The sequence below is a fragment of the [Clostridium] clostridioforme AGR2157 genome, from assembly GCF_000424325.1.
Lineage (GTDB): Bacteria > Bacillota > Clostridia > Lachnospirales > Lachnospiraceae > Enterocloster > Enterocloster clostridioformis_A.
In genome coordinates this window covers 1-42,928 of record NZ_AUJR01000045.1, presented here as the reverse complement: position 1 = coordinate 42,928, position 42,928 = coordinate 1, and the positions used below count along the sequence as shown (strand labels likewise).

General features: G+C 46.2%; 50 protein-coding genes, 5 pseudogenes and 2 riboswitches. Of the genes and pseudogenes, 45 read left to right on the top strand and 10 right to left on the bottom strand.

What is annotated here, in order from left to right:
* The 27 genes from G614_RS31770 to G614_RS0117915 form a co-directional block, all read left to right on the top strand.
* A partial coding sequence (locus G614_RS31770; protein ID WP_027643069.1) for a hypothetical protein occupies nt 1-420 on the top strand: 420 nt, incomplete at its 5' end.
* A complete protein-coding gene (locus G614_RS0118045; protein ID WP_002594602.1) occupies nt 420-929 on the top strand; it encodes a structural cement protein Gp24 in 510 nt (169 codons plus the stop codon). The genes G614_RS31770 and G614_RS0118045, both read left to right, overlap by 1 nt.
* A gap of 14 nt (nt 930-943) precedes the next feature.
* The gene (locus G614_RS0118040; protein ID WP_027643068.1) at nt 944-1,987 is read left to right on the top strand and encodes a DUF2184 domain-containing protein; all 1,044 of its coding nucleotides are present in this window, start codon (nt 944-946) and stop codon (nt 1,985-1,987) included.
* A 14-nt stretch (nt 1,988-2,001) separates the two neighbouring features.
* Entirely contained in the window at nt 2,002-2,292 is a 291-nt protein-coding gene (locus G614_RS0118035) for a hypothetical protein (protein ID WP_027643067.1), read from the top strand.
* A gap of 12 nt (nt 2,293-2,304) precedes the next feature.
* On the top strand, nt 2,305-2,799 hold the full coding sequence (locus G614_RS0118030) for a DUF4054 domain-containing protein (protein ID WP_027643066.1): 495 nt from the start codon (nt 2,305-2,307) through the stop codon (nt 2,797-2,799).
* On the top strand, nt 2,789-3,190 hold the full coding sequence (locus G614_RS0118025; protein ID WP_027643065.1) for a hypothetical protein: 402 nt from the start codon (nt 2,789-2,791) through the stop codon (nt 3,188-3,190). Before G614_RS0118030 ends, G614_RS0118025 begins: the two co-directional genes overlap by 11 nt.
* A 4-nt stretch (nt 3,191-3,194) precedes the next feature.
* Nucleotides 3,195-3,695, top strand: coding sequence for an HK97 gp10 family phage protein (locus tag G614_RS0118020; RefSeq protein ID WP_027643064.1), 501 nt, complete (start codon nt 3,195-3,197; stop codon nt 3,693-3,695).
* Nucleotides 3,692-4,141, top strand: a complete 450-nt coding sequence (locus G614_RS0118015; RefSeq protein ID WP_027643063.1) for a phage tail terminator family protein — start codon at nt 3,692-3,694, stop codon at nt 4,139-4,141. Before G614_RS0118020 ends, G614_RS0118015 begins: the two co-directional genes overlap by 4 nt.
* Nucleotides 4,125-4,328, top strand: a complete 204-nt coding sequence (locus G614_RS0118010; protein ID WP_027643062.1) for a hypothetical protein — start codon at nt 4,125-4,127, stop codon at nt 4,326-4,328. Before G614_RS0118015 ends, G614_RS0118010 begins: the two co-directional genes overlap by 17 nt.
* 2 nt (nt 4,329-4,330) lie before the next feature.
* A complete protein-coding gene (locus G614_RS0118005) occupies nt 4,331-5,689 on the top strand; it encodes a phage tail sheath family protein (RefSeq protein WP_027643061.1) in 1,359 nt (452 codons plus the stop codon).
* 11 nt (nt 5,690-5,700) lie between these two features.
* Complete coding sequence (locus G614_RS0118000; RefSeq protein WP_002594593.1) at nt 5,701-6,168, top strand: phage tail tube protein; 468 nt, start codon at nt 5,701-5,703, stop codon at nt 6,166-6,168.
* Nucleotides 6,169-6,172: 4 nt separating this feature from the next.
* Nucleotides 6,173-6,598, top strand: a complete 426-nt coding sequence (locus G614_RS0117995; RefSeq protein ID WP_027643060.1) for a phage tail assembly chaperone — start codon at nt 6,173-6,175, stop codon at nt 6,596-6,598.
* 151 nt (nt 6,599-6,749) lie between these two features.
* Complete coding sequence (locus G614_RS0117985; RefSeq protein WP_027643059.1) at nt 6,750-8,849, top strand: tape measure protein; 2,100 nt, start codon at nt 6,750-6,752, stop codon at nt 8,847-8,849.
* A gap of 17 nt (nt 8,850-8,866) precedes the next feature.
* Nucleotides 8,867-9,577, top strand: a complete 711-nt coding sequence (locus G614_RS29365; protein ID WP_049948081.1) for a hypothetical protein — start codon at nt 8,867-8,869, stop codon at nt 9,575-9,577.
* 4 nt (nt 9,578-9,581) lie between these two features.
* Complete coding sequence (locus G614_RS27970) at nt 9,582-10,598, top strand: XkdQ/YqbQ family protein (protein WP_155245074.1); 1,017 nt, start codon at nt 9,582-9,584, stop codon at nt 10,596-10,598.
* Nucleotides 10,591-10,896 (top strand): DUF2577 family protein, encoded by a 306-nt coding sequence (locus G614_RS0117970; protein ID WP_027643058.1) that lies wholly within the window; start codon nt 10,591-10,593, stop codon nt 10,894-10,896. Before G614_RS27970 ends, G614_RS0117970 begins: the two co-directional genes overlap by 8 nt.
* Nucleotides 10,897-10,907: 11 nt before the next feature.
* Complete coding sequence (locus G614_RS0117965; protein WP_002594587.1) at nt 10,908-11,309, top strand: DUF2634 domain-containing protein; 402 nt, start codon at nt 10,908-10,910, stop codon at nt 11,307-11,309.
* A complete protein-coding gene (locus tag G614_RS0117960; RefSeq protein ID WP_027643057.1) occupies nt 11,306-12,355 on the top strand; it encodes a baseplate J/gp47 family protein in 1,050 nt (349 codons plus the stop codon). Before G614_RS0117965 ends, G614_RS0117960 begins: the two co-directional genes overlap by 4 nt.
* Nucleotides 12,355-15,684 carry a hypothetical protein gene (locus tag G614_RS30280; protein ID WP_080664547.1) on the top strand — a complete coding sequence of 1,110 codons (3,330 nt, stop codon included), beginning with the start codon at nt 12,355-12,357 and terminating at the stop codon, nt 15,682-15,684. Before G614_RS0117960 ends, G614_RS30280 begins: the two co-directional genes overlap by 1 nt.
* Before the next feature lie 3 nt (nt 15,685-15,687).
* On the top strand, nt 15,688-16,302 hold the full coding sequence (locus G614_RS0117950) for a YmfQ family protein (RefSeq protein WP_027643056.1): 615 nt from the start codon (nt 15,688-15,690) through the stop codon (nt 16,300-16,302).
* Between the two features lie 3 nt (nt 16,303-16,305).
* Nucleotides 16,306-17,025 (top strand): hypothetical protein, encoded by a 720-nt coding sequence (locus G614_RS32935; RefSeq protein ID WP_080664546.1) that lies wholly within the window; start codon nt 16,306-16,308, stop codon nt 17,023-17,025.
* A gap of 85 nt (nt 17,026-17,110) precedes the next feature.
* On the top strand, nt 17,111-18,193 hold the full coding sequence (locus G614_RS0117940) for an acyltransferase family protein (protein WP_027643055.1): 1,083 nt from the start codon (nt 17,111-17,113) through the stop codon (nt 18,191-18,193).
* Between the two features lie 70 nt (nt 18,194-18,263).
* Nucleotides 18,264-19,004, top strand: a complete 741-nt coding sequence (locus G614_RS0117935; protein WP_027643054.1) for a hypothetical protein — start codon at nt 18,264-18,266, stop codon at nt 19,002-19,004.
* On the top strand, nt 18,982-19,404 hold the full coding sequence (locus G614_RS0117930; RefSeq protein ID WP_027643053.1) for a putative ABC transporter permease: 423 nt from the start codon (nt 18,982-18,984) through the stop codon (nt 19,402-19,404). The genes G614_RS0117935 and G614_RS0117930 overlap by 23 nt, the downstream gene beginning before the upstream one ends.
* Before the next feature lie 13 nt (nt 19,405-19,417).
* On the top strand, nt 19,418-19,915 hold the full coding sequence (locus G614_RS0117925) for a phage holin family protein (protein ID WP_007037967.1): 498 nt from the start codon (nt 19,418-19,420) through the stop codon (nt 19,913-19,915).
* An 84-nt stretch (nt 19,916-19,999) separates the two neighbouring features.
* The gene (locus G614_RS0117920; RefSeq protein WP_027643052.1) at nt 20,000-20,203 is read left to right on the top strand and encodes a hypothetical protein; all 204 of its coding nucleotides are present in this window, start codon (nt 20,000-20,002) and stop codon (nt 20,201-20,203) included.
* An 84-nt stretch (nt 20,204-20,287) separates the two neighbouring features.
* Complete coding sequence (locus G614_RS0117915) at nt 20,288-21,061, top strand: hypothetical protein (RefSeq protein WP_027643051.1); 774 nt, start codon at nt 20,288-20,290, stop codon at nt 21,059-21,061.
* Between the two features lie 48 nt (nt 21,062-21,109).
* Here the strand turns inward: G614_RS0117915 and G614_RS0117910 are convergent, their stop codons facing one another.
* Together G614_RS0117910 and G614_RS0117905 are read right to left on the bottom strand one after the other, a co-directional pair.
* Nucleotides 21,110-21,451 carry a hypothetical protein gene (locus tag G614_RS0117910; RefSeq protein ID WP_027643050.1) on the bottom strand — a complete coding sequence of 114 codons (342 nt, stop codon included), beginning with the start codon at nt 21,449-21,451 and terminating at the stop codon, nt 21,110-21,112.
* Nucleotides 21,438-21,899, bottom strand: coding sequence for a Panacea domain-containing protein (locus tag G614_RS0117905; RefSeq protein ID WP_027643049.1), 462 nt, complete (start codon nt 21,897-21,899; stop codon nt 21,438-21,440). Before G614_RS0117905 ends, G614_RS0117910 begins: the two co-directional genes overlap by 14 nt.
* 460 nt (nt 21,900-22,359) lie before the next feature.
* Between G614_RS0117905 and G614_RS27955 the strand changes: the two are divergent.
* From G614_RS27955 to G614_RS27950, 3 genes and pseudogenes are all read left to right on the top strand, one after another.
* Nucleotides 22,360-22,554, top strand: a pseudogene (locus G614_RS27955) (hypothetical protein); the annotation flags it as partial.
* 2 nt (nt 22,555-22,556) lie between these two features.
* A pseudogene (locus G614_RS30270) lies at nt 22,557-22,658 on the top strand (TnpV protein); the annotation flags it as partial.
* 10 nt (nt 22,659-22,668) lie between these two features.
* Nucleotides 22,669-22,905 carry a hypothetical protein gene (locus G614_RS27950; protein ID WP_044918157.1) on the top strand — a complete coding sequence of 79 codons (237 nt, stop codon included), beginning with the start codon at nt 22,669-22,671 and terminating at the stop codon, nt 22,903-22,905.
* On the opposite strand, the gene G614_RS0117885 is transcribed toward G614_RS27950, so the two are convergent.
* A complete protein-coding gene (locus tag G614_RS0117885; protein WP_027643048.1) occupies nt 22,880-23,923 on the bottom strand; it encodes a hypothetical protein in 1,044 nt (347 codons plus the stop codon). The genes G614_RS27950 and G614_RS0117885 overlap by 26 nt on opposite strands.
* Nucleotides 23,924-24,287: 364 nt before the next feature.
* On the opposite strand from G614_RS0117885, the pseudogene G614_RS34565 reads away from it, so the two are divergent.
* The 5 genes and pseudogenes from G614_RS34565 (at nt 24,288) to G614_RS0117855 (ending at nt 28,892) form a co-directional block, all read left to right on the top strand.
* A pseudogene (locus G614_RS34565) lies at nt 24,288-24,511 on the top strand (helix-turn-helix domain-containing protein).
* A 211-nt stretch (nt 24,512-24,722) separates the two neighbouring features.
* Nucleotides 24,723-25,607: pseudogene (locus tag G614_RS27940) on the top strand (VapE domain-containing protein); the annotation flags it as partial.
* 282 nt (nt 25,608-25,889) lie between these two features.
* Nucleotides 25,890-26,066, top strand: a complete 177-nt coding sequence (locus G614_RS32000) for a hypothetical protein (protein ID WP_166430222.1) — start codon at nt 25,890-25,892, stop codon at nt 26,064-26,066.
* A 92-nt stretch (nt 26,067-26,158) separates the two neighbouring features.
* The gene (locus tag G614_RS0117860; RefSeq protein ID WP_027643046.1) at nt 26,159-27,163 is read left to right on the top strand and encodes a virulence RhuM family protein; all 1,005 of its coding nucleotides are present in this window, start codon (nt 26,159-26,161) and stop codon (nt 27,161-27,163) included.
* Between the two features lie 37 nt (nt 27,164-27,200).
* Nucleotides 27,201-28,892, top strand: coding sequence for a recombinase family protein (locus tag G614_RS0117855; RefSeq protein ID WP_027643045.1), 1,692 nt, complete (start codon nt 27,201-27,203; stop codon nt 28,890-28,892).
* 188 nt (nt 28,893-29,080) lie between these two features.
* Here the strand turns inward: G614_RS0117855 and G614_RS27935 are convergent, their stop codons facing one another.
* Both G614_RS27935 and G614_RS34560 read right to left on the bottom strand, forming a co-directional pair.
* Nucleotides 29,081-29,569: a PBECR4 domain-containing protein gene (locus G614_RS27935; RefSeq protein WP_162142772.1), complete on the bottom strand. Its 489-nt coding sequence runs from the start codon at nt 29,567-29,569 to the stop codon at nt 29,081-29,083.
* 164 nt (nt 29,570-29,733) lie between these two features.
* Nucleotides 29,734-30,463 (bottom strand): annotated as a pseudogene (locus G614_RS34560) (transposase); the annotation flags it as partial.
* A 496-nt stretch (nt 30,464-30,959) separates the two neighbouring features.
* Here G614_RS34560 and G614_RS0117835 point away from each other — a divergent pair.
* From G614_RS0117835 to G614_RS27915, 6 genes are all read left to right on the top strand, one after another.
* Nucleotides 30,960-32,003, top strand: coding sequence for a substrate-binding domain-containing protein (locus tag G614_RS0117835; protein WP_027643043.1), 1,044 nt, complete (start codon nt 30,960-30,962; stop codon nt 32,001-32,003).
* A gap of 59 nt (nt 32,004-32,062) precedes the next feature.
* Nucleotides 32,063-33,103, top strand: a complete 1,041-nt coding sequence (locus G614_RS0117830) for a TRAP transporter substrate-binding protein (RefSeq protein WP_027643042.1) — start codon at nt 32,063-32,065, stop codon at nt 33,101-33,103.
* Between the two features lie 12 nt (nt 33,104-33,115).
* On the top strand, nt 33,116-33,583 hold the full coding sequence (locus tag G614_RS0117825; RefSeq protein WP_027643041.1) for a TRAP transporter small permease: 468 nt from the start codon (nt 33,116-33,118) through the stop codon (nt 33,581-33,583).
* On the top strand, nt 33,568-34,860 hold the full coding sequence (locus G614_RS0117820) for a TRAP transporter large permease (protein WP_027643040.1): 1,293 nt from the start codon (nt 33,568-33,570) through the stop codon (nt 34,858-34,860). Before G614_RS0117825 ends, G614_RS0117820 begins: the two co-directional genes overlap by 16 nt.
* 16 nt (nt 34,861-34,876) lie before the next feature.
* The gene (locus G614_RS27920; protein ID WP_044918154.1) at nt 34,877-35,656 is read left to right on the top strand and encodes an alpha/beta hydrolase; all 780 of its coding nucleotides are present in this window, start codon (nt 34,877-34,879) and stop codon (nt 35,654-35,656) included.
* 69 nt (nt 35,657-35,725) lie between these two features.
* Nucleotides 35,726-36,496, top strand: a complete 771-nt coding sequence (locus G614_RS27915) for a sialate O-acetylesterase (RefSeq protein ID WP_049948080.1) — start codon at nt 35,726-35,728, stop codon at nt 36,494-36,496.
* A gap of 216 nt (nt 36,497-36,712) precedes the next feature.
* On the opposite strand, the gene thiE is transcribed toward G614_RS27915, so the two are convergent.
* Genes thiE through thiS form a run of 5 tightly spaced genes read right to left on the bottom strand, consistent with a single transcriptional unit; the run spans nt 36,713 to nt 40,229 of the window.
* Nucleotides 36,713-37,348, bottom strand: coding sequence for a thiamine phosphate synthase (gene thiE, locus G614_RS0117805; RefSeq protein WP_027643038.1), 636 nt, complete (start codon nt 37,346-37,348; stop codon nt 36,713-36,715).
* 10 nt (nt 37,349-37,358) lie between these two features.
* Nucleotides 37,359-38,612 carry a 2-iminoacetate synthase ThiH gene (thiH, locus tag G614_RS0117800; protein WP_027643037.1) on the bottom strand — a complete coding sequence of 418 codons (1,254 nt, stop codon included), beginning with the start codon at nt 38,610-38,612 and terminating at the stop codon, nt 37,359-37,361.
* Nucleotides 38,613-38,624: 12 nt separating this feature from the next.
* Nucleotides 38,625-39,395, bottom strand: coding sequence for a thiazole synthase (locus G614_RS0117795; protein ID WP_027643036.1), 771 nt, complete (start codon nt 39,393-39,395; stop codon nt 38,625-38,627).
* Complete coding sequence (gene thiF, locus G614_RS0117790; protein ID WP_328285413.1) at nt 39,392-40,042, bottom strand: thiamine biosynthesis protein ThiF; 651 nt, start codon at nt 40,040-40,042, stop codon at nt 39,392-39,394. The genes G614_RS0117795 and thiF overlap by 4 nt, the downstream gene beginning before the upstream one ends.
* Nucleotides 40,035-40,229, bottom strand: coding sequence for a sulfur carrier protein ThiS (gene thiS / locus G614_RS0117785; RefSeq protein WP_027643034.1), 195 nt, complete (start codon nt 40,227-40,229; stop codon nt 40,035-40,037). The genes thiF and thiS overlap by 8 nt, the downstream gene beginning before the upstream one ends.
* A 52-nt stretch (nt 40,230-40,281) precedes the next feature.
* Nucleotides 40,282-40,385, bottom strand: a riboswitch (TPP riboswitch).
* A 48-nt stretch (nt 40,386-40,433) separates the two neighbouring features.
* Nucleotides 40,434-40,541, bottom strand: a riboswitch (TPP riboswitch).
* A gap of 360 nt (nt 40,542-40,901) precedes the next feature.
* Between thiS and G614_RS0117775 the strand changes: the two genes are divergently transcribed.
* The 4 genes from G614_RS0117775 to tnpA all read left to right on the top strand — a co-directional run.
* Nucleotides 40,902-41,810, top strand: a complete 909-nt coding sequence (locus G614_RS0117775; protein ID WP_027643032.1) for a helix-turn-helix transcriptional regulator — start codon at nt 40,902-40,904, stop codon at nt 41,808-41,810.
* A gap of 5 nt (nt 41,811-41,815) precedes the next feature.
* Nucleotides 41,816-42,136: a ClbS/DfsB family four-helix bundle protein gene (locus G614_RS0117770; protein WP_027643031.1), complete on the top strand. Its 321-nt coding sequence runs from the start codon at nt 41,816-41,818 to the stop codon at nt 42,134-42,136.
* 12 nt (nt 42,137-42,148) lie between these two features.
* Nucleotides 42,149-42,502: a TIGR04076 family protein gene (locus G614_RS0117765; protein ID WP_027643030.1), complete on the top strand. Its 354-nt coding sequence runs from the start codon at nt 42,149-42,151 to the stop codon at nt 42,500-42,502.
* Nucleotides 42,503-42,691: 189 nt separating this feature from the next.
* The coding region (tnpA, locus tag G614_RS0117755) for an IS200/IS605 family transposase (protein WP_027643029.1) at nt 42,692-42,928 on the top strand (237 nt) is incomplete at its 3' end.

Sequence of the window (42,928 nt, the reverse complement as noted above, 5' to 3'; positions counted from 1 at the left end):
GAAAAACCTGGAGTGCCTATTGAGAAGCCGGCCGAAGACCCACTGGACAGCCTGGTAAAGGAACTGACGGGGGAAGGCGGGGAGCCATCGGCTCCAACAACTGAGGCGAAAGTGGTTCCGGCAGAAGAACTGGATAAATCAGCATGTGCAGCAGATAAGGCAGTCATGGCAGCTGTCGTAAAGCAGCTCAGGCCGGTTATTGCAGGGATTAAGGATGAAGATACAAGGAAGGCCGTTACCGATTCCCTGGTATCCTGTCTGACCGATAAGGATGCGGTAAGCGATATTACGAAGATTGCCCAGGCGGCCCAAAAGAATGCGGCAAAGATGGCTGACCAGAAGCCACAGATGGATTTAGATGCGTATCAGGCTGCCTATGATGCCATGAATCCACACAAAAAGAATGGAGGTATGAAGTAATGAAAGGACAGGTTATCGGAAAGAACATGACACATGGATATGCAGGTGATTATGCCAGACAGCCAGATATGATAGTGGATACCCATCCACTGGGAGGGAGTGAAGCGGTAGTGTTTGGCACTCCTCTTGTTTATGACAGTAATGAAAAGGTAGTGGCCTTCGGGGCTTCTGGAACGGCTGCTGATTTTGTGGGAATTGCTTCCCGCGAGTTTAAGAGCGCTACATCCTATCTTTCACAGTCCGCTGGAGAGTATAGGCCGGATGAAGCGGTGAGTGTGTTCAAGCGCGGATGTATCAACGTGTTGTGTAACGTAGGAACACCAAAATTAGGCGGAAAGGTATATATTCGCACTGTTGCCAATGAGTCAATCCCTACAGGCGTTATAGGAGGTTTTGAAGCGTCTGAGGATTCTGGTAAGACCGTAGAACTTACGAACTGTGAGTGGCATGGTGGTAAGGATGCCAATAATGTAGCAGAAATCAGGATTATGTCCTGCAACAGAGCATAAGGAGGAAAAACACAATGAGCAAATTTCAGAGCATGGGGACCTTTGACGGTGGCGTGATATCATCCTCACCAACTGGTGCGGCCGCTCCACAGCGGTTCCAGACAATGGATTCGGCGGCAATTGCCAATGGAGGTGCGCTCCTGCAGTCCGAACTTGAAAAGAAGGATAACGTCATAAGGCAGCCCCTTACCAGTTTCACGTACAGCCGTGATATTCCAATGAGAGTGGGCGGCGGCTGGGCCGAGTTTGTAAGCGCCATGAATGTGGGGTATGGAGTGACCGGAGGAAGCGAGGATGGCCTGGTACATGCAGGCGGGGCCAACGGTATCCCGATGGTACAGGCTAATTTTGATAAGGGATTATTCAAAACCCATATTTTTTCTATCGGAATGAGAATCATGTGGGTGGATATGCAGCGCGAGAAACTGACTGGACGTAGCTTGGAAAGCATCCTGCGGGATGGAATCCGTATGGCCTATGATAAGCATATGGACGCTAATGTATACGTGGGCATCAAACGCTATGGTTCTACTGGCCTTATCAATAATCCGGAAGTCACCACGGCAAATGCTGCGGCAACCGGAACAGGTAGCTCCACGAAATTTAAGGATAAGACACCGGATCAGATACTCCAGGATATCAACGATGCCATTCTGGCTGTTTGGGAAACTGCGGAGTATGACAGGGATGCGGTCCCGAACCATATCATCATGCCATACGAACAGATTAATTACCTGGCAACCACGAAGGTGACGGAACTGGCCGAGAAGACAATCCTGCAGTTCCTGCTGGATAACAATGTGGCCAAGACTAACGGTAGTGACCTGTATATCGGGGGATGTTCCTGGTGTAAGGGTGCCGGCACGGGTGGGAATGACCGCATGGTGGTATACATTAACAAAGAACGGTATGTGGCTAGCGATGAACTGGCCCCATTAAGCCGTGCCATGACACAGCCGAACGCGGAGAATGTGTGCTATGACACAGCATACATGGCAAATATATCTGAGGTGCAGATGTATTATGAGGACATCATGCGCTATGTGGACGGAATCTAAGGGAGGGTAGCCATATGTTCATAAACAGTAAAAAATGTTTTGAAATCCGCGAGGGAGACCAGAAATTGCTTATCCCCCGCAATTTTATCGGTACTATTCCTGATTGGGCATCAAAGCACTGGATGGTACAGGCAGCCATCCATGACGGATCCATTGCCACGCCGGATAATACAGCGGATAAGGCGCTGGAAGCAGCGGACACGGACGCTGGAGAAAAAGCAAAAGAGTACGATATCAGACCAGAGGTAGCGGACACGGACGCTGGAGAGCAGGCAAAGCAGACCGGAAGGAAAGTGAAAGGTTAAGGAGGGACGGGAATGGATGGAGCACAATTTAATGGAGTGATAGCTGCAGCGGCCAATATGCCAGCGCTGGGTGAAAAGGGTACATACACATCTGTGATGTTCCTAGCAGATTTCCCACAGTTTAAAAGGTCCGGAGAGTCTGAGGGCAAAAGCCTGGTACCGGACCCCATACTGCAGCTGTATGTGGATAATGCAAATTCCACCATCCTTCCCAGCCGGTACCATGACATGTGGAGATACGCCGCCGGGCTGTTTGTGGCTCACTACAGCACGCTGTATCTTAAGACCTATTCGGAGGGCTCCCCATCGGCTGCGGCTGCGGCAGCCAAAGGCCAGCAGGCCGGGTTGATTAAAGAGGCATCCATGGGAGATACCTCCATCAGCTATGATAATGAGGCGGTTACGGTGGCAATGGCAAAATGGGGAGCCTGGAACTCCACGCAGTACGGGCAGCAGCTGGCCACTATGGCCCGCATGATCGGGATGGGAGGAATGTATGTTATTTGATAATCCAATCTTTAAAGGATGGTATACGGATACGGTTGACATATACCGCGTAGTCCCAGACAAAGAAGGAAACCTGATGAAACAGAAGCGACAGAAGCAGAACACGGCCCCCATCCCGTGCAGGGTATACAGTTCTAAGCGAGACGGTCCTATTATGGGAGTGACAGCCGCAAAGGAACGGTCCATGGAAAAGATGGCGTGTGACCTGTCAGTGGATATCATGGCTGGTGATGAGTTAAGGATTGTCCGTGGCGGGAACCTGGGGCACGCAAACAAGGCAGATCGGTATTTCGCTGGTGAGCCGCAAAGATACTATGACCCGGTGGGCGGTGCTCTTACTGGTCTGGAGCATCAGAAGGTAGGCCTGCTGAAAGATGAGATTGTGAGGTGAATGCATGTCAAGTTTTGGAAGCCAGATGCGCAAGCGACTGGAAGAACTTCATAAGGCAGGGCAGGATGTGCCGAGGATTATGGCCGATGTGGCCGAAGGCGCTATGATCGCAGCAGTGGAAAAGGCTACGGAAAGGACCCCTCCAAACGGAGGCGCCCCTATTTCTGGTACCGGGACCCGGTCTGGTGAATTGGCGCAGCATTGGTCAACAGACAGTGTGACGAAACCAGTCATCTCGGGTGCCAGTGTGAGGACAACACTGGCTAATAACATACTATATGCATCCTATGTCAATGATGGGCATCGGATGGACCAGCATTTTGTACCGGGATTGATAATCAACGGGAATATGCTGGAAAAGGTAAATCCATCCATGGGTGGGATTACCGTTGGAACCAGGACAAAGTATGTGGAGGGAAAATACATGAAAGAGGCGGCCATTGGAAAGTACCGCGATGTGGTCCGTATGGAACTGGGAAAACGTGTGAGGGAGGCGTTCAGATGATATTCACATTAGAGAACATTATAAATAGCCTGGCCGGAGTACTTACAGCACAGTATCCGGATTATCCGGTATATGCCAGCCCAAACCAGCAGGGGACAGACTACCCTTGCTTTTTTATTTTTTTCATGCCTTCCAAAATTGAAAAGCATCTGAATGATAGGTTCCTGCGTGACCTGGGTGTTGATATCGTGTTTGTGCAGCAGCGTAATATCGTAAATGGAAATGCGGAAATACAGGCCATAGCAGAGTACCTGGATGGGATGTTGGAACTGTTTGATTATGCAGACAGTAGTGGAGGGACAGCCAAGATACGTACCTTTGAGCGGCAATGGCAGACAGAGGATGATGAAATGCACTATCAATTCCATATCCGGCAACGGGTAAGCGCCCCAAGAAACAATGAACTGATGCAGATAATGGAGGAAAACAATGCCAGCATCAAATAAAATTAAAGGCCCTATTGCGATATCGAAACAGAAGAAGCTGAAGAAATATCCGACCGACAAATTACTGCATAGTAAGGTCCTGTCAGGATATCAGCCGGATTTTGCCAGGGCAATCCTGCAGGAGCCGGAATACACCATAGAGGACGCGAAGGCGGCCCTCGACAAAGTTTTGAAAGGAGGTAAGTAGACATGGCAGGAGGTACATGGACAAACCAGAACAAAGTGCAGCCCGGTGTGTATATCAATGTCAAATCCAAAGGCAACATCAATACCAATGTTGGGAATAAAGGCATTGTGGCAATCGCAGAACCCCTTTCCTGGGGACCTGTGGAAACCATTAAGGAAATATTGCCTGGTGAAGATTTAAGACCATATATCGGTTATGATATCGCGAGTCCCAAGGCCTTATTTTTGCGAGAAATGATGAAAGGAAGCGATGTCAGTGCAGGGCCTAGTAAAATCCTGTTGTACAGGCCTAAGGGAAGTGGCGGAAAGAAGGCAACGGTTACATCGGGAGCCCTGACCATCACGGCGCTGTATGAAGGTATCAGGGGAAATGACATCTCTGTTATCGTGCAGGAACAGGCCGACCAAGCTGGGGCATTTGATGTCAGTACTGTAATCGATGGGACCATAGTTGATGAACAGGCTATTAAAAAGCTGGATGACCTGAAAGCAAATACATGGGTAACGTTTGATGGAACAGGAACTGATATAACTGAAACAGCTGGGGTCACATTGGCAGGGGGAACCGACCCAACTATATCAGCATCTGATTATGCAGCATTCCTGACTGCCATTGAACCTTACCAATTTGATACATTGGTCTATGATGGCACTGATAATACGACTATACAGGCGATTGCAGCATTTGTGAGACGTGTATCAAATAGCATTGGTCAGAAATGCCAGGCTGTAATGGCCAATGCACATACGGTAAACAGCGAGTGGGTGATATCCGCAAAAAATGGGGTCAAGCTGTCAGATGGTACGGCGTTGACTGCACAGCAGGTCACATGGTGGCTGGGGGGTGCGGAGGCAGGTGCAAGATATAACCAGTCGTTGACGTATGCACAATATCCGGATGCGATTGAGGCTAACCCGAAACTGACTGATGGGCAGATAACAGCAGCCATACAATCTGGCGAGATTGTGTTCATTGACACATTTGGTTCCGTCAAGGTATGCACAGATATCAACACACTGACATCTTACAGTGTGGACAAAGGCCAGGAATTTTCCAAGAACCGGGTAATGCGGGTGCTTAACCAGTTCTGCAACGATGTATATAAACAGTTCAGCCTATACTACATCGGAAAGACTGATAATACTGAAACCGGGCGCAATCTTATGAAGGGATGGATTGTAGGCTATCTGAACGAGATACAGGCCGGCAACGGTATCCAGAACTTTGTCGCAGATGATGTACAGGTGAGGGCAGGAAGCAGTGTTGATTCCGTACTGATTGATGTTGCCATCCAGCCGGTGGACAGCATAGAGAAGATTTACATGACAGTGACGGTATCCGTAAACACTGCCGCGCAATAAGGAGGTAGAAAATGTTTCTGTTAGAACGTGATGCCCTTAATGGTAAATCCGGGAGTGGATTCATGACCATCGATGGGGAAAACCATGAAATGTTTGGCCTGAAGAAATTCCAGTCAAATGCAGAATTTCAAGAGAGCGATTTTAAGGTAGTGGGGACGACTCTGGTACAGAAGAAAACAACCGGGGTTTCCCTAAGTGGGTCCATGACGATTTATTATGGGAGTCCGTATTTTTTAAGGCTCCTGCAGGAGTACTTAAGGACCGGGAAGTTGCCATATTTTACTATCCAGATAACCAATGACGACCCAACAACCAGTGTTGGGACCCAGACCGTAGTATTCTACAATGTGAAGCTTCAGAAGCTTCCTGTGGCCATGTTGGATGCAGATTCGGATTTCCTGGAGATGGAAGTGGGATTTTCATATACTGGAATTGAGGTCCTGAACTGGTTTAATGACCCAACACAATTAGGAGGATGATAGCATGTCAAATATTAAGGCTTTTTTACAGCCACCAATCATGAATGAGACTAAAGAGGTGATTATTTCCGAACGGTTTAAGGATGAGGAAGGGAACGTTGTACCTTTTGTAATCAGGATTATTGATCAGGAAACCAATAATAAGCTGACCACAAAAGCAACCAAGAGGGAGAAAATTAACGGACAGATTGTCCGGGAATTGGATAACGTGAAATACGGGAAGCTTCTGGTGGACGCCTGTGTCGTATCCCCTAATTTTAAGGATTCGGAACTGTGTGATTATTACAAGACAGCTGACCCACTGGATGTGCCGGGTAGGATGTTATCTTCGGGGGAATATGGAAAACTCGTCAGGGAAATTAATAACTTCAATGGTTTCATATCAACGGATAATGAACTTAATGAAATAGAGGAAGAAGCAAAAAACTAGCCGCTGGGGACACACTGGATTCAAGGTTATGTCAATACATGCTTTGCCAGCACGGTGTGTACCCCACAGAGGTCCTTGATAGGAGTCTTAAGGAAAAGCTTTTGATGTGGGAATTGATTAAGAAGGAAGCAAAGGAGGTAAAGGTTAAGTAATGGGTGTGATAAACGAAGCTTTTGTCCTGACAGATAATTTTTCCTCTACCTTCAATGCATTTGAGGCTGCAGGGAACCGCGCATTAAACAGGATTGTCACGCTGGACCAGAGTGCTAGTGACCTGTTTAATAAAAATTCTGGGGCCACGGTTGCGGCGGTGCAGGATGTAGGCAGCGCTGTCCAAAAGACAAACCAGCTGCTTGTGCAGGCAAACCAGTCAGCTTATATGCTGGACCAGAACCTTAGCCGGGCGATGGGGCGTTCCTCTGGTGCAGTAATCGGAAGCATCCGTCAGCTTGGAGCACAGATACAGCAGGAGAACCAGGAATTACTTAAGGCCATAAGCTGTCAAAGGCAGCATACAGCAGAAGTTGAAAATACTAATAAATCAGCCAAAGGACTACTGTCAACGATAAAAAAAATTGCAGCAGCTACAGGGGCCATGGTCCTTACAAAGATGTTTTTGTCAACTGCTGATGCGCAATCCCAGATTAATGCAAAATTGGACCTGATAAACGATGGACTCCAGTCCACGGAGGCCCTTCAGGACATGATTTTTGCATCAGCCCAGAGGACACGGACCTCTTATTTGGATACTGCTAATGTTGTTGCGAAAATCGGACAGAATGCCAAGGATGCATTTGCAAACAATGCGGAACTTATCCAATTCGCAGAAAACCTGAATAAACAGTTTGTCATTGCTGGTGCAAGTCAGCAGGAGATTGCTTCCGCATCCCTGCAGCTCACGCAGGCGTTGGGTGCCGGAGTGCTCAGAGGCGAGGAACTGAATGCCGTATTTGAGTCAGCCCCAAATATAATCCGCACAATTGCAGACTATCTGGGGGTAAGTGTGGGAGAGATTAGGGAGTTGGCTTCGGATGGGGCTATCACTGCTGAGATTGTTAAAAATGCAATGCTGAGTGCAACGGATGAGATTGATAAAACTTTCAGGGATATGCCTATGACACTAAGCCAAGCCTTTACTATGGGGAAAAATGAAATCCAAAAGAGTCTACAGGACAGCTTTGAGGGATGGAGTGATTACTTGCAGACAGATGAGGCACAGCAGGCAATGACAAGGCTAATTAATCTCTTTTCCCTGGCAGCCAAAATTGGTGTTGGAGCCTTAAGCATTATTGGGAAAGGTGCACTTTGGGTATCGAACAACCTGGATTTTATTATTCCAGTTCTGGCAGCCATTGGGATTGCCTTCGTGATACTACAGGCACAGGCCATTGCAACGGCGGCAGCCAACATAGGAGGGGCGCTTGCGACAGCTGCAGCCTGGGCAGTTGCTAACTGGCCGATTCTATTGCTGATTGCGGTACTGGCCGGGGCTCTTATAGCAGCCCAACAGTTTGGTTTTGGAATGCAGGAAGTAGGCGGATGGGTAGGGCAGGTATTCGGCATGATTTACGCGGTTGGATACAATATATTTGCTACACTTTGGAATGTCATTGCATCCTTTGCGGAGTTTTTTGCCAATGTATTTAATGACCCAGTAGCTGCAATTGCGCATCTGTTTGCAGATGCCTTGGATGCCATTCTAAGCATGGTGGAAACTGTTGCAGGTGCCATTGATGCACTTACTGGAAGTAACCTGCAGGGAGCTGTTTCGGGATTCCGGGATAACCTTAGTAGCTGGGTGGATAATACATTCGGGGAAAATGCCATCCAAATTAAGCGTATGGCAAACTTGGATGTAGGTGCAACTGCAGCTGAATGGGGCAAATACGGCGCTGATTTAGGCTCTAAGCTGGATAATATGGATATCAGTCTTGATTCCCTGAAGGATACGTTCGGAGGGTTTGATGCATCTTCCATCCCAGCGGCCGGTGACTTGGATGTGGGGGATGTAGACCGGGTAAAAAAAATAGATGGGGATGTCAACCTGTCGGATGAGGATATAAAGCTATATCGTGACCTGGCTGAACGGAGATATATGAACAACGTGGAGCTTCAGACACTGGCTCCGCAGATTTCGGTATCCATTCCGGAATCCGCTGCGAAAAACCTGACCTCAAAGGATATCGCGGATAAGCTTAAGGTATTGCTCATCCAGCAGGCCGCAGCGCACACATCGGTATCACATGGATAGATAGGAGTATACGTACCATGGCAAAAATCAAAAATGGCTGCTCCATATATATAAAATTTGGAAGCAGGAAGGTAAAACTGCCTGTAAATCCAGAAGAGATAGAAATCAAGTACCCAACTGACCACAAGACATATTCTGTAATCGGTATTGGTGAGATAGTGGTTCCCAGGAAACCATCATTAAAGGTGGTTTCCTGGGAAAGTTTTTTTCCTTCATCTGCGGACGACCCTTATGTCAATGGCAATGCAAAGGCCCCAGAAGACTATGTCGAATATTTTGAGAAAGCATTAAACAAGAATCAGAAATGCCGTCTAATCATATCCCGTTCAGGGCTCTATGACACCAATATCCGATGCATCATCAGCGATTTTAAGACAAAGGATAAGGGCGGTGAACCGAATGACATCTATTATGAGGTGGAATTGACCGAATATAAGAACTATGAGCCGGAGGTGGTGTCAATCATCACCACGTCTGCCACGCCACTTGCTGATGCCCCGGAAGCCACTACTGAGGTAGCGCGGGAGGTGGAAACACCAGTGTTGCGGGTAGGTGCCCCCTGTATTGCCAATGGAAAGTATTGGAGTGACAGTTATGGGGCAAAGCCTTATGGCACGGCAAATAACTTAAGTACAACCGTGACCCGGATAGTAGAAGGGAATCCCTATCCAGTACATATTGGCTCATATGGCTGGCTGTCCGCAGACCAGCTGCAGATAACGGGGTGATACGATGGATAGTTTTTCTTTGCGGGTCCAGACCGTTGGTCCTGCCCCTGGTGGGGCCACACAGACCACAATTACTGAATATGCAAACATCATTGAATCAGCCGAACTTACTACAAACCGTTTTGATTCTCCTGCCAAGCTGGTGTTTTCGTGTGTTGATGCTCCTTTGATTTCGGAAGGAAGTTCGGTGGAACTTACGGTAGATGGGATAAGGATGTTCAAGGGATATGTATTTACAATTACAGAGAATCAATTGGGGGAATCAGAGTACACCGCATATGACCAGCTGCGATATCTGAAAGCGAATGCAAGTTATACTTTCATTAATATGACCTTGGCGCAGATTATCCAACAGATTGCGGCTGATTTCGGATTGACAGTTGGGAAAATGGAAGATACAGGATATGTTTTTCCATGTCTTATCAAGGAAAATGAATCCTGTCTGGATATCATTTTTGGTGCATTGTCTGAGACAATCATCCAAACAGGAAAGATATATAATTTTTACGATAATGCCGGAGCATTGACCTTGGTTGAAGCGAAGGACATGTTCGTCACAACTGTAGTGGGGGACAGGAGCCTGGCAACGGAATATACTTACAGCCGGGATATTGATTCCGACACATATAACCGAGTGAAGCTGGTACGGCCCAATAGTGAGACCGGGAAGGCGGATACCTACATCTACGAGGATACGGAAACCATATCCAAATGGGGACTACTCCAGTATTACGATGAGGTGGATGAAAACCTGAACGAGGCACAGATTGACCAGATGTGCAAACAGTATCTCCAGTATTATAACCGGGTAGTGCAGACATTGACCATGGATAATGTTATTGGGGTCCCGGGAATCAGGGCGGGGACCATAGTGCCTGTCCGGATAAGTAGGATTCAAGATTTATCCATGTCCAGGCTGGTGCTTACCGAAAAGGTTGTACACAGCTTTGAGGCAGATGACCATGTCATGAGTATCGAGTTTAAGGATTTCCAACAGCTGGGAGGGATAAATATTGTCTGAATTGATTGACGTGTTGAATATGATTGTACAGGATAATACTAAGGCAAATAAGCAAACCGACATAGTGTATGGTACGGTCTCATCCATTGCCCCACTAACCGTCAAGCTGGATGACACAATGCTTCCGGTTCCGGATGTGGCACTGGTCCTGACGGAAAACGTAAAATCCAGGTCAGCCAAGGTACAGGGGGGAGGCGGTGGTACTGTTGTGATTAATGAGGGACTGGCCGTAGGCGATAAGGTGGTCATGCTTAGGGTTTCACACGGGAGCAGATACATCATTCTATCGAGGGTATAAGGAGGCATGATATGGCAACATTGCCGGAGGGGGTAGGGCTGGACACTTCATTGACGTATGTAGACAGACCTACAAATACATTCATGATTGACTGGTCATCCAGACAGATTAGTGGGATGGGTTCCGGGCTTGCTGCCATGCGGCAGGCGGTGGACATCATCCTGAATACGGAGCGGTTCCGGTGGCAGATATACAGCCCTAATTTTGGGGTTGAGTTAGAGGAACTGATTGGCGAAGAATATGATTATGTAACCAGTGAGATTGCGAGGCGGGTGGAGGACGCATTTTCTACAGACAGCAGAGTGCTGTCCGTAGGGAATTTCGTTTTTACAGACCAGGGACAGGGTGTCCTAAAATGCGTATTTGATGTAAGTACAATTTTTGGCCCGGTACAGGCAGAGGTAACGGTATGATAGATTTTAGTGGAAAAACGTATGCAAATATATTATCAGACCAGCTGTCCAGGGTGCCTGATGATTTGGACAAGAGGGAAGGCTCTATTATCCAGACAGCCCTTGGACCGGTAAGCTGGTATCTTGAAGGGGTATATATGGACATGCAGCGGTTACAGGACAATGTCTATGCAGGAACAGCGGGTGGAGAAAGCCTTGACCGGATTGCTGAAGCATATGGAATTGCACGAAAACCCGCTACCTATGCACATAAGCAGGGTGTTTTCAATGTCCAGGTCCCAATTGGGTTCAGGGTATCTGCAATTCAGGAAGAACACATCATATATCGGGCAGTTGGATATATAGGAGTCCTGGATGGCTCACACACGTATGACATGGAGTGTGAAAAGCAGGGAGAGATAGGGAATGGATATACTGGACAGCTGCTCCCAATTGACCATGTTCAAGGGTTGACCTCCGCAATGCTCACTTCAATTCTTATAGCAGGTAGCGAAGAAGAGAGCGACAACGCTTTGAAGGCGCGCCTGTTGAATGTGATACAGAAACCGTCCACCAGTGGCAACCGGTATGATTATTATAACTGGGCCATGGAGTGCGATGGCGTAGGCGCGGCCAAAGTCTTTCCACTGGCCAACGGACCGGGGACAGTCAAGGTCATCATAGCGGATGCCAACATGTCGGCTGCAGGTACCGGCATACTGAAGATGGTACGGGAGCATATCGAGGAGCTGCGCCCCATCGGCGCGGATGTGACCGTGGCATCTGTCGTGGAAAAGGCGGTCAATGTATCAGCTGGAATCAGGCTACATGCAGGCATGAACCTGGGTGTCGTCCAGAATGCATTCCAGGCTGCACTGACTGAGTACCTGCACAAGGAGGCCCTGGACCTGTCCTATGTGAGCCTGGCAAGGGTCGGGAACCTGCTGCTGGGGACTGAGGGCGTGGAGGATTACTCAAATCTGTTGCTTAACGGCGTATCCGGCAACATGGCCCTGACGGAAGAAGAGATTGCAGTGACCGGAACGGTTACATTGGAGGTGATGTGATGCAGGTGAGTACGTTCTACGAGAAGCTAAACAAGGTTGATGGGAATATCTATGTCGTGGAGGAGGAAATACACCTTACCAATGGCGTGTATGAGGCGGAGCTGCAGCATGACAACATCAATGAGGCTACTTTCGCAGTGTTCACCGGCCCGAAGCTGACAGGAACCCGCTTGGAAACATATACCCTGTCTACACCCAGCCTGGCGCCATGGAAACGGATTGTCCGGGTGTATGCAGACGTACCGGTGGCCTACATCAGTTATGAGACGGATGGGGACACTGTTGAGGGAGACGATATCAACCGAGTCCAGGCAGCCGTTGTGGAAGCGCAGAAGGCGCTGAATACGGAAGAAGCGCGTGCCTTGTCTGCAGAGATGGAACTGAATGGGCGGATTGATACAGAGGTCAAACGGGCAGAGGATGCAGAACTGACTTTAAGGAATGACCTGACAGCTGAGGTGACGCGGGCGAAGGCTGCCGAAAAGACCAATGCGGATAACCTGGCCACAGAATCGACCAGGGCCAAGGCAGCGGAAAAGACCCTTACAAATAACCTGGCCAGTGAGATTACGAGGGCGAAGGCTGCCGAGAAGTCAATTGGTGACGCTGTTAATACGGAAAAATCCAGGGCTACGGCTGCGGAGGAGGCTATACGGAACACTATCGGTATCAATAAGCCTAACTGGGATGATAAGTATACCAGGAATGAGGTTGACAATAAGTTTTCTGCCCTGGAGACCGCCATTGATTGGAAGGAGGCTGTCATCACCTATGCTGACCTTGCGACAACTTACCCCCATCCGAATGACGGCTGGACTGTCAATGTCAAGGATACGAATTATACGTACCGCTGGAGTGGCACTGCCTGGATAGCTATATCCGCCAATGCAATCCCAAAGGCAACCCAGAGTGTGGATGGTCTTCTGAGTAAGGAGGATAAGACACATTATGATGATGCCTATAATAAGCGTCATACACATACCAATAAATCCACCCTGGACAAGCTGACGGAAACCCTGCTGACAAATTGGTCGGATGCTTATAATAAGCGGCATGAGCACGGAAATAAGACCGTCCTGGATAAGATTACCCAGACCCTGCTGGATAACTGGAACGCGGCGTATACGCACATCAGTAATAAAAGTAATCCCCATGGGGTGACAAAGTCCCAGGTGGGACTGGGAAGCGTACCCAACGTGGCAACCAATGACCAGGTACCGACCTTTACGCAGGCAACCACTCTTACCAATCTTACCAGCGGAGAAAAGCTGACCGTTATGTTGGGAAAAATTGCGAAGGCAATCGAGGATTTTATCACTCACAAGGCAGATGCGGTCCAACACATCACGGCAACGGAACGGACCAACTGGAATGATGCCAATAGCAAGAAGCACTCCCACAGCAACAAGAGCATTCTTGATACGGTTACGCAGGCCATGCTGGACAAATTGGACGGTATTGCTTCTGAAGCTGAGGTCAATGTGCAGTCAGACTGGAGTGTGACGGATACTGGATCGGATGCTTACATCAAAAATAAGCCAGCCTCCATGCCGGCCAATGGGGGAACTGCGTCTAAATTATCCAATGCGATTCAAATCAGCGATTATGACACATTCGTTCCCTCAAAAGTTGCTGCGGGAGCAATTACACCCATTATGGCAGGATCCAGTGCAAATTCGCCCTGGCCTAATACGACTGCCGGCTTACTGATACAGAGCAACCCGCAGGACTCCTGGCACATCCTGATATTCCGTAGCGGTCAAGGAGGATGGGCGTACCGGTCATATTATGAGGAATCTGGAAAATGGAGTGAGTGGAAAATCTGGTCTACCTTTGACGGAGCTTACAGCAGCCTGACAGGAAAGCCCAGTTCCTTCCCGCCGTCTTCCCACACACATACAGAACTTGCTCCAACTGTAACAAGTTCAAATACCTTAAGTTCAAGCGCGGGGCAGTTCTGTAAGCTCGCCACTTTAAAGATAAGCCGCCGATATGGATATGCCAGCCGGACATATGAATGCATCATTGGTTCACATGGCTTAAGTGATAGCGATTTTCTGCGGTTAAATCTCTGGTTTAGACAACAAAATGAATTTGGTAAGGAACCTTATGTATTCCTTTCCGTGACGGCAAATGATAACACAATAGAACAGGTAAAGTTTTATACGGTAGTAGACGAGCTAAATGCGGCCTATACCCAGATATCATTATGGGTAAAAATCATGACTGAATATACGACCTGCATGTTATTCACAACGGCGAAGGCCGCTGCTTCTGATAGCGTAACCTATCATAATAATTCTGGATTTGTGGCCACCTTGCCAACAACAGGGACCATCACAGGGCAAGTTGACTGTTCCGGCAGACATGAACATACCAAAAGCCAAATAACGGACATGCCCACAAAGTTATCCCAGTTTACTAATGACTCTGGATATCTGACGGAGGCTGATGTGGATACCAGCCAGAACCACACGCATGCAAATAAGACGGTGCTGGATAAGATTACTCAGACTATGCTTGATAAGCTTGCAGGGATTGCGGAGGGAGCAAATAAGTATGTGCATCCCACCACATCAGGAAATAAGCATATTCCGTCCGGCGGATCAAGCGGCCAGATATTACGGTGGAGTGCTGACGGTACCGCGGAGTGGGGCGCTGACAGTAACAGCGACACCAAGGTGACGCAGACCAATACAACCGGCAGCGCAAATTACCGGATAGTGCTGTCTGGAAACGCCAATGACAGTACGGAGACCAATACAGCCCGTAAATCTGCAAATTTCTGGGCAAACCCTGCAACCGGCGAATTATACGCAAAAGGATTTCGACGGACAGACATAACCGGGCAGACTTTGGATATCAACACCCTAAATCTTTCTTCTGGTGCCCCTTGCATTATGAGATACATTGAAAAGAGCGACGGCGGCGCTACAAATATCACCAATATTCCTGTAGCGGGAAAACCGTTCCTTCTTGATGTGGAACTGATACGCTGGGTATCAGCAGCAGATTATATTACAATGCAAACTTTCCGGAATGCTGCGAACCAGACAAATGAGTATGTGCGTTTCTGCAAGAACGGGACATGGAATGACTGGACCACAAGAGTATTTTCCGATACCGAATACTCCCATCCCAGCAGCGGGGTAACGGCAGGAACCTACCGGAGTGTCACAGTCAACGCCCAAGGCCATGTCACAGCCGGCACAAATCCAACCACCCTGGCCGGATATGGCATCACGGATGCGGCTGCCAAAAACCATAACCATGACATCACCTACCTTAAAAAGGGTGCCGTCACCTGGGGTGACCTGAAGGGGGTGTAAGGCATGTATGGAAAGACATTATACGGCCGTAGCCAGTATGCCCAGGAGGGCTCAAGCAACATTGTCCCGGAAAAGTACTTTGTGGACCTGGCGAGGTATGCGCCGCCCTTTCTGGCGGAGATACGCGAGATGGCGGAGATATACCGGACGCAGGGCTATGAGGTGGGGCAGCTGCAGCATGACCTGGAAGATCTGATTGACCAGTGTTACATTGTTACGGCCACCTGGGGACTATCAAGATGGGAGCAGATGCTTGGCGTGGCCACTAATATGTCCCTTACATACGAGCAGCGCCGGGAGATACTGATGGCAAAGCTTCGGGGCCAGGGGACCACGACCAGGAAGATGATAGAGGACACCGCGGCGGCATTCAGTGGCGGGGAAGTGAAGGTGATTGAGGACAACCCCAGTCATCTTTTTATTATCCGGTTTATCGGCATCAAGGGGATACCCAGGAACATGCAGGCATTTGTCTCCATGCTGGAGGACATAAAGCCGGCGCATCTGGCCTACCGGTTTGAGTACCGATATACCACATGGAACGAACTGAAACCATGCGTATGGAACCGTCTTGGGGGCATGACCTGGGATGACGTAAGGACATTAAAGGAGGCATAGGATATGCAGTTAACACCGAATTATAAGTTAAAGAAACCAGAAGGGGCAGACCCAGTTGATATACAGGATTTTAATGACAATGCTGACCTGATAGATGCGGCGCTGAAGAAGAAGGCAGAATCCTCAGGCGGGGATATATCCGGGATGACAGTAAAGACACTGGATGACATAACCACGGAATTCCCGGTCCCAGAGGCTGGCGAAAGTACAAAGACTTTTCTTGGGAAAGTCAAAAAGTTTTTCAGTGATACCAAGAACTGGATGACCGGTGTTTGTTTGATTGGCCAGATAGTGAATAACTGCGTGACTAACAACGCAAAATTACCGCTGTCGGCTGCCCAGGGTAAGGTGCTAATGGACCTTTATACTGTGCTCAATACCGATAAGAACCCGAAGATAACACTTGCCGAGTACAGCAATAATTTTGTGATATCTCCCACAACCTGGACTACCGCATTCAATTTGTGGCTTTCGCCGGGACTATATATAGTAAAACATTCAGTACTCGCACCGAATGGTGTCAGCAGTATTTCCTTAAATATGGAAGTTCCGGGGGGCGGTGAGCAGCAGACAGATCGAGGCGATAATACTGGTGTCAGGGGGGTAATCGGTACCAATATTTATTATTTACCATCTGGCGGTACCTATATCGGGAGCGTGTACGTAAACCATAACACGACGGCTACAGCCAATAATAATCTTAAAATACTGAAGCTGTGGTAACCAGGAATGGTAATTGAATCTTGGCAGGGAGTAATATATTTGCTATAATAAAATATTACAGATGATAAATAACTTGGAGGTGTTTATGGAAAGTTGTGGCAACAGACGAAATTCGACTATTGATATATTACGGGTTCTTTTTGCAGTTGTAATAGCTCTTTTTCATATTGCAGAGGTATATCCTTTACAAATATCTAATAAAATCAGCCTTTTCGCACAAGGGGCTATTGGTGTTGAATTTTTTTCTGTAGTGACAGGGTTTTTAATGGCGCAGTCTGTAAAGAAAAGACTGGAAGAAAAATCATTTGAAATAGGAAAAGAAACGGCTTATTATGTTGGGAGAAAATACATTAAGATTTTTCCATACCACCTTTTTTCATTTGTTATATCGTTGTTCTTATATCTCCTTTGGAATTCAAACTCGCTATTTGATAAGGTAAGGATTGTATTTTTTTCTTTCAGTGATTTGTTTATGCTTAACATGACCGGGCTCTATAGCTTGAAATTAAATGTACCGGCATGGTATTTATCGTCAATGTTTATTTCCCTGCTGATTTTATACCCTGTTATCAGAGCTAAATATGATTTGTTTGTGCATGTGCTTTCTCCGGTATTTGTTCTTTTTTGTGCGGGATGGATGTCGCTTACGACTGAAAGCATGAGAGGCATTGAGATGTGGTGCGGAATTATGTACAAAGGTACATTGAGAGTTGGAATGGGGATTGCATTAGGCAGTATCTGCTTTGAAGTTTGTCAAGTGATCAGAGGGAAAAAGTTAACACCTAAAGTAAAGACAGTATTGTCCATATTAGAGATCACGGGATATGCAGTAACTTTCCTGTATTCCTGTATGAATTTGTCAGAGCAAGGATATTTTGTGATATTTTTTATTATTGCAGCTTCTATAACTCTAACTTTTAGCAATGTGACGGTAACCAGAGATATTAATTTTTTGAGGGGTAAGGCGAAACTGGAAAATCTTAGTTTAGCTATTTTTCTTAATCAGACATACTGTGCAACAATTATAAAACACATTATAAATCAGTATAATTTAAAAATTAAGAATATTATTATAGTTCTAATATACTTATTTATGGTATTTGTGTCATCAGCTTTATGCTTAATCGTTGTTAATGGAGTTAAACGAAAAACAATGAGAACGTGTTAATAGAAACTGTAGTTTAGGGGACCGCAAGGTCCCCTTTATGATACACAAAAATAAGAAAGAAGGTAATTCAATGGAAAAAATAAGAATTGGAAAGGAAGAACAGCTGTATGAGATCAAAAGCATCCAGCCAGTATCATCCAGTGTCATGCAGATTGAGTTTGCAGGCTCAGTCCCTATCACTTGGGGAGACATTACCATCTACACAGCCGGTGGTGATGAGGCGACGACCCTGACCGGCTATGAGACGGTATATCGGGATGAGGGGCAGATCCTCTATCTATCAAACGATGGTAGCGTATACAACCCTCCTGTGCCGCCAGAACCGGTAGATCCACCGGAGCCCTATGTACCAACCCTGGAGGAGCTGCAGGCCGCCAAACGCCGGGAGGTGGCAGCGGAGTGCGAGAGGCTTATTTATGCCGGAATCAATGTAACGCTGGCTGATGGCAGCGCGGAACACTATGCGCTGACCATTGAGGACCAGCTTAACCTGTTTGGCAAGCTGAGCCAGATAACTGCCGGGGCAACGCAGCTGGAGTACCATGCCGATGGACAGCCCTGTAGGTATTACAGCGCAGCAGACATGCAGGCAATCATCCAGGCGGCCATGTGGCATGTATCCTATCACACCACGTACTGTAATGCTATTAACATGTGGATTGCTGGCTGCCAGACCGCTGAGGAGGTCCAGGAAATCTTTTATGGTGCGGATGTGCCGGAAGAGTACCAGAGCGAGGTGCTTAAGACGTATCTGACACAGATAGCCGGGCAGATGGGAGTGAGCACGGATGGGGCACAGACGGAACGATAAGTATGTCATATTGTGGGCCGTTGGAGGACTGATATACATAAGCCTGGAAGCCATTTGGCGGGGACATAGCCACTGGACTATGTTTATCCTGGGTGGCATCTGTTTTGTCGCTCTGGGGCTGATTAACGAGGTATTGCCCTGGGATATGCCCCTATGCCAGCAGGTGATTATTGGAGCCTGCATTGTGACAGTGTTGGAGTTTGCGACCGGCTGTGTGGTCAACCTGTGGCTGGGATGGAACGTGTGGGATTACAGCAGCCTGCCGGGCAATATCCTGGGTCAGGTATGTCCGCAATACTGCCTGCTTTGGATGCCGGTAAGCCTGGCTGGAATCGTGCTGGATGACTGGTTACGGTATTGGTGGTGGGGCGAGGAGCGGCCGTATTATAAAATATTATAGAAAGGTGAGGTTAATGAAAATGAAAAGAGAATATGTAATTACAGTACAGGGGGCGCTGGCAGCAGCTGGTGCCTTTTTAAGTGCGAAGCTAGGAATCTTGTATCCGGTGCTGTGCATCCTAATGGGTACCATGGTGTTAGATTACATAACCGGGATGCTGGCCAGTAAAAATGAGGCCATAGACCATCCGGGTGATGCCAGCTATGGATGGAGCTCCAGAAAAGGGGCTAAGGGTATCATTAAAAAGGTGGGATACCTGTGCGTAATTGCCGCGGCTATGGTGGTTGATTATGTGATTGTTTTTGTGTCGGCAGAGCTTGGGATGCAGATATCCGTCAAGGCCTTCTTCGGGCTCCTGGTGGCGGTCTGGTACTTACTCAATGAGTTGTTGTCCATCATCGAGAATGCCGGTCGTATGGGTGCCAATGTGCCGGAATGGCTGCGTAAATATATCGCAGTATTGAAGGATAAGATTGACAATACAGATTATCAGGGAGGCAGCAGGACATAAAAGGAGGTGGTCCGTATATCTCCCGGCCGCCAGGGTAATGGCGGTAAACTTATCAACCCAAAAAAGGAAAGAGAGGTACATATTATGGCAGAATCAACAGGAAAACATGCAGCGCATATTCCGGGAAATGGGGGATACCTGGCAGAGGGGCCAGACCTGCAGGAAAAACAGCCCACCCCATACCTGTATGATGCACCAACAGACACGCCGCATCCGGGTAAGCACCAGAGCGGTGTAGGCGGCCCAAGTGACCGTAACAATAATGGCGTAGACGACGAAAAGGAGTAGTTGCGATATCGCAACTTGTGACGTCACAACTTTTTATGGCCTGGGAGTAAGTCCCAGGCCTTATCTTTTGATTGGAGGTACGATATGAGTAAAACATCAGCAGGATTAATTCAGCACTGCAAGGACAAGCTGGGAACACCTTACGTTTATGGCGCAAAAGGAGAGGTCCTTACCCAGGCCATACTGGACAGGTTGGCCCGGGAGAACCCAGGCACATACACATCTACTTACAAGGCCAAGGCGGCCAAGTACATAGGCCAGCGTTGTACGGACTGTAGTGGCCTCATCAGCTGGTACACCGGCATCCTGCGCGGCAGCTACAACTACCATGACACCGCGGTGGAGCGGGTGGGCATCGACCATCTGGACGAGTCCATGGTAGGCTGGGCGGTGTGGAAGCCGGGACACATCGGGGTGTACATAGGCGATGGATATTGCATCGAGGCCAAGGGTATCAACTATGGGACTATCCAGAGCCGTGTGACGGCCACGCCCTGGCAGAAGGCATTAAAGCTCTGCGACATCGACTACACGCCGGTCCCGGTGACATACACCCAGGGCTTCCAGCCGGCCGCAGACGGCCAGCGCTGGTGGTATCAGTTTGCAGATGGCGGCCATGCAGCTAACGGTTGGTACTGGCTCCAGGAGATGGAGCGAAGGACATGGGGATGGTATCTGTTTGACAGCGAAGGGTACATGCTGACCGGATACCAGGTGGACCCCTCCGGCGAGGCATTTTTACTCTGCCCGGTCAAGGGCTCCAACGAGGGCAAGTGCATGATTACGGATGCCAGGGGTGCACTGCGGATTGCGGAGGAGTATGACATGGTAAATCGACGGTATGTGTTTGAGTGGTAAGGCATAAGATATCATGTATATAGAAAGGGCGGCCTTTTATGAGCCGCCTTAATTTTCCGATTCTTTTTTTGCAAACAGATAGCCACTTAACGTAAATAAAAGAGTCTTTATAATCTCTATTATATCCTTTGTAATAGAAGAAGGTTGATGCTTCAGAGTTGCGCTTGTAATAACATCGATTACAAATATTATCCCGAGTATCACCAAACAACCTACGATTAATTTAAAAGCACTGAAATAGCGTTTATCTTTTCTCGTCTTATCACGTTCTCCAATTTCGAGCTGCCTTACAAGCAAGGGATCTATTTGGTTAAACTGTGCTTTGTCAAGGGGCTCATCTTCTTCTTTAAGAGGCCTACCAAAAAGAAAGTCATTATCAGTTTGAGACAATATAATCCTCCTCACCGGCGATATCATTATCGTCCAAGTAGATTTTTCTCTTATCTATTGCTTTTCTCCAGGCAGTATTGGATTTGTGGGTAAAAGACGACAAAACGATTCCGTCATAATCACTATAATTTTCCCAAACCTTGTCAAACGCTTCCCTAAAAAGAGGCGATGAGGACGTATCGGCCACATACACTTTTCCATCGTCTGATATAGAAAAGCGCTTTATTGAATTAGAGCCAGAACTCTTAAACTCATCATACACGCTTCTGAGTACTGGGCCATATTTCCATGCTTCAAACCGTTCATCGAATAGCGCACGGCCGGTGGACTTGTAATATTCTTTATACAAACAAAAAATTAGTTTTTGGAGTTTCATTGGCGTGATATCTTTGTCCTCTTTAAAGGCCCTATCTAATATAGTATTTCCAATGATTAAAGCATTGACCATAACATAGACACCTCCTCACTTATTATTATGCAGGCTTTGAAAAAAAATACGAAAACCGCCTCATGGCGGTTCCTGCGCTTAGTGACATTGCATGTCGCTCAAATGTTGATTCAGTTACGCAGGTATATAGAACGCCCTGTCTGTACTTATAGTATATGGGAAATTTACAAAAATGTCAATGAAGGATTGAACTGTTGTTCGTGTATATATGATCTGATGATATATGGACTATCTGCTTCTTAATTATATGTGAAAGGCGGGTACCGGATGAACCGGGCCCGCCTATAATATTTGGTAGGCAATGACTACCATTTGCCTACCTTGCACAAGTTTTTCTTTAACACGCCTGGTTACGCTATAGTACTTCTGGTTTTTCTATTTCTTTAAAATCCCTTATTTTAAAAGATAATAAGTTACGCTATAATATTGTGTAGCACACATGGTTTTTTGATATCGGCTTACAGGGAATGTGGAGGTGGTATGTCTTTTGTCCAAACTTAATGCAAAGCAACATATCGAGGTGGATTTGAGCATGGACGAGCTGGATTTGACCGATGCAGAGAAGAAAGCTACCTACCAGGAGATCAAAGATGATGTGATTGAGCATACCGGACTCAAGGTCAGCAGTTTGTATATCGCTCAGGTGAAGCAGAAAACCGAGAATTGAAGCGCACTTCCCAAATGGACTGGGTTCGGGCCGCCAATTCCATCCGCAGCCGGGCGGAAGAAATCATCCTGCACGAAATGATTTATGTATAAGGAGGCTGCCATGAGATACCGGGTTGAACGGTGGGAGGGCCAGCGCTGCCTTATTATGAACAGCCGGGCGGAGCTGCTGGAATACCTGAAGCATACACCTCCCGAAACAATCACAGACATACGGAAAATTTATAAGAATGGGATTACGGATTCTGTCATGGAAACCTACTTCCCTTATGGCGGATACAGAAACAAGGGGGAGCGTCCAGCAGGCCACCTTGTCAGTGTTCCGCCAAATCCAAAATGATATTGCTTTGCTGCAGGAGCCAGCCCGTAAATTCTTTCGGGCTGGCTTTTTCCGTTTTGATCGCCCGTTTCCTTTGCAGGGCTTCCTTTTTGAACGCTTTAAAGGCTGCCTGCATTTCTTCCAGCCGGTCAGCCGGGAAGTCAGGATTTTTCTTTGCCTTATTGATGATATTGCGCCAGTGCTGGCATTCGTTTTTATAAACAAGATCATATTTGTTATCTTTGGCCCGTTTATCAAACTCCCGCTTGTTTTCGAGCGCCTGTGCTTTCCGGCATTTCTCACTGCATAATTCATAGCGCTGGCTCCTAGCAAGGAAGATTTTTCCGCAGGTTTTACATTTCCTAATATATAAGCCCCAGTCGGAAAGCCGGTTCAGATAATAGATGATCAAAGGATGGAGGGACACATCAGCGGCAACGCATTCAGCCCCTCTCTTATTGTCGGGATACCAGAGGTCAAGCCGGGTATCCCCGGCTGGCACCGATCCCCATATCCGATGGGAGATATTCGGCCGTTGGGGTTTGCCGGTATCCGGGTCAAATTCCAGCGGCGGGGCTTCCATAAATATGGCTGTAAAACCGTTCATTTTACTGATAAAGCGGTCACAGGCGGCCAGTCTGTCCCGTGGCTCCCTGGCACGCAGATACTCGTTCCAGGTACGGAACGCCGCATACATTCTCACCGGATCGCCGGTGAGATATTTTTTTGACAGAAATTCTCCGGCGGCCTGTTCCAATGCAGGCTGCTTCCAGCGGTTCGAGTGCAGGGCTTCCCGCAGCTGGGACAGTCCCAAACGGTTCCATTCCCCGTCCGGGTCATGTTCAAATTCAGAAAGAAATGTCCCCAGAGGCCGGATGGCGTCACAGAGTAAATCCGTATCCATATCCCCTTGCAGACGGAAACGGATTTGTGTCTCCTCGCCTATCAAAATACGCTCTTTCATTTTCTGCCTGTCCAGTGTCAGGACGAACAAAATCCGGTCATAGACCGGTTCATGCCGGTTAAATGCAAATTCCATAGGTTCGTTCTTCTCAATGCTTATGGTAATTTCATAATAAAGTTCAATTCGTTACATACAGAGTACCGCAAAAACATTGATTTGTCAAGTTTGATCCAATATGATAATTGGCACATGGTAATTTCGTTACATGTAGTACCTTGACAAGTAAATGACCGTCTGACAGGGATATGACCGTGAGGGGAAGCAGCGCCGGGAGCCGGAAAATCGGAAAGATACCGAGCCGGGGAGCGTGCCAATACACGGGATACGCCGCAGGAATGGGGCAGCCGCAGGGATGCGGCTATGAGGATAACGGCTGTCAGACAGAACGGCGAAAGGAAACAGAGATTTTATCAAATTTAATAACAGGAGGAACAACAAAATGAGTGAAAACAAGAGACTGAAAAGCTATGACGATCTCCCTCTGGTGCTGGATGTGGCGGATATCCAGCGTATTAGGGAATTTCCAGAGTGAGCGCCTACGAGCTGGTTCACACGCCGGGATTCCCGGCCTTCCGTAGCGGAAGGCTGATTAAGGTCAGTAAAAAAGCGTTCTTTGACTGGATGGCAAAAGGTCCCGGAATCGTACCGGAAAGCAACAAATGAGGGAAAGGCAGCTTCCCCTGACCAGATGATTACCGCTCTTTTTTAAGGGGCATACGGAGGGGAAAACGCTCAAAAATGACACCGAAACATGACAGTAAAATGGAGGGAACAGCAAATGCCGAGAATAAGTAAAAAACGCAGGTAAGAACTGGCTTTCTTCCTGAATGACCGCAACCGTGTCACCTATAACGAACTGTGCCGGAAATGCCGCCATAGCTGCAAAGTATTCCGGCATTTCCTGTTTGGGGCGATCCGGCGGGTATTCTCCCCCGGCTGCAAATATGAGGAAATGCTCTGCCTGGTGGGAGGCCAGGGAGCCGGAAAATCTACCTTTTTCCGGCTGCTGGCAATCGAGGACGAATGGTTCAGCGACGATCTGAAGCGGCTGGATGATGATAAGGTATTCACGAAGCTGCAGGGCCACTGGATACTGGAAATGCCGGAGATGCTGGCAACCCACAGCGCAAAGAGCATTGAGGAAATCCGCTCCTTTATCAGCAGGCAGAAGGAAACCTACCGGACGCCATATGAAGCACAGCCCAAATACCGGCTGCGCCAGTGCGTGTTCGGCGGCACTTCCAACACACTGGACTTCCTGCCCCTTGACCGGGCGGGCAACCGGCGTTTTTTGCCGGTCATGGTCTACCCGGAGGAAGCGGAGGTTCACATTCTGGAGGACGAGGACGCTTCAAGGGAGTACCTGCTGCAGGTATGGGCGGAAGCCATGACGGTCTACTGGAGTGGACAGTATTCCATGAAATTCAGTAAAGAAATACAGAAACAGCTTGTGGCAGTGCAGAAAGACTTCATGCCGGAGGACACCGAAGCCGGGCAGATCATCGGCTTTCTGGAGACGTATACCGGCAGTATGGTCTGTTCCAAACAGCTTTACAGGGAAGCCATGCACCATGAGTTCGCTGTGACCGGCTGGAAGCCTTTTTCCAATCCGAGGATGTTCGCCGGGTACGGCAGGCAGAGGGGCTGGGAACGGGAATCCGGTTCCGGCAACGAAATCCCCGGCAACGAAAGCGGATTTGTGGAGCTGACGGAGGAAGAATGCCGCCAGTTGGAGCTTCCCAAAGAGTGGATCGCTTAAAATTTGCGGTCTGTTGCCGGGCAGGTTGCCGGTTTGTTGCCGGGTTCGTTACCGGAAAAATCCCTTTGGAGGATGCCGGAAATGCCGTAATATCAAGGTATTTCTTCATCTTCTTCTATTTATTTTTATTTATGACAACGAAAGCAACAAAGAAATCAAAGAAAATCAGGAAAGGAAAAACAGGGAGCCGGATATTCGTTTGCAGGTTTTTCGGGGTTCGTTGCCGGACTTCGTTGCCGCAGGCTTTGTCAGGCTCAATTCATTTATGGAGGATATTTGCCTATGAGAGATGAATGGAGCGGTTTTGCGGATTTGATGGCAAGTCTGATTGAAAAATATGCAGCAGACTTAGACTTGGATAATCTGCCCGATCCAAAGGATATGTTGAATCGGCAAGATGATGGCAGCATGTCAGAAAAAACAATCAAATCATGTATTGCAGGCAGAAAAGCTGCATGATATAATAATCGTGAAATAAGTGTCCAAACTCAGTTTGAGAAGGAAAACAACCTTCTTGAACTGAGGTACATAAGGTTGATGAGGTGAACGATATGAGCGGTAACGATGCACCAAACAAAAAATCAGATATGATTATCTACACAACAGAAGATGGATTGGCAAAAATTGAGACCACCTTCGACGGCGATACAGTTTGGCTGTCGATTGATCAGATGGCGGAACTATTTCAAAGGGACAAATCAACGATTTCAAGGCATATAAAAAATATTTTTATAGAGGGCGAGCTGAATCGCGATTCAGTTGTTGCAAATTTTGCAACAACTGCGGCGGACGAAAAAACTTATCAGGTTGATTATTACAATCTCGATGTTATTATCTCGGTTGGCTATCGTGTGAAGTCCAAACGAGGCACTCAGTTCCGTATTTGGGCAACCGGAGTTTTGAAAGAATACATGAGAAAAGGCTTTGCTCTGGATGATGAACGCTTGAAAAATCTGGGCGGAGGCGGATATTTTAAGGAACTGCTGGAACGCATTAGGGACATCCGGGCATCTGAGAAAGTGTTCTATCGTCAGGTGCTGGAGATTTATGCTACCAGTATTGACTATGACCCAAAAGCGGAAATATCTATTCAGTTTTTCAAAAAGGTTCAGAACAAGATTCATTATGCGATTCATGGTCAGACTGCGGCAGAGGTTATTTACACAAGAGCTGATGCGGAGAAAGAGTTCATGGGGCTTACTGCTTTTGCGGGCAGCCAGCCGACGCTGCGGGAGGCCGTGATCGCCAAGAATTACCTGGATGAAAAAGAGCTTCGTGCAATGGGGCAGCTTGTATCCGGTTATCTGGATTTTGCGGAGCGTCAGGCGGAGCGGGAGCAGACAATGACGATGAAAGACTGGGCGGAACATTTGGATCGGATTCTTACTATGAGCGGAGAGCAGCTTTTGCAGGGAAACGGCAGTATTTCCCACAAACAGGCGGTTGATAAGGCAACGACAGAATATCGCAAATACAAAGCCAGGACACTCAGTGAAGTGGAACAGGACTATCTGGATTCAATAAAGCAATTGGAACAAAAGACAGATCAAAAATAGAAGTGCTACGGGCTGTGGCACAAATGAGGCTTCAGACATGAAAAAAGAAAAGATAAAAGTATATATCTATACGAGAGTATCCACCACGATGCAGATTGACGGATATTCTCTGGATGCCCAGAAATCCAGAATGAAAGCTTTTGCTGAGTACAATGATTATGAGATTGTCGGCGAATATGAGGATGCCGGTAAGTCAGGAAAATCCATTGAGGGCAGAAGCGAGTTCAATCGTATGATGGAAGATATTAAATCTGGCAAAGATGGCGTTTCTTATGTTCTGGTGTTCAAATTGTCCCGGTTCGGCAGAAATGCGGCGGATGTCCTTTCCACATTACAGGTCATGCAGGACTTTGGAGTTAATTTGATTTGCGTGGAGGACGGCATTGATTCTTCCAAGGAGGCTGGTAAGCTGATGATCTCCGTTTTGTCGGCAGTCGCGGAGATTGAGAGAGAAAACATCCGTGTCCAAACAATGGAGGGCAGGATTCAGAAAGCCCGTGAGGGCAAGTGGAACGGCGGTTTTGCCCCCTACGGATACACGCTTGAAAAGGGAAAACTGATTATCAACGAGGAAGAAGCCGAGGCAATTCGCATTATCTTTGATCAGTATGTGCATACCGACATGGGCGCTAACGGTCTTGCAAAATACCTTGCCAATCACGGTATTCATAAAATACAGCGGCAGAACGGCAAAAATCCTCTGTTTGATGCGGCTCTGATCCGCAGGATACTGAAAAATCCTGTTTATTGCGGCAAAATCGCCTACGGCAGACGCAGGACGGAAAAGGTACATGGCACCAGAAACGATTACCGGCTTGTGGAGCAGGACGATTATTTACTGGCGGATGGTCTGCATGAGGGTATTGTGTCGGAAGAACTCTGGCATGAAGCACAAGTGAAGCTGCTGGCACAGGCTGAAAAGTATGAACATGTAAACCGTGGCAAAGACGCCAAGGTGCATCTGCTGTCAGGTATCGTCAAGTGCCCAATCTGCGGGGCCGGGATGTATGGCAACAAGAGCATCAAGCACAGGCCGGACGGAACAAAGTACAAAGATTTCTTCTATTACGGCTGCAAGCACCGTACTATGATTCGCGGGCACAAGTGCGATTATAAAAGGCAAATCAATGAAGAACTGCTGGATGATGCCGTGGCAGAGGTTATTGTAAAGCTGGTCAGCAATCCGAAATTTGCGGCATTGATGCAGCAGAAAATCAGCATGAAGGTAGATACCACTGCCATTGAGCAGGAAATTGCAGCCTATGAAAAGCAGCTCAGGCAGAGTTATTCCACCAAATCCAGGCTGATAGAGGAAATTGATTCTCTTGACCCGGATGATAAGCACTACATCAAGCGCAAGTCAGATCTTGATGAGCGTCTTTACAGGATGTATGATAAGATTGAGAATACGGAAAATCTGCTGATTGCCGCCAGAGCAAAGAAAATGGCAATCGAAGCGGAAAAGCTCACCGGAGATAATATTTACAAGGTGCTGATTTACTTTGATAAGTTGTATGATGCCATGAATGAGCAGGAAAAGCGGCAGATCATGGAGGCGTTGATTTCCGAAATTCAGATATACGAGGAGCGGCAGCCGAACGGTCAGTGGCTGAAATCCATCAAATTCAAACTTCCGATTATTGATGAGGATATGAATTTGAGTTTGGACAATGATGAACATGTGGAAGTAGTAATAATGATGCAGAATTGTGGCTTGGAAGGAAAGTAGAGGGGGTTAACCACAAGATGTAGTGGTTTTTGGCGAAAAATCGAGGGTAAAATAGGGCAAAAAATGGCCGATTTTGGCCCCGATTTTGGCCGATTTGCGAAGTTTCCTGAAAAGGAACAAGATTCCAGAGGAATTTTATTCATATAAAATAGGGAATATTTCAGCGAGGGTTAAGCTGAAAATGTTCCCTATGATGATTCTGTATTCAATTTATTAAGCAAGACAGATTGGCTTTCATAGTCACTTGGAGTGGTATGAATTATGAAAACATAACTATCAATAGCGATATGACTGGCAATTAGGTAATCGGCTTTAATGTTAGTGATAAAAGGATACATCCGAGGCATAAAAGAATAAAGATTAAAATCATTATCTAAAGAGTTTTTTAAATGGATTAATGCTTCTAATCGTGGTTTGATCTTTTCTTCGTATTGTGCTGCTTTTTGAATTTGTTCGAAAATTATTTTCCCTTCAAGAATTCGCTCTACAATTTTAGCAGATGTATAGTTAGGAAGGGAGATATCTTTCAAATATTGAAAACCAGCCAGATGTGGATAGTCTTCATATGAAAATGTAAGATTGATTGGATACAAAGTCTTTTTGTAGCCATACACTAACTGGTATCTGTATTCGGTTAGTTCTTTCCAAGCGAAAGCTGATTGTTGTAAAATATTCATTTTTGTAAAGCTGCCTTTGGTAAAAATAAAGGACCCTGCAAGAGCAAGGCCCTATAAAAGCGTTTTCTTTCAGCTCCGAAGAACCTATTCGGTTTGAGGTTATCGCATAACCCAAGGTCTGGCTCCACAACTGGCTGCATACCGACACAGTCAATTGCTTCATGCTCTAAGTTACGCAGACACTCTTTGACCTTTCCGTAGTAGATGCGCAGGAACTTATTGGCGCCAGCAGTCATGTAAACGTAGTACGGCTTGCCCTCGGAACGCTTCTTATCAAGGAAACGATATCGTTCTCAGGCGCGTTCTGAAGAAGCGTAGTCATGACCTGGAACAGCGTCTTTCGCAGCCTTCCGGAGCCGACCTTTGAAGCGCTGTTGCTCTTGGATTTGCGCTGGCCGGACTCATCGACGCCGGGGTCAACACCGGCGAAAGCAGTCAGTGCCCGTATATGTTCATTATGGTTGTGTATTCCGGGAGTGTGGAAGCCAGGGTGTCCATTTCCTGACGGAGCTTTTCCATATGGGCGCAAGCCAGGTTCAGCTGCTGGATGCTCTGCTGTATCAGCAGTTTGTAGGTCTTCTCCTTTGGAAAAACAGCAACTAATTCCCTGGAGGCGTTAAAAAGCTGTTTCGGCTTGTCAGGCTGAAAGTTATAGTGGTGCTTTTTACAGAAGTTCTGGTAGCGCTCTGTAAATGTCTTTAAACCGGCCTTACGGACACAGTCCACATGCCAGAATGAATAGGCATAATCCACCCACTTTTCGCTTCCGTCGGAGCGTGTGGGGCTGTCGAAGAGTTTGTTGACTCCCGGATAGGTCTGATCCAGAAGTGCAATCAGGTTGGCTTTAGCGGCAACCTTTTGCTTCATAAAGAAGCTGAACTGAGCGTTTAAAGTGTATCGTCGAAGACAACAGAAGCCTTATCAAGGAATTCCTTCTTCCAGTTGCGAAAAAGATTTGGTTGAATACTATTTTCAGCAGCTATCGTATTTAAGTCTTTTTCTCCTTTGTTCAATGACCAGCTCTGATTTGAATTTAGGAGAAACTTCTTCTTGTTCGTGACATGATAATGATCCTTCTTTCTATAGTATTTACAGTATATCAGATTCATTAAAAAATGTCTCCGGAAGTGTCTTAAATTACAATACCATTATACTGGCATGGAATTGTTCGGATGTGTACTTGTATTTATTGCATTTATGCTTGCACAGTTCTCGGTAAAAGTACTGTGAGCGAACATCCATGAATACATCATTGTAATAATACCTATTTATGCAAGTTATATAAAATTTACCTAAGTTTACTTTATAGTTTTCACATAGAAATATGAAACGAATTGTGTTAAGATAATACTGCATTTAAGATAAACGTTTAACTTAAAGAGGTAATGATATGGAAACACGTCCAACGTTAAAAGATTTAGCCGAAGCAGCTGGAGTATCCTATGTGACAGTACATAAGGCGCTGTATGATAAGCCGGGCGTAGGTGATACGAAAAGGAAGGAAATCCTTCGGTTGGCGCAGGAGATGCATTATAAAGCCAATGATGCAGCATCTGCAATGAAACGGTCTGAAATACGGATTGCAGTTGTGATTCCGGGTGAGAATGCTCCAAATAGTTTCTTCTTTAAAAGTATGTGGAATGAGCTGGAAAAGCTGGAGGAAGAATATCTTGATTTTAAAGTATTCTTTGCAAAATATCCTACATGGAATACTGCTGAAAGCCAAAAGAAAATGCTACAGGAACTGTTAAAAGAATTGGCAGATAGGAATAATATCCAGGGAGTAATTATTAATTGCCTGAATGGATGGATGCTGAATGAGGAGATACAGAGTTTTTATGACAGAGGAATTCCGGTTATTACGCTCAATTCAGATGCGCTTGGTGTAAAAAAGTTGATGTTTCTTTCAGCGGATAATGAAAGAATTGGACGCCTTGCTGCCGGAATTATGACATTTGGCGCGGATGCACAGAAAGGCAGAACACTGGTTTTGGGAGGGATCCGTCTGGCAGAGTCGCTGAAACAATGTATTAATGGATTCTCTTCTGTTATGGAAGTAGTGGAACCAGAGAATGTGCTGGATATCGTTTATGAAGATGAGTGGAGTGATGACAAGTTGAAAGAGTATCTGGAAAGGAATCACTCTTTGAACGGAATCTACAGCACTACTGCCGCAGGGACTTATCAGGCATGCCGTATAGTTGAGGAAACGGGGAGAGGAAAAGAACTGTGTTTGGTAGGTAGTGATGCGTTTCCCGAACTAGTACCTTATTTTAAAAAGGGGATTCTCAAGGCAACTATATGGAAGGATCCGGCTTCTCAGCTGCGGGAGGCTGTGGTGATGATGTATCATTATCTAGTAGGTAAACAATATCAGATTAACCCAATTAGACTAGGAGTCATTTTAAAGGAAAATATTGAGGATTATGTGTAATTGGGGGATTCTATACCCAAAGATTAAACGTTTAACTAAACGAGTAAGGCAGGTATTTTATGAGAAAAAAAATTTTTGCAAATGTATGTATAGGTCTTATGGCGACAATGCTGTTGAGCGGATGTGGATCGTACCATGAGCCTACCACAATCCCGGATGCAGGAGACAGATCTGCGGAAAAAAAAGCTGAGATTATCCTGCGTGCAGGGGAAGCAAATCCAGAACAGCACATTATGTCAAGAGTATTATATGAATTTGCGGATATTGTCAGTGAAAAATCCAATGGACGGATATATGTGGAAGTTTATCCGGCCGGGCAGCTTGGGGATGCTAGAACTCAGCTTCAAACTGTGCAGATGGGAGCATTGGATTTTGTGAGATTTACTCCATTCACGGCTTCGGATTTTGGGGCAGACGAGTTTGCTCTTCTATCCTTGCCATATTTGTTCACCAGCAGAAATCATCAGTGGAATGTGGTGAACAGTGAGATTGGAACGGAGCTGCTTGAAGATATCACTGAAAATGTGGACGGTGTTGTTGGATTAAGTTACATGGATGAAGGTTCTCGTAATTTTTTTGCGACAGGTAAAGCATTGAAGAAGCCAGAAGATCTTGACGGGATGAAGATAAGAATTTCGGAGTCAGCAATTATGCTTGATACAATGCGGTGTTTTAACGCTTCTCCTACGCCGATTTCATATAGTGAGTTGTTTACTTCTTTGCAGACAGGTGTGGTGGACGGTGCGGATCAGCCGCTGTCCGGATATCTTTCCAACTCTTTTAATGAGGTTTCTCCATATATGGTAGCAGATGGGCATACATGCGGTTTGAGCGCGCTGGTTATGAGTAGCCGGACTTATAATATGATGAGTACTGAAGATCAGAAGCTGATTCGAGAGGCTGCCATAGAAGCATCAGAATTTAACCGTATTGAGGCTGAAAAGGATGATATGGATACAATGAAGAAATTAGAGGAGGCAGGTACACCTGTTATTGAGCCGGATAATATTGCTGAATGGCGGGAAAAGGTACAGCCGGTTTATGAGAAATATGGAAAAAATTACAAGAAAATAATTGAAGAGATTCAATCAATGCAGTAGAGGAGGTTATATATGGAACGCATTTTCAAGTTTATTAACCAGGCATTGTATTTTGTCAGTATGGTGTTGTTACTGCTGGAAGTTGTCATAGTTGCCGGGGTGGCATTTTGTCGCTATATCCTTCATTACACCCCGGCTTGGGGAGAATCGCTGGCACTATTGTTAGGTGTTTGGTTTTGTTTCCTGGCAGCGGCTTATGCAATCCCCAGTGACGTACATTTGAAAATGACTTTAATTGATAATATGGTTTCTGAAAAGTATGTACTGGTACTGGAATGGTTTGGGCTGGCAATGACGATGTTGCTTGGAATCTGCTTTACTGTCTATGGGTATTCCCTGTTAGGTATTGCAGAACAAAATATTATGTCAGGCCTGGGAATGCCGTCGACGGTACTTTATGCGGCAGTACCGATATCTGGAATTTTCTTTATTATCGAAAGCATTGACAGAGGAAGGAGTTTATTATGTCAACACAATTGATTGCAATTATAATCTTACTTGGAACTTTTTTCGGCCTGATGTTTTTACGGACACCGATTGCGATATCTGTAGGGATATCCTGTTTTACAACGTGCTGGTACTTGAATATTCCGGCTGATATTGTTATTCAGAATGCGGTAAAAGGTGTGAATGGTTATTCCCTTATGGCGGTGCCGTTTTTTATCCTGATGGGAGAAATTATGAGTACAGGAGGAATTGCCCAGCGGTTGGTTAATCTGGCATCCAGTCTGGTTGGATGGATGAGGGGGGGACTGGCCATGGTAACGGTGGTGGCTTCCATGTTGTTTGGCTGTGTGTCCGGGTCTTCGGCGGCTTGCACTGCAACGCTTGGTCCGATTATGGTTCCGATGATGAAAAAAAAAGGATACGATGAAGAGTTTGCAACTACGATTACCATGACCAGCTCCGTTACGGGACTTCTGATTCCGCCAAGCCATAATATGGTTATCTATGCAATGGTGGCAGGCGGAGTATCGGTGGGAGCCTTGTTTATGGCGGGTGTAATGCCAGGACTTCTTATGGGGTCACTCCTGATGGCCTACAGCTATATAAAAGCAAGAAAAAAGAACTACCCTATAGATGGAAAGTTTGATATTAAAAAAGTAGCGCAAGCATTTGTTCAGGCATTTTGGGGATTGATTACGATTGCAATCGTAGTAATTGGAGTATGTACTGGCATTGTTACTGCGACAGAATCCGCTGCTGTGGCTGTGCTGTGGACATTGTTTGTGACATTTGGGATTTATAAAGAAGTATCAATCCGTGAGTTGCCTAAAATGGTGATGAGGGCAGTGAAAACTCTGGCAATGATTTTGCTGTTGATTGCAACATCTTCTGCATTCGGTTGGCTGTTAGCCTATCTGAAAGTACCTCAGCTAATTACCAGAGGCATTTTTCATTTTTCTACAAACCCATATGTGGTATTGATTATTGTTAATGTGATATTGATTCTTATGGGGATGTTAATGGATATGTCATCTATCATTCTGATTGCGACACCGATATTGCTGCCGATTGCCACATCTATTGGTATGAGCCCGGTTCAGTTTGGTGCAATGTTAATTACCAATCTGGGTGTTGGACTGTTGACACCTCCTGTAGGTGGTACGCTGTTCATTGGCTCCGCTATCTCCGGAATAAAATTTGAACGTCTTGCAAAAACAATGATACCGTTGTACATAATGATGGGAATTACCCTTCTGTTGGTTACTTATATTCCGCAGATTAGTATGGTACTTCCGGCATTTGTAAAATAAGGGGTGGAAAAGAGTAATGGAGCATGTTATTTTGAATGAGGAAACCGGTGCAAAAATCAGTATTTATTATCATGAATCAAAACAAATGCTTCCCATGGTAGTCATTTGCCCGGGGGGAGGATATCTGTGGCTGTCGGACCGGGAACAAAGGCCAGTGGCAGAAGCGTTTCTCAAACAGGGATTTCAGGCGGCTGTTATGGAATATAATGTACAGGGACAGAATCTGATGTATGGGCCGATGCTTGACCTGGCATGGGGAGTATCCCAAGTGCGCGCTATGGCGGAAGAATTTTATGTTGACCCGAATAAAATATGTGTATGCGGTTTCTCCGCTGGCGGACATGTGGCAGGTATGCTTGGAGTGAGCTGGAGTAATCCAAAGTTTTTCTCCGAGAAAAAAGAGCAGGATGCATGCAGGCCTAACGGATTGATTCTCTGTTATCCGGTTGTCAGTGCAGGTGAATATGCGCATAGAGGCAGCTTTGAGCGGCTCTCTGATGATACATCCTTATGGGATAATTTTTCTGTAGAGAAGCTTGTCAATGCTTCCGTGCCGCCGATGTTTTTGTGGCATACCATGGAAGATCGTGATGTACCGGTTCAGAATTCTCTGCTGCTTGCCCAAAGTATGATGAATCAGGGCATATCCAGTGAGATACATATTTTTCATAAAGGGGTGCATGGGTTATCTCTGGCTACGAAAGAAGTAGAAGAGTCAGATAAGGGGCGTTATGCGGATTCCCACGTTGCACATTGGTTAGACTTATGCGGAGAATGGATTCGAGACAAAGTCTAATAGATTATTTTTGATGAAAGGATTGTGGTAGTATGGTAGCAGGGAAAACGTGCCGAAGAGGACATATGGATGAGGAAGCAGATTGATTTATTTATGTTTATGGGCCAGTCGAACATGGCGGGAAGAGGAATAAGTTCTCAGGAATGGCCGGAAACCCCTCCGGTACTGATGCCTGGGGCAGGATATGAATTCAGAGCTATATCCGATCCAACAAGATTATATCCGATTGTGGAACCGTTTGGCAGAAGGGAAAATAATCCGCAGGGGATTTCAGAGAATCTGAAAACAGGTTCTCTGGCGACGGCATTTTGTAATGCATATTATGAGACAACCGGTATTGCGGTTGTAGGTGTGTCAGCTTCCAAGGGTGGTAGTAGCATTGCGCAGTGGCAGCCGGGCAGTGCATTCCTGATGGATGCAGTCGGTCGATTGAAGAGAGCGGAAAAATATCTTTGTTCATCGGGTTATCTGATTCGGCACAGATTCATGCTGTGGTGCCAGGGTGAGACAGATGGCGACTTGGGGATGACTGGTATAGAATACAAGACTTCTTTTGACTGCATGTTCAAAGAGATGAAGAGATATGGCATTGAAATATGTTTTATGATTCAAATTGGTCATTACAATGGTACAGGTCCGCAGGATTATTCAGAGATTATGCAGGCTCAAGAGCAAATAGCCGCGGAAAACAAAGATGTTGTGATGGTATCACGGTCATTTGCGCAGATGAAAGAACGCGGTTTGATGAAAGATGAATTCCATTATTTTCAGGCAGCTTATAATATAGTCGGAGCGGAAGCCGGGAAAAATGCAGGTGGATATTTGAAAGAGAGTGTATGAAAGTTATAAACCGAATCCCGGAATCTGGATTATAATACAGATAGGGGCAAAGCCCAAGCAACGGCTTTGCCCCTTAGTAACTAATGTCATATCTTATATCAGTTTTTTCTGTTTACACAAAACTTGAAATTCTCTCAGTTTGTCGATCCATTCCTTTTCCAGCTATAAATAAGTGCCAGAATTCCCTGCTCCGCATTTTCGGAAATTGGCGTCCTCTTAGCATAAGCCCAATTCTTTCGCTCTGGCTTTGAGTTGTTCGGCTGCCTGTTTCGAATCGTCCGCTTTCATAATGGCAGAAACCACGCAAATGCCGGAAATGGGAATACCTGCTAAAATGTCGATGTTATCCTTGTTTAGACCGCCGATGGCATTTGCAGGAATGGGAACAGCATTACAAATATCCCGGAGGGTATCGGTGGAAGTCAGCACCGTCTTGACCTTCGTGGTGGTGGGATAGATGGCTCCCACGCCCAAGTAGTCAGCGCCCTGTTCGTAGGCTTCTTTTGCCCACGGGACGGTTTTGGCGGTTGCACCGACGATTTTATCATCGCCCATCAACCGTCTCGCGGTTGCAACGGGCATATCGCTTGCGCCTACATGAACGCCCTCGGCATCAATAGCGAGGGCAACATCCACCCGGTCGTCAATAATAAGGGAGACATTGTGCTTTTTTGTCAAGATATGCACCTTTTTGGCGAGCTCCATATATTCACGGGTGGACTTGTCCTTTTCCCGAAGCTGCACAAGGGTCACCCCGCCCTGTAACGCCTGGTCTACCCGGTACAGAAATTCTTCTTCGGTGAAACCTGTACTGTCGGTGATAAAATATAAACTTGGATCAAATTTTCTCATTTTCTTTTCCTCATACATAGATATAGTCGTTCAAAACCGGCTGCAAGCCTTCATTGGCAATGTCTTGATACATTTTGTCCAGACTGCGGTTATCGTTGATCTCAAACTGCTCGTCACCTTGCTGTTCGTCTGCTTCTTTTCCGTTATACTTGGTGTCATGGTCGCCAATACCAGTGGAAACACCGGCAGATACCTTGGTGGCGGCGATTTTCACGATACCATTGTGGAAAGCCGCACTTTCACGAGAGGAAACCGTGATACCCACAAAGGGCAGGAAGATCCGATAGGAGCAGATGATCTGGCAAAGCTGCTTTTCGTGAACATCCAAAGGATTGATCTTATCGTTGTTGATGATGGGTCTGAGTCTCGGACAGGACAGGGACATTTCTGCATGGGGGTATTTTCTCTGCAGGTAGTGCACATGAAGTGCGCTGGCAAGAGCATCCTTTCGGAAATCAGAAAGCCCCAGCAGAGCCGAGAACGCAACCCCACGCATACCGCCACGCAGTGCCCGTTCCTGTGCATCGAAGCGATAGGGCCAGACACGCTTATGCCCCATGAGATGAAGCTGTTCATACTTTTCCGTATCATAGGTTTCTTGGAATACCGTTACATAGTCCGCACCGCACTTGTGGAGATACTTGTACTCGTCGGTGTTGACCGGGTAGATTTCCAGCCCAACCATACGGAAATACTTTCGTGCCAGCTTACAAGCCTCTCCAATATATTCAACCGAACTCTGTCCACGGCTCTCTCCTGTGAGAATTAAGATTTCCTCCATGCCTGAGTCAGCAATGACCTTCATTTCCTTTTCGATCTGCTCCATATTCAGCTTCATGCGGTTGATATGGTTATAGCAGTTGAAGCCGCAATACACACAGTAATTTTCGCAGTAGTTGGCGATATACAGCGGCGTGAAAAGATAGACAGTATTGCCGAAATGCTTGCTGGTTTCCAACCTTGCCCGCTCTGCCATCCGCTCCAGGAACGGCTCTGCCGCAGGAGAGAGGAGGGCTTTGAAATCTTCAATGGAGCAAGTTTCGTGTTCCAGAGCCGTCTTTACATCTTTTACTGTGTACCGGCTTGCGTCATAGGTTTTCATTTGCTCCATGACTTTACCGCAGACATCGGACTCGATGATCTCCATACCCGGCATATACTCCATGTGATTTTTCCGGGAGGATGGGTCTGTTTCTAATTTGTGTTTTTTCGCAAGAGCTTTCGGGGACAGAAACTCTGAGTCTACAAAAAATTGATTTTCCATTGTTGCACCTCGTTAATCACGTAAAAATCCGGTCAGAGGGTCGGAAGCGGATGCGCCACGGGTTAGCACTCTGCCAAGACCGGAAAGGTATGCTTTGCGTCCGGCTTCAATTGCATTTTTGAAAGCCGAAGCCATAATAGGCAAATCACCAGCTGTTGCAAGGGCGGTGTTCGCCATAATCGCCGCTGCACCCATTTCCATTCCTTCACAAGCTTGGCTGGGTTTGCCGATACCCGCATCGACGATGATAGGCAGATCGATTTCATCAATCAATATCTGGATAAACTCCTTGGTTGCCAAACCCTTGTTAGAGCCAATAGGAGAAGCAAGGGGCATCACGCTGGCAGCACCGGCATTGACAAGATCACGGGCGGTGTTCAAGTCGGGGTACATATAAGGCATGACCACAAATCCCTCTTTGGCAAGGATCTCCGTTGCACGAATGGTTTCTTGATTGTCAGGCAGCAGGTATTTGGAGTCACGCATAATTTCGATTTTCACAAAGTTGCCGCATCCCAGCTCTCTTGCAAGATGGGCGATACGGACAGCTTCATCAGCGGTTCTTGCACCACTGGTGTTGGGCAGCAGTGTCACGCCTTTGGGAATGTAATCAAGAATACTTTCCTGTTCTTTTGTGTTGGCACGGCGCACTGCAAGGGTAATAATTTCTGCACCAGCATCCTTAACCGCCGCTTCGATGAGTTTCATGGAATATTTGCCAGACCCCAAAATAAAGCGGGAATTAAACTCGTGTCCACCAATAATCAGCTTATCATTATTCATTTTACATTCCTTCTTTCGTTCAATAAAATTCTTAAAACCGTATGTGCTTGATGGGCGGCACAGATCATCACTCTGGATGATACCAAGCCCACTTCATTTGCCACATCGCTGATACCATCACCGCAGAGATAAAACCGTTTTGTGATTTGCCGGGTCTGGATGCTGTTGGGGCTATCAAATCCAGCCATTCCGGAAGCGGCTACAAGATATTTCTCCGGCAATTGTTCCAGCACAAGGTCAGTCAACATCGCTTTTGCTTCTGCATTATCAAAGGCTTCACAGATGATGTCTGCATCTTGTAAAAGCGGCACGGCGTTTTCTTCCGTAATGCGGACAGTATGGAGTTTCAGTTCTACATACGGATTGATCTCATGCAGATTTTCCGCAAGTGCCTCTGTTTTTTGCATAGCGATTTGCGAAAACTTGTACTGTTGGCGATGCAGATTGGTGATGTCTACGCTGTCAAAGTCGATGAGAATCAGTTTCCCAATACCTGCGCGAGCCAGTGCGATGGCGATATTAGAGCCAAGTCCTCCTAAGCCGCAGATCGCAACCGTAGCAGCAGAAAACCTATCCTGTCGCTCACGACCATGCCGCTGCACAAGAGCGTTCTGCCACGCCTTTTTTGTTAGTATCAAATCAACCACCTCCCACAAAGCTGACGATCTCAATGCGATCGCCATCGCCCAGAACAGTTTCGGCGTATTGGGATTTGAATACGATCTCGCCATTTCGCTCTACTGCGATCCGCTTAGGATCGTAGGCCGTTGATGCGAGATATTCAGAAATCGTCTTTCCTGCAATGTCCAAGAATTCGCCGTTTATCTTTACCATGCGTACACCTCCTGCAAAATAAACAAACGGAAAACCTCTTACTTGGAGGTTTTCCGTTTGTTTTTAGCGTTCCCTCCGTTGGCATTATCCAAATCAGGTTTTGGGTCGAAGGTCGCACCTTCCTCTCAGCCTGTTTGCAAGCTCCCCGTTTATTCAGTTGTAAAGCAAAAAACAGGAGACACCATCTGGATGCCTCCTGTAAAAAATCGTCCAATGATGACTTCCTACGGCGGCATTATCCGCATCAGGTTAAAGGGTCGAAGTTGGATGACTTCCTCTCAGCCTGCTACACAAGCTCCCCTGTTTTTACTTATCGTTATTATACACCTTAATTTCCAAAGTTCAAGAGTTTTTCTGGAAAAGATACAATATGTTCAAAATAATTCCCACTTTGATACAAAGAATCAGAGACTTCCGGGCATCGGAAAAAGTACAATTGCCAAGGCTATGGCAGATCAGCATCTGGGATATGTGGTTTTTGACTGGAATGGAGCGGCAGTTTATGCCAAAGCATACGGCAGAATGAAAAAATGCCTAAGGTAGTTGAAGCCTGTGAGGTATCTGATTTTGATGCTTTGCAGTCTTTTTTTATTTTGTATAAAATGTTATGATAAACATGACATATAGTTGATATGTTTGGGATGGTATTATAAGACAGGAAGTGAAAAAGTCATGAAGATAGACAGGCTTATCGGAATTCTTTCCGTATTATTGCAGGAGGAAAAGGTTACAGCACCTGAACTGGCGGAAAAGTTTGGGGTGTCGCGAAGAACAATTAACAGGGATATTGAGGATCTTTGTAAAGCGGGTATTCCAATCAGTACTTCACAAGGCGTTGGTGGAGGAATCAGCATTATGGATGGGTACCGGATGGACAGAACCCTGCTGACATCCAAAGATATGCAGATGATACTGACTGGCTTAAGAAGTCTTGACAGCGTAAGTGGAAGTCATTATTATGGGCAGCTTATGGAGAAGATTAAAACAGGTTCTTCTGAATATGTAGGCGGCAGCGAATCGATACTGATTGACCTTTCGTCTTGGTATAAGGATTCTTTGTCTCCAAAGATTGAGCTTATTCAGAATGCAATTGAGGAAAGAAAGGTGATAAGCTTTCATTATTATGCACCAAGTGGTGACAGTACCAGAGAGATAGAGCCATACTTTTTGATTTTTAAATGGAGCAGCTGGTATGTCTGGGGCTTTTGTAAACTCAGAAAAGATTATCGTATGTTCAAGCTGAATCGTATGGATAAAATAAAGCAAACAACGGAAGAAGCAGCTAATCGTGATGTGCCAATGCCGGATTTGTCTACAGAAGCAATATTTCCTGGTGGAATAGATGTAAAAGCAGTATTCCAGCCAGAGATGAAATGGCATCTGATTGAAGAATTGGGTTCAGAATCATTTAAAGTGCAGCCGGATGGGACGCTGCTTTTTGAGCATGAATACACGGATAAAGAAAATTTGATAACCTGGATACTGACCTGTAAAGACAAAGTGACGGTTTTAGAGCCGGAAGATATCAGAAATGAACTTTTTCATATAGCAGACAGTATAAAAAAGAAGTATGAGGTGTAGACGATATGCCAAGGCCAAGAAATAAGGAAGATTTGGTAAAAGCGGCAAACACAAATTATGAGAAACTGCTGACACTGATCGAAAACAGAACTGAGGATGAAAAAACAATGTGCTATGACTTTTCGGCGGATGAAAAGAAAAAGGAAGCACATTGGAAGCGGGATATGGAAGCCCTTGATACATTTTCACAGGAAGAATTGTTTACCAACACTTATTATCCCTGGGTCGGCGGGAGCTGCATCGGAAGTTATTTTATCAGTACCACAAGCAGTCACTATGACTGGGCGATGAAGAAGATAAAGGCTCATCAGAAAAATTGTAAATAGGAGTCAGAGACGATGAAAAAATGGTATGACGAAGAATATGAATTTGAGATAGAGGTCACCGGTTTTCTGCGGGGTGACCACACAGAGCATTACTGCAGGAACGGAGAAGAAGTTGGCGATAAATACTCATGTACTTACGGATGTCCGGTTAATAAAGATGGACAGGGAATCTGTTCAAAGACCATGATGATGCTTTATCCGCTTATGGAAGCTGTCAGAAGCGGAGGCGATCTTGAAAACCTTGGAGGCAGCAGTAAATATTTGAAGGATATTGTATGTCCGGATGGATGTGTGATGTTCAGACTGACAGCAAAGCCCCTTGGAAATGGGAATTTCCATAAGGGTGGATTCTGGAAGGAGCAGTAGATATGGCATTTGATTTTAAGAAGAAATACAAAGAATTTTATATGCCAAAGAACAAACCTCAAGATACACGGCGGAGTAGCTTTTAATCAAAAAGAGGGTTTAATTCCCCACAGCTTGCTGCGTAACAAACTTTTTCAAGACATGGAGGAAGTGATATACTAGAGGAAAAAGGAAAGGAGAAATTGTGCGATGAGTGAAACAATACGCAAGTCACACAATGTATCAGTACTCATGTATCATTTCGTATGTCCAGCAAAATATAGAAGAGTAGTAATAGATGAAGATGTAGATAGGGTAATCAAAGAAACGTGTGAGGGAATTCAGGAAAGGTATGAAATAAGATTTTTGGAAGTAGGTACAGATAAAGACCATGTACATTTTCTTATCCAGTCAGTGCCTACATATAGTCCAAAAAAAATCATCCAA

Coding starts and splice junctions, on each gene's coding strand:
- G614_RS0118045 (WP_002594602.1), top strand. CDS start 420: ATGAAAGGACAGGTTATCGGAAAGAACATGACACATGGATATGCAGGT.
- G614_RS0118040 (WP_027643068.1), top strand. CDS start 944: ATGAGCAAATTTCAGAGCATGGGGACCTTTGACGGTGGCGTGATATCA.
- G614_RS0118035 (WP_027643067.1), top strand. CDS start 2,002: ATGTTCATAAACAGTAAAAAATGTTTTGAAATCCGCGAGGGAGACCAG.
- G614_RS0118030 (WP_027643066.1), top strand. CDS start 2,305: ATGGATGGAGCACAATTTAATGGAGTGATAGCTGCAGCGGCCAATATG.
- G614_RS0118025 (WP_027643065.1), top strand. CDS start 2,789: ATGTTATTTGATAATCCAATCTTTAAAGGATGGTATACGGATACGGTT.
- G614_RS0118020 (WP_027643064.1), top strand. CDS start 3,195: ATGTCAAGTTTTGGAAGCCAGATGCGCAAGCGACTGGAAGAACTTCAT.
- G614_RS0118015 (WP_027643063.1), top strand. CDS start 3,692: ATGATATTCACATTAGAGAACATTATAAATAGCCTGGCCGGAGTACTT.
- G614_RS0118010 (WP_027643062.1), top strand. CDS start 4,125: ATGCCAGCATCAAATAAAATTAAAGGCCCTATTGCGATATCGAAACAG.
- G614_RS0118005 (WP_027643061.1), top strand. CDS start 4,331: ATGGCAGGAGGTACATGGACAAACCAGAACAAAGTGCAGCCCGGTGTG.
- G614_RS0118000 (WP_002594593.1), top strand. CDS start 5,701: ATGTTTCTGTTAGAACGTGATGCCCTTAATGGTAAATCCGGGAGTGGA.
- G614_RS0117995 (WP_027643060.1), top strand. CDS start 6,173: ATGTCAAATATTAAGGCTTTTTTACAGCCACCAATCATGAATGAGACT.
- G614_RS0117985 (WP_027643059.1), top strand. CDS start 6,750: ATGGGTGTGATAAACGAAGCTTTTGTCCTGACAGATAATTTTTCCTCT.
- G614_RS29365 (WP_049948081.1), top strand. CDS start 8,867: ATGGCAAAAATCAAAAATGGCTGCTCCATATATATAAAATTTGGAAGC.
- G614_RS27970 (WP_155245074.1), top strand. CDS start 9,582: ATGGATAGTTTTTCTTTGCGGGTCCAGACCGTTGGTCCTGCCCCTGGT.
- G614_RS0117965 (WP_002594587.1), top strand. CDS start 10,908: ATGGCAACATTGCCGGAGGGGGTAGGGCTGGACACTTCATTGACGTAT.
- G614_RS0117960 (WP_027643057.1), top strand. CDS start 11,306: ATGATAGATTTTAGTGGAAAAACGTATGCAAATATATTATCAGACCAG.
- G614_RS30280 (WP_080664547.1), top strand. CDS start 12,355: ATGCAGGTGAGTACGTTCTACGAGAAGCTAAACAAGGTTGATGGGAAT.
- G614_RS0117950 (WP_027643056.1), top strand. CDS start 15,688: ATGTATGGAAAGACATTATACGGCCGTAGCCAGTATGCCCAGGAGGGC.
- G614_RS32935 (WP_080664546.1), top strand. CDS start 16,306: ATGCAGTTAACACCGAATTATAAGTTAAAGAAACCAGAAGGGGCAGAC.
- G614_RS0117940 (WP_027643055.1), top strand. CDS start 17,111: ATGGAAAGTTGTGGCAACAGACGAAATTCGACTATTGATATATTACGG.
- G614_RS0117935 (WP_027643054.1), top strand. CDS start 18,264: ATGGAAAAAATAAGAATTGGAAAGGAAGAACAGCTGTATGAGATCAAA.
- G614_RS0117930 (WP_027643053.1), top strand. CDS start 18,982: ATGGGGCACAGACGGAACGATAAGTATGTCATATTGTGGGCCGTTGGA.
- G614_RS0117925 (WP_007037967.1), top strand. CDS start 19,418: ATGAAAATGAAAAGAGAATATGTAATTACAGTACAGGGGGCGCTGGCA.
- G614_RS0117920 (WP_027643052.1), top strand. CDS start 20,000: ATGGCAGAATCAACAGGAAAACATGCAGCGCATATTCCGGGAAATGGG.
- G614_RS0117915 (WP_027643051.1), top strand. CDS start 20,288: ATGAGTAAAACATCAGCAGGATTAATTCAGCACTGCAAGGACAAGCTG.
- G614_RS0117905 (WP_027643049.1), bottom strand. CDS start 21,899: ATGGTCAATGCTTTAATCATTGGAAATACTATATTAGATAGGGCCTTT.
- G614_RS27950 (WP_044918157.1), top strand. CDS start 22,669: ATGAGATACCGGGTTGAACGGTGGGAGGGCCAGCGCTGCCTTATTATG.
- G614_RS0117885 (WP_027643048.1), bottom strand. CDS start 23,923: ATGGAATTTGCATTTAACCGGCATGAACCGGTCTATGACCGGATTTTG.
- G614_RS32000 (WP_166430222.1), top strand. CDS start 25,890: ATGAGAGATGAATGGAGCGGTTTTGCGGATTTGATGGCAAGTCTGATT.
- G614_RS0117860 (WP_027643046.1), top strand. CDS start 26,159: ATGAGCGGTAACGATGCACCAAACAAAAAATCAGATATGATTATCTAC.
- G614_RS0117855 (WP_027643045.1), top strand. CDS start 27,201: ATGAAAAAAGAAAAGATAAAAGTATATATCTATACGAGAGTATCCACC.
- G614_RS27935 (WP_162142772.1), bottom strand. CDS start 29,569: ATGAATATTTTACAACAATCAGCTTTCGCTTGGAAAGAACTAACCGAA.
- G614_RS0117835 (WP_027643043.1), top strand. CDS start 30,960: ATGGAAACACGTCCAACGTTAAAAGATTTAGCCGAAGCAGCTGGAGTA.
- G614_RS0117830 (WP_027643042.1), top strand. CDS start 32,063: ATGAGAAAAAAAATTTTTGCAAATGTATGTATAGGTCTTATGGCGACA.
- G614_RS0117825 (WP_027643041.1), top strand. CDS start 33,116: ATGGAACGCATTTTCAAGTTTATTAACCAGGCATTGTATTTTGTCAGT.
- G614_RS0117820 (WP_027643040.1), top strand. CDS start 33,568: ATGTCAACACAATTGATTGCAATTATAATCTTACTTGGAACTTTTTTC.
- G614_RS27920 (WP_044918154.1), top strand. CDS start 34,877: ATGGAGCATGTTATTTTGAATGAGGAAACCGGTGCAAAAATCAGTATT.
- G614_RS27915 (WP_049948080.1), top strand. CDS start 35,726: ATGAGGAAGCAGATTGATTTATTTATGTTTATGGGCCAGTCGAACATG.
- thiE (WP_027643038.1), bottom strand. CDS start 37,348: ATGAGAAAATTTGATCCAAGTTTATATTTTATCACCGACAGTACAGGT.
- thiH (WP_027643037.1), bottom strand. CDS start 38,612: ATGGAAAATCAATTTTTTGTAGACTCAGAGTTTCTGTCCCCGAAAGCT.
- G614_RS0117795 (WP_027643036.1), bottom strand. CDS start 39,395: ATGAATAATGATAAGCTGATTATTGGTGGACACGAGTTTAATTCCCGC.
- thiS (WP_027643034.1), bottom strand. CDS start 40,229: ATGGTAAAGATAAACGGCGAATTCTTGGACATTGCAGGAAAGACGATT.
- G614_RS0117775 (WP_027643032.1), top strand. CDS start 40,902: ATGAAGATAGACAGGCTTATCGGAATTCTTTCCGTATTATTGCAGGAG.
- G614_RS0117770 (WP_027643031.1), top strand. CDS start 41,816: ATGCCAAGGCCAAGAAATAAGGAAGATTTGGTAAAAGCGGCAAACACA.
- G614_RS0117765 (WP_027643030.1), top strand. CDS start 42,149: ATGAAAAAATGGTATGACGAAGAATATGAATTTGAGATAGAGGTCACC.